48 protein-coding genes, 6 tRNA genes and 2 pseudogenes (1 of these 56 running past the window's edge) are annotated in these 57671 nt (G+C 70.7%); 25 read left to right on the top strand and 31 right to left on the bottom strand.

The features are described from left to right. The 9 genes from ACYVHU_RS24300 to ACYVHU_RS24260 form a co-directional block, all read right to left on the bottom strand. Window positions 1-98, bottom strand: partial view of a DUF5996 family protein gene (locus ACYVHU_RS24300; RefSeq protein ID WP_498949581.1) — the 5' end (the start) only. The gene continues 847 nt to the left of window position 1, outside the view; the window shows 98 of its 945 coding nt (coding positions 1-98); the start codon lies at window positions 96-98; its stop codon lies off the left edge, out of view. Window positions 99-249: 151 nt separating this feature from the next. Continuing rightward, complete coding sequence (locus tag ACYVHU_RS24295; protein WP_498949580.1) at window positions 250-711, bottom strand: MarR family winged helix-turn-helix transcriptional regulator; 462 nt, start codon at window positions 709-711, stop codon at window positions 250-252. A gap of 4 nt (window positions 712-715) precedes the next feature. After that, entirely contained in the window at window positions 716-2101 is a 1386-nt protein-coding gene (gene fes / locus ACYVHU_RS24290; RefSeq protein WP_078761767.1) for an enterochelin esterase, read from the bottom strand. 74 nt (window positions 2102-2175) lie between these two features. After that, window positions 2176-3333 (bottom strand): sensor histidine kinase, encoded by a 1158-nt coding sequence (locus ACYVHU_RS24285; RefSeq protein WP_327308406.1) that lies wholly within the window; start codon window positions 3331-3333, stop codon window positions 2176-2178. 659 nt (window positions 3334-3992) lie between these two features. Beyond that, entirely contained in the window at window positions 3993-4877 is an 885-nt protein-coding gene (locus ACYVHU_RS24280) for a penicillin-binding transpeptidase domain-containing protein (protein WP_235000948.1), read from the bottom strand. 140 nt (window positions 4878-5017) lie between these two features. Continuing rightward, window positions 5018-5743: an rRNA methyltransferase gene (locus tag ACYVHU_RS24275; protein WP_078761768.1), complete on the bottom strand. Its 726-nt coding sequence runs from the start codon at window positions 5741-5743 to the stop codon at window positions 5018-5020. A gap of 109 nt (window positions 5744-5852) precedes the next feature. Then, complete coding sequence (locus ACYVHU_RS24270) at window positions 5853-6257, bottom strand: DUF3224 domain-containing protein (protein WP_432937341.1); 405 nt, start codon at window positions 6255-6257, stop codon at window positions 5853-5855. A 372-nt stretch (window positions 6258-6629) separates the two neighbouring features. Further along, window positions 6630-8300 carry an ATP-binding cassette domain-containing protein gene (locus ACYVHU_RS24265; RefSeq protein WP_078761770.1) on the bottom strand — a complete coding sequence of 557 codons (1671 nt, stop codon included), beginning with the start codon at window positions 8298-8300 and terminating at the stop codon, window positions 6630-6632. Window positions 8301-8405: 105 nt separating this feature from the next. Continuing rightward, window positions 8406-8480 (bottom strand) — tRNA-Asp (locus ACYVHU_RS24260). A gap of 346 nt (window positions 8481-8826) precedes the next feature. On the opposite strand from ACYVHU_RS24260, the gene ACYVHU_RS24255 reads away from it, so the two are divergent. From ACYVHU_RS24255 to ACYVHU_RS24240, 4 genes and pseudogenes are all read left to right on the top strand, one after another. After that, entirely contained in the window at window positions 8827-9447 is a 621-nt protein-coding gene (locus tag ACYVHU_RS24255; RefSeq protein ID WP_078761771.1) for a hypothetical protein, read from the top strand. A gap of 87 nt (window positions 9448-9534) precedes the next feature. Continuing rightward, window positions 9535-9699: a glycine zipper domain-containing protein gene (locus ACYVHU_RS24250; RefSeq protein WP_200813623.1), complete on the top strand. Its 165-nt coding sequence runs from the start codon at window positions 9535-9537 to the stop codon at window positions 9697-9699. A 189-nt stretch (window positions 9700-9888) separates the two neighbouring features. Next, window positions 9889-10266, top strand: a complete 378-nt coding sequence (locus ACYVHU_RS24245) for an RNA-binding S4 domain-containing protein (protein WP_235000974.1) — start codon at window positions 9889-9891, stop codon at window positions 10264-10266. Next, a pseudogene (locus ACYVHU_RS24240) lies at window positions 10199-11177 on the top strand (site-specific integrase). The gene ACYVHU_RS24245 and the pseudogene ACYVHU_RS24240 overlap by 68 nt, the downstream one beginning before the upstream one ends. A 74-nt stretch (window positions 11178-11251) precedes the next feature. Here the strand turns inward: ACYVHU_RS24240 and ACYVHU_RS24235 are convergent. From ACYVHU_RS24235 to ACYVHU_RS24220, 4 genes are all read right to left on the bottom strand, one after another. Continuing rightward, a tRNA-Phe gene (locus ACYVHU_RS24235) sits at window positions 11252-11325 on the bottom strand. A 26-nt stretch (window positions 11326-11351) separates the two neighbouring features. Then, window positions 11352-11426: transfer RNA gene (locus ACYVHU_RS24230), tRNA-Asp, on the bottom strand. Window positions 11427-11527: 101 nt separating this feature from the next. Beyond that, a tRNA-Glu gene (locus ACYVHU_RS24225) sits at window positions 11528-11600 on the bottom strand. Window positions 11601-11702: 102 nt separating this feature from the next. Continuing rightward, entirely contained in the window at window positions 11703-13313 is a 1611-nt protein-coding gene (locus ACYVHU_RS24220) for a metallophosphoesterase family protein (protein ID WP_078761772.1), read from the bottom strand. A 91-nt stretch (window positions 13314-13404) separates the two neighbouring features. Here ACYVHU_RS24220 and ACYVHU_RS24215 point away from each other — a divergent pair, with 91 nt between their 5' ends. Next, complete coding sequence (locus tag ACYVHU_RS24215; protein ID WP_078761773.1) at window positions 13405-13749, top strand: metallopeptidase family protein; 345 nt, start codon at window positions 13405-13407, stop codon at window positions 13747-13749. Window positions 13750-13932: 183 nt separating this feature from the next. Then, entirely contained in the window at window positions 13933-15249 is a 1317-nt protein-coding gene (locus ACYVHU_RS24210) for an MFS transporter (protein ID WP_078761774.1), read from the top strand. A 350-nt stretch (window positions 15250-15599) separates the two neighbouring features. Here ACYVHU_RS24210 and ACYVHU_RS24205 read toward each other — a convergent pair whose 3' ends face one another. Continuing rightward, window positions 15600-15863, bottom strand: coding sequence for a PspC domain-containing protein (locus tag ACYVHU_RS24205; protein ID WP_432937413.1), 264 nt, complete (start codon window positions 15861-15863; stop codon window positions 15600-15602). A gap of 213 nt (window positions 15864-16076) precedes the next feature. On the opposite strand from ACYVHU_RS24205, the gene ACYVHU_RS24200 reads away from it, so the two are divergent. Beyond that, window positions 16077-16149 (top strand) — tRNA-Lys (locus tag ACYVHU_RS24200). 203 nt (window positions 16150-16352) lie between these two features. On the opposite strand, the gene ACYVHU_RS24195 is transcribed toward ACYVHU_RS24200, so the two are convergent. From ACYVHU_RS24195 to ACYVHU_RS24185, 3 genes are all read right to left on the bottom strand, one after another. Then, window positions 16353-16604, bottom strand: a complete 252-nt coding sequence (locus tag ACYVHU_RS24195) for a hypothetical protein (protein ID WP_432937416.1) — start codon at window positions 16602-16604, stop codon at window positions 16353-16355. 2 nt (window positions 16605-16606) lie between these two features. Further along, entirely contained in the window at window positions 16607-17953 is a 1347-nt protein-coding gene (locus ACYVHU_RS24190; protein WP_498949577.1) for a TRAP transporter large permease, read from the bottom strand. 100 nt (window positions 17954-18053) lie between these two features. Next, the gene (locus ACYVHU_RS24185) at window positions 18054-19406 is read right to left on the bottom strand and encodes an RraA family protein (protein WP_498949576.1); all 1353 of its coding nucleotides are present in this window, start codon (window positions 19404-19406) and stop codon (window positions 18054-18056) included. 209 nt (window positions 19407-19615) lie between these two features. Between ACYVHU_RS24185 and ACYVHU_RS24180 the strand changes: the two genes are divergently transcribed. Next, entirely contained in the window at window positions 19616-20374 is a 759-nt protein-coding gene (locus tag ACYVHU_RS24180) for an IclR family transcriptional regulator (protein WP_078761778.1), read from the top strand. Window positions 20375-21012: 638 nt separating this feature from the next. Here the strand turns inward: ACYVHU_RS24180 and ACYVHU_RS24175 are convergent. The 4 genes from ACYVHU_RS24175 to ACYVHU_RS24160 form a co-directional block, all read right to left on the bottom strand. Next, complete coding sequence (locus ACYVHU_RS24175; protein ID WP_078761779.1) at window positions 21013-22449, bottom strand: NAD(P)/FAD-dependent oxidoreductase; 1437 nt, start codon at window positions 22447-22449, stop codon at window positions 21013-21015. Window positions 22450-22572: 123 nt separating this feature from the next. Beyond that, the gene (locus ACYVHU_RS24170) at window positions 22573-23487 is read right to left on the bottom strand and encodes an SDR family oxidoreductase (protein WP_078761780.1); all 915 of its coding nucleotides are present in this window, start codon (window positions 23485-23487) and stop codon (window positions 22573-22575) included. Between the two features lie 4 nt (window positions 23488-23491). Further along, window positions 23492-24691 (bottom strand): FAD-dependent oxidoreductase, encoded by a 1200-nt coding sequence (locus ACYVHU_RS24165; protein ID WP_078761781.1) that lies wholly within the window; start codon window positions 24689-24691, stop codon window positions 23492-23494. Between the two features lies 1 nt (window position 24692). Then, window positions 24693-31973, bottom strand: coding sequence for an amino acid adenylation domain-containing protein (locus ACYVHU_RS24160; protein WP_498949575.1), 7281 nt, complete (start codon window positions 31971-31973; stop codon window positions 24693-24695). Window positions 31974-32478: 505 nt separating this feature from the next. Between ACYVHU_RS24160 and ACYVHU_RS24155 the strand changes: the two genes are divergently transcribed. Together ACYVHU_RS24155 and ACYVHU_RS24150 are read left to right on the top strand one after the other, a co-directional pair. Then, window positions 32479-33048: a TetR/AcrR family transcriptional regulator gene (locus ACYVHU_RS24155; RefSeq protein WP_159457257.1), complete on the top strand. Its 570-nt coding sequence runs from the start codon at window positions 32479-32481 to the stop codon at window positions 33046-33048. Between the two features lie 180 nt (window positions 33049-33228). Continuing rightward, entirely contained in the window at window positions 33229-34413 is a 1185-nt protein-coding gene (locus tag ACYVHU_RS24150) for a helix-turn-helix domain-containing protein (protein WP_235000950.1), read from the top strand. Between the two features lie 72 nt (window positions 34414-34485). On the opposite strand, the gene paaN is transcribed toward ACYVHU_RS24150, so the two are convergent. Then, window positions 34486-36216, bottom strand: a complete 1731-nt coding sequence (paaN, locus tag ACYVHU_RS24145; RefSeq protein WP_078761783.1) for a phenylacetic acid degradation protein PaaN — start codon at window positions 36214-36216, stop codon at window positions 34486-34488. A 141-nt stretch (window positions 36217-36357) separates the two neighbouring features. Next, the gene (locus tag ACYVHU_RS24140; RefSeq protein WP_498949574.1) at window positions 36358-37560 is read right to left on the bottom strand and encodes an MFS transporter; all 1203 of its coding nucleotides are present in this window, start codon (window positions 37558-37560) and stop codon (window positions 36358-36360) included. 117 nt (window positions 37561-37677) lie between these two features. Between ACYVHU_RS24140 and ACYVHU_RS24135 the strand changes: the two genes are divergently transcribed. The 12 genes from ACYVHU_RS24135 to ACYVHU_RS24080 all read left to right on the top strand — a co-directional run bounded on the left by ACYVHU_RS24135 (window position 37678) and on the right by ACYVHU_RS24080 (window position 48474). Next, window positions 37678-38568 carry a LysR family transcriptional regulator gene (locus ACYVHU_RS24135; protein WP_235000951.1) on the top strand — a complete coding sequence of 297 codons (891 nt, stop codon included), beginning with the start codon at window positions 37678-37680 and terminating at the stop codon, window positions 38566-38568. A 133-nt stretch (window positions 38569-38701) separates the two neighbouring features. Further along, window positions 38702-39496: an alpha/beta fold hydrolase gene (locus ACYVHU_RS24130; protein WP_200813625.1), complete on the top strand. Its 795-nt coding sequence runs from the start codon at window positions 38702-38704 to the stop codon at window positions 39494-39496. A 677-nt stretch (window positions 39497-40173) separates the two neighbouring features. Continuing rightward, entirely contained in the window at window positions 40174-41301 is a 1128-nt protein-coding gene (locus ACYVHU_RS24125) for a hypothetical protein (RefSeq protein WP_498949573.1), read from the top strand. A 73-nt stretch (window positions 41302-41374) separates the two neighbouring features. Further along, the gene (locus tag ACYVHU_RS24120) at window positions 41375-41545 is read left to right on the top strand and encodes a hypothetical protein (protein WP_498949572.1); all 171 of its coding nucleotides are present in this window, start codon (window positions 41375-41377) and stop codon (window positions 41543-41545) included. 254 nt (window positions 41546-41799) lie between these two features. Next, on the top strand, window positions 41800-42369 hold the full coding sequence (locus ACYVHU_RS24115) for a hypothetical protein (protein ID WP_498949571.1): 570 nt from the start codon (window positions 41800-41802) through the stop codon (window positions 42367-42369). Between the two features lie 487 nt (window positions 42370-42856). After that, on the top strand, window positions 42857-43117 hold the full coding sequence (locus ACYVHU_RS24110; RefSeq protein ID WP_432937442.1) for a hypothetical protein: 261 nt from the start codon (window positions 42857-42859) through the stop codon (window positions 43115-43117). 63 nt (window positions 43118-43180) lie between these two features. Continuing rightward, window positions 43181-43312 carry a hypothetical protein gene (locus tag ACYVHU_RS24105; protein WP_432937445.1) on the top strand — a complete coding sequence of 44 codons (132 nt, stop codon included), beginning with the start codon at window positions 43181-43183 and terminating at the stop codon, window positions 43310-43312. Between the two features lie 441 nt (window positions 43313-43753). Next, window positions 43754-44341, top strand: coding sequence for a hypothetical protein (locus ACYVHU_RS24100; protein WP_432937448.1), 588 nt, complete (start codon window positions 43754-43756; stop codon window positions 44339-44341). 164 nt (window positions 44342-44505) lie between these two features. After that, window positions 44506-44781 carry a hypothetical protein gene (locus tag ACYVHU_RS24095; RefSeq protein WP_432937451.1) on the top strand — a complete coding sequence of 92 codons (276 nt, stop codon included), beginning with the start codon at window positions 44506-44508 and terminating at the stop codon, window positions 44779-44781. Continuing rightward, window positions 44766-45788: a hypothetical protein gene (locus ACYVHU_RS24090; protein WP_432937454.1), complete on the top strand. Its 1023-nt coding sequence runs from the start codon at window positions 44766-44768 to the stop codon at window positions 45786-45788. Before ACYVHU_RS24095 ends, ACYVHU_RS24090 begins: the two co-directional genes overlap by 16 nt. A gap of 272 nt (window positions 45789-46060) precedes the next feature. Next, complete coding sequence (locus tag ACYVHU_RS24085) at window positions 46061-46630, top strand: hypothetical protein (protein WP_432937457.1); 570 nt, start codon at window positions 46061-46063, stop codon at window positions 46628-46630. Between the two features lie 1319 nt (window positions 46631-47949). After that, on the top strand, window positions 47950-48474 hold the full coding sequence (locus ACYVHU_RS24080) for a hypothetical protein (RefSeq protein ID WP_144390097.1): 525 nt from the start codon (window positions 47950-47952) through the stop codon (window positions 48472-48474). Window positions 48475-48511: 37 nt separating this feature from the next. Here ACYVHU_RS24080 and ACYVHU_RS24075 read toward each other — a convergent pair whose 3' ends face one another. Then, window positions 48512-49405, bottom strand: a complete 894-nt coding sequence (locus tag ACYVHU_RS24075; protein ID WP_498949570.1) for an aminoglycoside phosphotransferase family protein — start codon at window positions 49403-49405, stop codon at window positions 48512-48514. Window positions 49406-49666: 261 nt separating this feature from the next. Between ACYVHU_RS24075 and ACYVHU_RS24070 the strand changes: the two genes are divergently transcribed. Next, entirely contained in the window at window positions 49667-50158 is a 492-nt protein-coding gene (locus ACYVHU_RS24070; RefSeq protein WP_078761802.1) for a hypothetical protein, read from the top strand. Between the two features lie 60 nt (window positions 50159-50218). On the opposite strand, the gene ACYVHU_RS24065 is transcribed toward ACYVHU_RS24070, so the two are convergent. From ACYVHU_RS24065 to ACYVHU_RS24055, 3 genes are read right to left on the bottom strand one after another with little or no spacing between them, the layout of a single operon-like run. Then, window positions 50219-51160 carry a glycine betaine ABC transporter substrate-binding protein gene (locus ACYVHU_RS24065; protein ID WP_078761803.1) on the bottom strand — a complete coding sequence of 314 codons (942 nt, stop codon included), beginning with the start codon at window positions 51158-51160 and terminating at the stop codon, window positions 50219-50221. Window positions 51161-51199: 39 nt separating this feature from the next. Continuing rightward, a complete protein-coding gene (locus ACYVHU_RS24060) occupies window positions 51200-52456 on the bottom strand; it encodes an ABC transporter permease (RefSeq protein WP_498949569.1) in 1257 nt (418 codons plus the stop codon). A gap of 2 nt (window positions 52457-52458) precedes the next feature. Then, window positions 52459-53700, bottom strand: a complete 1242-nt coding sequence (locus ACYVHU_RS24055) for a quaternary amine ABC transporter ATP-binding protein (RefSeq protein ID WP_235000952.1) — start codon at window positions 53698-53700, stop codon at window positions 52459-52461. A gap of 472 nt (window positions 53701-54172) precedes the next feature. Between ACYVHU_RS24055 and ACYVHU_RS24050 the strand changes: the two genes are divergently transcribed. Next, window positions 54173-54790 (top strand): rhomboid family intramembrane serine protease, encoded by a 618-nt coding sequence (locus tag ACYVHU_RS24050; RefSeq protein ID WP_078761805.1) that lies wholly within the window; start codon window positions 54173-54175, stop codon window positions 54788-54790. A 15-nt stretch (window positions 54791-54805) separates the two neighbouring features. Here ACYVHU_RS24050 and dcd read toward each other — a convergent pair whose 3' ends face one another. Next, window positions 54806-55381 carry a dCTP deaminase gene (gene dcd, locus ACYVHU_RS24045; protein WP_078761806.1) on the bottom strand — a complete coding sequence of 192 codons (576 nt, stop codon included), beginning with the start codon at window positions 55379-55381 and terminating at the stop codon, window positions 54806-54808. Window positions 55382-55502: 121 nt separating this feature from the next. Between dcd and ACYVHU_RS24040 the strand changes: the two genes are divergently transcribed. Next, window positions 55503-55576: transfer RNA gene (locus ACYVHU_RS24040), tRNA-Gly, on the top strand. A 113-nt stretch (window positions 55577-55689) separates the two neighbouring features. Here ACYVHU_RS24040 and ACYVHU_RS24035 read toward each other — a convergent pair. From ACYVHU_RS24035 to ACYVHU_RS24025, 3 genes and pseudogenes are all read right to left on the bottom strand, one after another. After that, entirely contained in the window at window positions 55690-56841 is a 1152-nt protein-coding gene (locus tag ACYVHU_RS24035) for a tyrosine-type recombinase/integrase (RefSeq protein ID WP_498949568.1), read from the bottom strand. Between the two features lie 2 nt (window positions 56842-56843). After that, window positions 56844-57065: a MerR family transcriptional regulator gene (locus ACYVHU_RS24030; protein ID WP_498949566.1), complete on the bottom strand. Its 222-nt coding sequence runs from the start codon at window positions 57063-57065 to the stop codon at window positions 56844-56846. Continuing rightward, window positions 57065-57544: pseudogene (locus tag ACYVHU_RS24025) on the bottom strand (replication initiator); the annotation flags it as partial. The gene ACYVHU_RS24030 and the pseudogene ACYVHU_RS24025, both read right to left, overlap by 1 nt. Window positions 57545-57671: the final 127 nt, after the last annotated feature.

The following is a 57671-nucleotide window of genomic DNA, read 5'->3' as shown; positions in this document are numbered from 1 at the left end:
GAGGACAGCCGGATCTTGCCGACGATCTGGAGGAACCGGTGCACCGTCTGCTTGGTGTCCTCCCAGTCCTGCAACGGGAGCGGGGGAAACGGTTCCATGGCATCCTCCTCGGCGGCTGTGGCGCGTCGGTGACGCTCCGTGGTCACCTTAGGCACGTGGAACGGCGCGGCACAGCAACCGGTGCGGGGTGTCGACGGCGGGAGGCGACCGGCCGTCCACAGGCTGTGGACGGCCGGAGGCGGGGACACCTCAGGGGTGCGCCGGATCGTCGGCGTCGTCGAGCCGGTTCAGCAACGCGATCAGCAGTCGAAGCTCCTCGTGTCCCAGGGCGTGGGTGAGCGGTGACTCGCGGGCCAGGCGCGCGCCGATCGCCTCGACCACCTGTTCCCCCTCGGGGGTGAGGCGGGCGACGCGCACCCTCCGGTCGCTGCGGGAGGGCACCCGGGTGGCCAGTCCGCGCTCCTCCAGTTCCCCCGTGATCAGGGAGACCCGCGACGGGGTGCAGCGCAAGGCCCGCGCGAGCCGTCCCTGGGAGGGGCGGTCCCGCAACGCGCGCAGGGCCCGCGCCTGGAGCGGGGTCAGCCCGTGCTCGGCGGCCAGCTCCGCGAGCACGTCGGTCAGCCGTTGGGCGACGCGCAGGATGGCCTCACCCGCGGTGCGGCCGAGCGGGGAGGGCTCGGACCGCTCCGCGGACCCGGGTGTGGTGTCCATGGGCTCAAGCATGGCGGGTCCGCGCTGCTCCGTCCCCGGCCGGGACCGTCCTGGAGCGCGCGCCGCCCCCGGTGAGCGCGACGATGCCGTCGGGCAGCCCGGCCCGCCAGCAGGCGCGGTCGTGTCCCCCGTTGTACTCGACGTAGTCGAAAGCCGCCCCCCGCTGCGCCAGCGTGTCACGCAGCCGCCGGGTCGGCTCCAGGAGCCGCCACTCGTGGACGCCGACGCTGAGGTGGACGCGCCCGGGGAGACGGTCGGCCTGTGCGAGCAGGCGGGTGAGCCGCTCGGTCTCACCGTCGGCACCCACGGGGGCGGGCCACCAGAACGAGCCCGACTGCGAGATGGCCCGGCCGAAGCGGTGCGCAGCGGTGTGCGCGGCGTAGAGGGCGGTGAGGCCGCCCAGGCTCTGACCCGCGATGATCGTGTGCTCGGGGTCGCTGGTGAGCCTCCTGCCTTCCGACGCCCACGGCAGCAGCTCCTCGTCGAGGAAGGCGACGAACGGGTCGTGGCAGGCGAGCTCCCGCGTCCTGGTCGGGAAGTCCACCGCCGAGACCAGGATGGACACCATCGGCGGGATGTCCCCGCGTTCGATGAGCGCGTCGAGCAGGGGGAACACCGGGATCCCGGCCCACTGTTCGCCGTCGAGCAGGACCAGCACCGGCCAGGGGCCGCCGTCCGCGGGGCGCCGCGCGGGTTCGTGGATCCACACGGTGCGCGTGTTGCCCAGGATCGCGCTGGTGAAGGAGTGCTCCTCGACCGTTCCCGGCGCGCCGGCGCCGGCGTCGCGCCACAGTTCGGGCGGGGCGTCGGGCAGTGACACCACCGACCAGGAGGCGTCGAGCCGTTCGCGCGCGCGAGGGTCGGGGACGGCGTGGGCCATGGCGTCGAACCAGCGGGCGATGGCGGGCCGGTCGGCGGGCTCGGCGCGGGCCAGTGACCGCCTCCGGCGGATCGCCGCCATCTCCTCCAACGGCCCGGGCGACGCCGCCGAGGGGTCGGCGGGAACCGGGGCGATCGCGTAGGAGGAGCGCCAGTCCGCGCGCATCCGGTAGGTGAGGTGCCAGACGTCGGTTCCCGGGATCCGCTCCATGCGGTTGCACTCGTAGGAGTCGGCGTCGGCGGCCTTGTCGGCGAAGAGGATGACGTCGGCCAGTTCGTTCCCCCCGCGCCACAGGAAGGTGACCGCGCACTGGTCGGTGGCGTCGATCCGTTCCACGAGGGGGGTGCCCCGTTCCTCGACGGTCCGCCAGAAGCCCGGCAGGTCGGCGCGGCCCTCGGCGACCGCGGCGATGAGGGCTTCGACGGCGGGACCGGTGGTCCGGTCGGGGCGGAGCGCGCGGCCTTTCCCAGGCGGCACGGTCGTGAGGAAGGTGTCCACTTCTCGCGGCATTCAAATGAGGATAGGCACACCTAACTAAATTTTCAATATGTGAACCATGTCGACCACCGAGGACGGCGGGGTGATCACCCCTGTCCACTCTCCCCGTCCCCGCTCGGGACCCGGCCCCGCGGCAGGCGGAGGGTGAACACCGCCCCCCTCCCCGGTTCGGCGGCGACCTCGGCGGTCCCGCCATGGAGCTCCGCGAGGTTGCGGACGATCGCCAGCCCCAGGCCGCTCCCACCGGTACGGCGGTTGCGTGACTTCTCCGCCCGCCAGAAACGGTCGAAGACGTGCGGCAGGTGCTCCGGCGCGATCCCCTCCCCGGTGTCCGCCACCTCGATGACGACCGCCTCCCCCGCGCCGCGCGCCGTCACCGTGACACGTCCACCCGCGGGCGTGTGCCGCAGCGCGTTGCCCACCAGGTTGCCGACCGCCTGGAGCAGGCGCCCCCGGTCGGCCACCAGGGTGAGGTCCCCCGAGAGCCGCGCGGACAGCTCCACCCCCGCTGTCTCGGCGTGCAACCGGTGACTGGCGACGCTCTGTTCGACGAGCTCTCCCGCGTCCACCAGCCCCAGGGACAGCCGCAGCCGGCCGGCGTCGGCCAGGGCCAGCTCCTGGAGGTCGTCGATGATCCGCTGGAGCAGCAGCGTCTCCTCCACCAGCATCGCCATCCGCTCGGGTTCGGGGTCGGCGACCCCGTCCTGGACGGCCTCCAGCCAGCCGCGGAGATTGCTCAACGGGGTGCGCAGCTCATGGGAGACATCGCTGACCATCGCCTTGCGCTGCTCCTCCAGCCGCTGTAGGTGCTCCGACATCTCGTTGAAGGCGACCGCGAGCCGGCCGATCTCACCGGAGTCGGCGACCTCGACCCGGGCCGAGCCGTCCCCCGCCCGCATGCGCTGCACGGCGTCGGTGAGCGCGCGGACCGGGCGGACCAGCCGCGCCGAAAGGGTGACGCTCACCGCGACGGTCAGCACGAGGACGAGCAGGACCACCCATGAGATCCGCGCGATCCCCTCCCGCGAGATCATCAGGCCGGCGGTCGTCTCCTGCTCCGGATCGTCGATGAAGAGCAGTGCCGCCGGGGCGACGTAGGGGTCGAGTTGTTCCCGCCGGGCGGAGTCGACGCAGGCCGCCGCCCTCGGGTCGAGCTGGAACGGCGCCGGCGCCGCCTCCTCCGCGGGGGCGGGGGCGGCGCTGGATGGGGGACGCGGTTGGGCGAGGCCGGCCGTCGGGGACACCCGCGGCTCCTCCTGCGCGGGGACCGCCCCCGGCGCCTCCGCCCCCGGGGCGGGCGAGGAGGGTGTACCCCCCTCCTCCGCCGGCGCGTCGTTGCCCGCTCCGGGCGGCGACGGCTCGGGCCGCCCCGGCGCCGTGGACGGGACCGGCTCCGGCGCTCCCGGCAGGTCCATCGGTTGCCAGGGGGCACGGGCGTCATCGGGTTGGGCGTCGGGCAGCACGCTTCCGCGCCCGGTGGCGCCGTCGATCCGGTATCGGACGTCCAGGTCGAGCGGTCGCGTGCACGCGGCGATGAGGCGGTTGAGCTCGTCCAGGGCCGCGCGCTCGCCCGCCGTGGGCTCCTCCAGCGCGTCGAGACCTCCACGACCAGACCCTGCTGGTCGCGCAGGCAGTCCGCTCCGGCGTCCGCGACCGCGCGCAACCGTTCCCGGTCCCGTTGGTCCAGCGCGTAGGCACCGTCCGGCAGGTCATGCCCCGCATGGCTCCACCACCGGTTCGGCACCCTCCAGGTCGACGCGCTCCACCGGTCCGTCCCCGGACCGACGGCGAGGTGCCCGCGACGATCGGCGCCGCCGTCCGGACCTTCCGCCACGTCGGCGGACGGGCCTGCCCGGACCGTTCGGGCGGCGCGGATCCCCGGACGGCCCGCCCGGGTCCCGGCTCAGGGAACGGGCACCACGTTGAGGCGTTCGAGGAACTCCCGCCCCAGCGGAACCCGCTGTTCGACGTGCTTGTCGGTGACGACGTCCATGGCGAGGGCGAAGGAGAACACCCCGTCCTCCCGGCGGACCCAGCCCACCCACCATCCGGCGCCCGGGTTGAACCGTCCGGCCAACCCCGACTTGCCGTACAGCACGTAGCCGGGACCGTGCTCCAGGAACAACAGCTCGCGCACGTCCCGTTGGTGGGCCTCGGAGGTCGGCAGCCTTCCCCGCGCGAGGTCGGCGAGGAAGTCGGCCTGCTCGCGCGGGGAGATCTCCAACGTCCCGTCCAACCAGAACGGCCTGCCGGACTCCCCGGTCTCGCGGTTCCCGTACCCCAGGCGGTCCACCCAGGTCCGCATCCGGTCCGGCCCCACCCTGCGGGCCACCTCGCGGTGGACCCCGGCGTCGGAGGATACGACGGCCTCGCGCAGGCTCGCGTCACGTTCCCAGTCGGCGTTGCCGTCGTGCCGGACGGTCTCGTCCACGCTGGGGACGGTGTCGGTCTCCAACGCGATCAAGGTGGCCGCGATCTCGAAGGTCTCCGCCGGGGGATGGCGGTGCGCGGCGCGTTCCCGTCCCACGACGGTGGTGAGGTTGCGCTCGACGTCGTAGAGCACGAACGCGCCGTCCGTGTCCGCCTCCTCGAAGACCTTCTCCAGGTCGTCGCGGACCACGGTCCGCGGCGAGGGCGCGGTCTCGGGCATCATCCCCGGCCACACCCGCGCGGCCGAGTCGCCACCGGCCTCTCCAGGGGGAGCGCATCCGCCCGTCACGGTGAGCGTGGCTCCCGCCAGGAGCGCGACGACACGGACTCCGACGACGGTGCTCGACGTGCGCGACACGGATGCCCTCCCCATGAGCGATGTCGCTGCCAGTATCGAGGATGTCACCATATGCTTTCGCGTAGTACGCGCGGATCCGGCAATCTTTCCCGTGCCGTGACCGTGGATCCGGCCCCGGCGCCGGCCTCGCCCCCCCTCCCTCAGCGCAGCCGCGCGGCCCGCACGACCACGGCGGCGCGGTTGCCGACGCGCACCCGCTCCAGCGGGCGCACCCCCTCGGGCAGGGCGATCTTGCGGGTACGCGCCGTCACCACGAGGACCGCGTGATCCTCCAGGACACCCGCCAGCGTTCGCAGCAGCCCGGTGACGGGCTCCCCCGCGGGGCGGTCACCCGCCCAGTGCGTGAGGTCGCCGTAGGGGACGTCGGTCACCACGACGTCCACCGCCGGCCGTGGCCGGCGCGGCGCGAAGACGTCGGCGACCTCCACCGCGTGCGGCAGGTCCCCGCCGAGCGCGACGAGCCCATCGGCGAGCCGAGCCGCCGCGCGGGCCCGCTCCAGGAAGGAGGGGCGACCGTACTCCTCGGCGTGCGCGCGCAGCTCGCGTTCGCGGGCGGCCAGGCCCTCGACGGTCAACAGCTCCAGGTTGCGCGCCGCGAGCGCCACCGCGTCGGAATCGACGTCGCCGACCCGGACGTGGGAGAGCCGGTCTCGATGCGACAGGCCCAGGACCGTGGCGAGGTAGCCGCTGCCGCAGCAGGGGTCCCACAGCGACACGGGCCGCTGCGGCAGATGGGCGAGCGCGCGTTGCAGGAGCTCGGATGCCAGCCGCACCGGAAAACCGGGGAACCCCGGCGCCGAACGCAGCACCTGTCCACTCGCCAGATCGGTGAAGTCGGCGCGTTCGGTCACGTGTCGATAAGCCATCCCGTCCCCCGTCGTCCGTCGCGGCCGGGCGCGCCGTCCCGGCTCCTCGACGGGAGGCCGCGTCCCCTATGACCCTAGGAGACGAACCGCCCGAGGCCGTCCCGCCCGCTCAGTCGAGCTCGTAGTCGAGGACGAACGTCAGCTCCCCGCCGGTGTCGTCCCCGTTGATGAAGGCGCTGCCGCGGATCCCGACCAGCTCCCCCGTCCCCGTGTCGGGGACGATCCTCAGCTCGGTCCTGGGCTGCTCCCCGAACGGGCCGATCATCGCGTGCTGGAGGACGAAGGTCCCCGTCCGCCCGTTCACCGCCCCCTGGAACCGTTCCAGGCCGCTGTGCGCGGGGGCCTCCAACCGGCCCGCGGACGTCATGATCAGGTTCGCCTCGCTGGTGCCCACGATCTCACCGTGAAACGTCCGGACCAGGCGGGTGCGGGAGAGGCGCGCGCCCCGACCGCCGTAGAACGGTTGTTCCTCCAGGCCGTCGGTGCGGAACGTCCCCGTAGCCGTGGTTCCCATGCCCGTCTCCTTTCACCGCGGTCGGCCGCCGCGGTGCGGCGGCCACTTCCCACGCGCGCCCGCCCTGAAACCGGTTCGCACACGGAACGGCGTCCTGGATCGCCTGGTGGCGCCGGCCCGGCTCCCCTCCGGACCCGCGCGGCACGGGCTCCGGCGCGGCGGGCACGGCGCGCGGAGTCCTCCCTCACATGCCCTTAGGGTGCTGTCTCCGGGCGTTCCGTGCTAACCCTCGCGCATAATCGCGTGTTCGGGCCGAGCCCTCCGAAACCGGGCGGACCCTCCCCTCCCCGGTGAAGCCGCTCCCGGGGCGCTCATCGGATGTTCGCCCCCGCGCGCCTTCCCGTGGCCGGCGGGCGCGGCCCCTCGGCCACCTCAGGGCCTGGCCCGGCGGACCCGCGCCTCGTCCCACACCGGCTCGGGCGCCTCGTAGACCGTTCCGTCCGCGCCGAACACCAGGAACCGGTCGAAGGAGCGCGCGAACCACCGGTCGTGCGTCACCGCGAGCACGGTGCCCTCGTACTCCTCCAGCGCGGCCTCCAGCGCTTCGGCGGACTCGACGTCGAGGTTGTCGGTGGGCTCGTCCAGCAGCAGCATCGTCGCCCCCGACACCTCCAGCAACAAGATCTGGAACCGGGCCTGCTGGCCCCCCGACAGGGTCTCGAAGCGCTGGTCGCGCTGGTGGACCAGCTCGTAGCGCTGCAACAGCGGCGCCGCCTCCTCCAGGGGCAGCGCGTGGTCCGCCGCGAGAATGGCGGCCGGGGTCCGCCCCACCCACTCGGGGTGGTGGTGGGTCTGGGCGAAGTGGCCGGGGTTCACCCGCGCCCCCAGGCGCGCCTCACCGGTGTGCGCGACCCGGCCGTCCCCGGCGAGCAGGCGCAGGAAGTGGGACTTGCCCGAGCCGTTGGAGCCCAGGACCGCCACGCGCTCCCCGTAGAACACCTCCGTCGAGAACGGCCGCATCAGTCCGGTGAGTTCCAGGTCGACGCAGGTGAGCGCGCGGACCCCGGTGCGTCCACCGCGCAGCCGCATCCGGATCGAACGCTCGCGCGGCGGTTCCGGGGGCGGCCCGGCCTCCTCGAACCGGCGCAGCCGGGTCATCGCGGCCTGGTAGCGGCTGGCCATGCCGTCGTTGACGGCGGCCTTCTGCCAGAGCTCGCGGACGAGCTCCTTCAACCGCGCGTGCCGCTCGTCCCAGCGGCGGCGCTGCTCGGCGAAGCGGGCGTGGCGGTCGGCGCGCGCCTGGTGGTATCCCTCGTAGCCGCCGCCGTGCACCCAGGTGGAGTTGCCCACGCCCATCCCGCCCTCCAGGGTGATGATGTGCGTCGCGGTGCGGGCGAGCAGTTCCCGGTCGTGGCTGACGAACAGCACGGTCTTCGGCGTCGTGCGCAGCCGCTCCTCCAGCCAGCGTTTCCCCGGCACGTCCAGGTAGTTGTCCGGCTCGTCCAGCAGCAGAACCTCGTCGGGGCCGCGGAGCAGCGCCTCGAGCACCAGCCGTTTCTGCTCGCCTCCGGACAGGGTGGCCAGCTCCCTGTGCCCGGCCCGGTCGAACGGGACGCCCAGCGCGGCGACCGTGCACACGTCCCACAGCACCTCGGCGTCGTAGCCGCCGACGTCGGCCCAGTCGGCGAGCGCCTGGGCGTAGCGCATCTGGACGTCCTCGTCGGCGCGGGCGGCCACCTCGGCCTCGGCCTCGCGCAACTCGCGGGCCACCCGGCGCAGCGTCGGCGGGGACACCGACACCAGCAGGTCGCGGACCGTCGCGGTGGATCCCAAGGGGGCCGAGACACCGTCGGCGTCACCGTCGGCCCCCGCCTGCGAGCCGATGAACTGGCGCATGACGCCCAGGCCGCCGCTGCGCGACAGGCTGCCCGCGGACGGCTGGAGGTCACCGGCGACGATCCGCAGCAGGGTGGTCTTGCCACTGCCGTTCGCCCCGACCAGGACGGCCTTCATCCCCTCCCCCACCCGAAACGACACCTCGTCCAGCAGGACCCGTCCATCGGGAAGGTGAAAGCCCACTCCGGCCACGTCGATGTGCCCCATGGGGACGACCCTTTCACCGAGCCCCTCGGCCCGGCAATCGGTTTTCGTCGGCGGGAAAACGGACGGAGCCCGAGGTCAGACGACCTCGGGCTCCGATGTTCGATGCGGTCCTGACGGGATTTGAACCCGCGGCCTCCACCTTGACAGGGTGGCGAGCACTCCAAACTGCTCCACAGGACCTCGTTCCGCCTCAGCGGTACAGCAGAATCCTACCCGCTCCGGAGAGGCGCTTGGACCACTCCGGCGGGACAGGCCGGGCGGATACCCCGGGCCGGCGTCCCGCTCCGCGCGCCCCACGCTTCCTGGCCGGTTCCGGCTCCCGCCGAAGCGGCGGCCGAGACCACGCCGGACAACGCCCTGACCTGCGACGACTTCGCCGAGGTGAGACGGGGGAGCCCGCGCGGCCCGGCCCGTGTCACCCCCGGGCCGATTGTCACCGCGACCGCCGCGACGCACTGTCGTGCCTATGGCGCAGTTGTGCGGCGGGCAGACCCGCAAGGGACACCCGTGCCGGAACAGGGTCGCCGTGGCCCCGTGCAGGCACCACACCGAGGAGAAGATGCGCGCCCGCGCCGAACGCGCGGCCCGCGCGATCTGGGGTCGGTCCCGGCACCGCGGTCCGCGCCCGCCCGCCCTGCTCCCGGCCGGTCACCCCGGCCACGGCCTCGTCGCCGAGATCACCGTGCTGTGGGAGGGGTGGTTGCGCGGGCTCGCCCCCGGCCACTGCGTGGAGTGGGAGTCGTTCTCCCTCTTCTGGCCCGACGCCGGTTGCGCCACCCTCGCCTCCGCCGCCCACGGCTGCCTGCGGATGGCGTCGGGCGGCCAGCGGCCCCCGGCGGATCCCGTCGCCTTCACCCTCCAGGCGGCCGACGGTTCGGGGACCCGCCGGCTGACCCCGCGCGGCAGGCGCGTCGTCACCACGTTGGCGCGGCGCGAGTTCGGCACCGCGCGGCGGCTTTCCCGGCAGGCCACCGACGCGGGGCTGCGCGGTGTCGCGCGCTCGCTGCTGGTCCTCGGCCTGTGCACGTGCGCGGCGCGCGGCGCCCTGGAGGGGTGTGCCTGTCTCGCACTGCTGCGCTCCACCCACGAGGATCCCGTCGTCCTGCTGCGCGAGGAGTTCCACGACCGCCCGCCCATGGCGTCTTAACCCCGCCTCCGCGTGAGAGGCGTCACGGATCGGGACGGCCGTGGCGGACGTCCCAGGGGTGATGAACCACGCGACGGAGGGACGCTGATGGAGAAGCGCAACGGGATCGCCTTGGGGTTGTGCATCGGCGTGGCCTTCGGTGTCTCCATCGGCAGTCTCATGGACAACCTCGCCCTGGGCATCGCGATCGGCATGTCCCTGGGCGTCGCGTTCGGCGCGTTCACCGACTCCAAGAAGGAGGAGCGGGACTGATCCAAGGCCCCTCCCGCGGTGACGGGCCCGGACGACATCCGGCGCGGCGGCCACTACAGTGCGGAACGAGGGCTCGCGCCCACCGCGAACCGCCAGGCCACACCGTCGAAGAGGAACAGCGCCGTGAACGCTCCGGAAGAGGTCCCCTCGCCGCCGGCCGCGCCCGCCGCATCCACGCCGGCCCCGCCCCTGCCCCCGGGACCGCCCGCGGGCCGGCTCGACCGCTGGCTGTGGGCCGTACGCCTCACCAAGACCCGCGCGGACGCGGCCCAGGCCTGTCGGGGCGGCCACGTCCGCGTCAACGATCGGCCCGCCAAGCCCGCCACCCCGGTGCGCGCCGGTGACGTGGTCCGCGCCCACCTGCACGGCACGACCCGGATCGTCGAGGTCACCCACGTCATCGAGAAGCGCGTCGGCGCGCCCGTCGCCGTGCGCTGTTACGTCGACAACACCCCCGCGCGGCCGCCCGAGGCCATGATCCCGGTGGCCCGTCGCGACCGTGGGGCCGGGCGTCCCACCAAGCGGGATCGCCGCCAACTCGACCGGCTCCGCTCCGAGGGGTTCTGAAACCGGCGGTGCCACACCGGCCCGCTCGCCACGAGGTCTGCCACGGGGCCGTCCTTCGCGACGCGGGCCACGGCGGGAAGGGCGCCCGATCCGTTCCCGCCCCCTGGACGGGTGGAGGAGGGGCGATCCCACGGGCGTCCGGAAGGCGGGGCGAACCCGGGCCTGTCACCGGACACCGGCGTTGTCCCCCCGGCCGGCGGGACGGGCTCACCCGTCCCTTCGGGAGCCGGCGCGCCGACGGGTCGGGCGGCGACGACCGACCGGCGCGGTGAGACCGGGAGACCGCGCCTTTCCCCGGGCGGATCACCGCGTCGTGGGGCCGGAGCCGTCGGCGGCCTCCTGCGACGCGGGCGATCGCTTTCACGCGCTGTACGTCCTCGCGCTCTGCCTCGGCCTGCGGCGCGGGGAACTGCTGGGGCTGCGCTGGCAGGACGTCGACCTCGACGCCGGGCGCCTGGAGGCCGCCCACACGCTTCAGCTCGCCGGCGGGGCGTTGCGCCCGGTGCCGCCGAAGACCGGCGACTCCTCCCACACCGTCCCGCTGCCCGACCTCTGCGTGAAGGCACTTCGGGAGCACCGCAAGCGCCAGTCCGCCGAGCGGTCCGACGCCGCGCCGGGCTGGGATGAGAACGGGCTCGTCTTCCCCTCTCGGCGGAGGACGCCGCTGGAGCCGGACAACCTGCGCCGGAGCTGGGAGCCGCTGCACCACAAGGCCTGCCTCGACGGAGCCCGCCCGCCACAACCTCCGGCACACCTGCGTGACGCTGCTATTGAACCTCGAAGTACCGCCCCAGGTGGTCCGGGAGACCGCCGGACACAACGGCACCGGCGTAACGATGACGATCTACGCGCACACGTCCCTGGACGACAGACGGAGAACGCCGGGAAAGCCCAGGGAAGCAGCCGGCTGACACCGCTACCGTCAACCGCCATCAAAAAAGCCCGGACCGTCATGGCTCCGGGCTTCTTCACTGATCGTGCTGGGTGGCCAGGGGCGGGGTCGAACCGCCGACCTTCCGCTTTTCAGGCGGACGCTCGTACCAACTGAGCTACCTGGCCCCGATCACACCTTGCGGCGTGCTGGGCGGTCCTGACGGGATTTGAACCCGCGGCCTCCACCTTGACAGGGTGGCGAGCACTCCAAACTGCTCCACAGGACCTTGCTTGCCTCCCACCTGTCCCGATCGTTCCGGGATCCGGTGTTCCGCTTGCTCCGTTCTCCATTCTGCCAGACCTTCGGCAGTACTTCGGCCGGAGCCAGTACCCCCAACGGGATTCGAACCCGCGTTACCGCCTTGAAAGGGCGGCGTCCTAGGCCACTAGACGATGGGGGCCTCGACGACGAACGAGTCGCCATACCCTCTTCGCTGCCGTCGGGGATGGCACAAGCATAGGGGAGATCAGAGGAGAGTGCCAAAGTGATTCCCGCCGTGCCCCTAGACGGGTGAGGGGGACGGTGTTCGCGGCCGGGCCGGTTCGTCCGGCGAGGAGGTCGCCGGGGAGCCGCCGAGCGAGGGGGAGGGCGAGGGTGAGGGCGTGACCGGCGGGGTCGCCGGCGGTTCCAGCGGACGGTCCGGGTCGGCTTCGAGGTGCCGCTCGATCTGGGCGGACGTCAACCCCAGCCCGCCCAAGGTGACGTCGTCCCACGCCTGTAGGCGTCTGGTCTCGGCGTCGAAGTACAGGACCGACGCCTGGTAGGGGGTCGGCTCCCCGTTCCCGCGGTCCAGGCTGCGCAGCCCGGCCCCGCCAGTCGACCCCTGCACGAAGTAACGGGTGCCGGTCGCCTCCAGCTCCGTCCAGCGCCGATGTCCGTGCCCGGACAGGACGAGCGGCACCTGCCCGGTGAAGGCGCGCGCCTGGGCCGGGTCGTGGATGACCGCGACGTCCACGGGCGGGTCGGCGCCGGCGACCGTCGCCTCCATCTGTTCCAGGCCGAGGGCGGCGATCTCCCCCTCGTCGGGGTTGTCGCGGGTCTTGTCGGGGGTGAACCTGGGATCCCCCACGCCGTAGAGACGCAGCCCCGCCACCTCGCGCACCTCGTCGTCGAGCACGATCGCGTTCTCCTGGCTCTCCACGGCACGCTGGGTGCCCATGGAGTCGTGGTTGCCGCGGATCCACACGTAGGGGACCTCCAGTCCGGCGATCTCGTCGGCGAACACGTCCTCGGCGGCGCTCCCCCGGTCGGTGAGGTCTCCCGAGTCGATGATGAGGTCGACCTGGAACTGCTCCTTCAACGACCGGATGACGTCCCAGGCCGCCGGGTTGAGGTGGATGTCGGAGACGTGCAGGACCCGGATGGTCGACCCGTCGTCCTCGTTCTCGTAGACCGGCAGGGCCGCCGTCACCTCGTACAGCCGTGAGACGTTGCCGACGAGACCCGCCAGCTGCTCGCTGTACTCGGAGAAGTGGTTGATGACGTCCTCGGCGCTGCCGACCACCTGCGGCGCGCCGGCGAGCAGGCCGGTGTAGCGCGGCTCCGAGATGGCGCCGGGGTTGAAGGTGGCGTAGGTGGCGCCGCCCGTCGCGGCTAGGGTCAGCAGGGCGGTCAGCGCGCTCCAGCCGGCCCTGCGCAGGTCGCGGAAGAGCACGAGCGCGGCCAGCGTCGCGCCGATGAGCGCCGCCAGCCCGGCACGCACGAACAACCGGATCACGCCCTGCTCGAGGTCGGCGCCGATGCTCGCCGCGACCTGGGGAATGGCCTCGGGGTTCTCGAAGAGCTCCTGCGCCGCCGCGAGCCGGATCTCGGAGATGGCGGCCTCGAAGCGCAGGGGGGCGGCGTGCGTGTCGAATTCGAGCCTGCCCAGCGGCGCGACGTCGACGACGGTCTCGCCGTGCCAGGACGGGCTCACGCTCAGCCGCACGTCGGCGGGGCCCACCGGCGTGGTGACGTGGCCGCCCAGCGCGAGCCCCAGCCAGCCGCCGAGCAACGCGGCGGCGAGCACCACCGCCACCCGCCAGCCCCGCCACCTGCGCACCCGTCCGGCCAGCTCCGTCCTGCGGGGGACGACCGAGAGGAGACCCGACCACGACGACACCCTGCCGATCATCCCTCGGGCTCCTCCCGCATCCGGTCGAGACGCGGCCCCGCGGCCGCTTCCGTTGTGGCCGTTCCCCGCGGGGCCGCGCACAATACGAGACGTGGTCGAACTTTCCCTTACCCGCTTCGAGGAACTCGTGGCCGACGCCCTCGACACCATCCCCCCGGAACTGACGCGTCTCATGGACAACGTCGTCATCACCATCGAGGAGGATCCGCCGGAACCCGGCCTGCTGGGGTTGTACGAGGGGATCCCCCTGACCGAACGAGGGGAGGGCTACGCGGGGGTCCTGCCCGACCGGATCCTCATCTACTGGCGGGAGATCTGCGCGATATGCGAGACGCCGGAGGAGGTGGTGGAGGAGGTGAGGATCACCGTCGTCCACGAGATCGCGCACCACTTCGGGATCGACGACGCGCGCCTGCACGAGCTGGGCTGGGGCTGAGGAAGCCCAGGGACGGATCACTCGAAAAGGGGCACGACACGCCGCCCCGGCAACGAATCAAGCACGAATTACGCCGAACGGGTTGCGCAACATACCCATCATCCTGGACCGTATGTTACCAAGCAACAACCGAGAGTGACGCCAGTGCGAACGATCGAGGAGTCGCCGGTGGGCAATCCGCGAATGCGAAACCGCAGCTCCGACACCCTTCGCTCCGGCAACGGCGCTGCGGCTTCCCCGCCCTCCACCGCCGGCGGCGATACCGACTGGCGTACCAGTTACCGCCAGGTGATGCGCACCCGGGAATTCCAGGCGCTCTGGCTGGGGCATGCGCTGTCCATGGTCGGCAACTTCCTGCTCACCTCGCTGGTGACGGTGCTGGTCTACCAGCAGACATCGTCGGCGATCGCGGCCGGCTTCACGATGTCGCTGACCTTCCTGCCCCAGTTCATCGGCGGCCCCCTGCTCTCGGGTCTGGCCGACCTGTTCCCGCGTCGCCGGGTCATGATCGTCAGCGACATCGCGCGCGGGCTCTTCGCCGCCTCCGTCGGCATCCCGGGCCTGCCCCTGTGGTGCCTGTGGATCCTCATGTTCTGTTCGGTGCTGCCCCTGGTCACCTTCGGTGCCGCGCGCGCCGCGCTGATGACGGAGATCGTTCCCGGGGAGCGTTACGTCGCCGGATCCGCCATCATCAACATCACCGCGCAGGTCGGGACGCTGACCGGTCTGGTCGCCGGCGGTGCCATCGCGGCCGTCGTCGACCCCCATCTGGCGATCATGGCCAACGGGCTCACGTTCCTGCTCTCCGCCGTGATCATCCGGCTGGGGGTCCGGGCACGCCCCGCGCCGGCCGGGACGGACAGCACCCGGCCGGGCCTGTGGGAGCTCACCCGCGACGGCGGCAGGCTCGTCTTCAGCGATCCGCGGCTGCGCACCCTGGCCCTGTTCGGCTGGCTGGCCGGCTTCTACATGGTCCCCTACGGGCTGGCCAACCCGCTGGCCGCCGAGGCCGGAGGTGGTTCCAGCGCCGCCGGGCTGCTCATGGCGGGCCCCTCCATCGGCGCCGTGGTCGGTGGTTTCGTGCTGACCCGGCTGGTCAGCCCGGACCGGCGGATGTGGCTGCTCGGTCCCATGGCCGTGGCGACCTCGCTCCCGCTCCTGGCCTGGCTGCTGTCCCCGCCGTTGTGGGTGATGGTGTTGCTCCTGATCCTCTCCGGCAGCATGGGGTCCTACCAGTTCGTGGCCAACGCGGCCTTCGTGCTGTGCGTGCCCTCCGGCGGCCGGGGTCTGGCGTTCGGCCTGGTCGCGGCGGGACTTCAGGTCGCCCAGGGGGTGGGGATCATCGTGGCCGGGTTCGCCGTGGAGTTCGTCGGGACCCACGTCACCGTCGCGCTCGCCGGCCTCTCAGGAGTGGTGGGAGCGTTCCTCCTGTCCGCGCAGTGGACGCCCCTGGCCCGCGAGACCATCACCTTGATGAACCGGACCGAGACGGCGGGCTGAGCCCGGTCCAGGCGCGGGAGAAGCCTGGGAGCGCCGCGGACGGCGCGTGGAACCGGCGCGGGAACCGTCCGGGCCGTCGTCTCCCGAGACGCGCGTGGCCCGGCGTGGGAAACGCGGTGAGAACCTTCTCCGGAGCCGAGAAGGACGTGCCGCCCCTCAGGGACCGTGGCACGGCCGGTCGCACGGTCCGGACACCATCGGCGCGGCGGCGCATTCCGCCCGGTCAAGGAACCGCACCCGGGCGACGGACACGGCCCCGCGCGGGTCCGGGCCACCTCCCGGCCCCCTCCACGCCGGGGGCGGGAAGGGGGCCGTCCCCACCGTGTCGTCCGGAACCCCGCCGGCCACGGTCAGAAGTCGGACTTCTTGCCCTGGAAGTTGCGGATGACATGTTCAAGGACCGACGTCCCCTCGTCCCCCTCCGGCATCACCAGCCAGGCGATGATGTAGAGAAGGATGCCGCTGCCGCCGAGCAGGGTGAACACCGCGAACGCCAGGCGAACCAGGTTGGCGTCGATGCCGACGAACTCGCCGATACCGCCGCAGACGCCGGCGATCATCCGCCTGTCCCTGCTGCGCCGGAACCTCTTCTTGCCACCGAAGTTTTCGCTCATGACCTCACCCTGCCCTACCTGGCCCCGCTCTCCCATAGGGATCGCCCCTGGCGCTCCCCTGAAACGTCCCTGACCGGACCCGTCCCCGAGGGCGGGGCAACCCCGCCCGGCGTATGCCGCGGCCTTCTCGACGCGCGACGGGGTGCCGCGTCAGGGGCGAAAACCCGTTACTCTTGTCAGCAGGCGGTGTGGCACGATGTGTGGTACACGCGAGGGCCCTTAGCTCAACTGGCAGAGCAGCGGACTTTTAATCCGCGGGTTCAGGGTTCGATCCCCTGGGGGCCCACAGCACAGCCCCGGGTGGGCGCTCCGGTCCAGGAGCGTCCACCCGGGGTTTCATCGTGCGCGGATCCACCGCCCGCTCCTTGGTGACCCATCCTCGGCCCGCCCCGCGCGGGAGGCACGGCAGCGGTCACCGGGTGAGCGGCGGTCCGTGGGGCCGCACCCGAAGGGGCGCGGTTCGGCGTTTCGGGCCTTCGCCCACCGTCCTCAGGAGTCGTCTTCGGCCGTGCCGGGCGCGAGGTAGCCCCCGACGAAGCCCAGGACCCCGAAGGCCGCGGCGGCCGTCACGGTGGGCACGAAGAACAGGTCCGACGCGCCGGTGACCCAGCCGGGCCGTTGGACGACCACCCCGGCCACCTGCCCGAGGACGAGCAGGGTCCCCAGGGCGAAACAGGTGATCAGGGCGATCTTGAACAGGGTCCTGACCAGGGCGTAGGCCCGTACTCTCACATCGGTCACGGTCAGCTCCCCAGGATCGGTAGGGCGCCCCATCCGATGAGGCAGCCGATGAGGAAGATCGGGATCATGTAGTAGGCGATCAACGGGACGAAGGTGCTCTCAGGGCGCGCTCCCGTCAGTCCCGCCGCGACGAAAATCGACCCCGACGCGGGCGGGGAGGCGCCCTCGGTGGAGGCGAACACCAGGATCGCGATGATCGCGAGCAGGGGATCGACCCCCACCCCGACCAGCGCCAGGAAGGAGATCTGGCCCACCGCCGTGAGCGTCGCGGTGGAGGAGAGCGGACCGGCGACCAGGGTGATCACCAGGCCGACGACCACCACCATCAGCACCCGGTTGACCGGCAGGGTCTGGAGAAGGGCGTTGACGTCCTCGGCCAGGCCCAGGCGCCCGAGCACCTCGCTGGCCGCGATCGCGAAGAACAGCAGCGCGCCGACCGTGGCGAACTTGGGCAGCGCGCCGTCCAGCAGGGTCGACCAGCCGCGCGCGTTCCTGGGCAGCCGGTCGCGCCCGGCGACGAGCGCGAAACCGATGATCAGGATCGGGATCCAGGTCAGCAGCGAGATGTCGTCCATGGCGTCGCCCAGGGCCGTGGACTCGGCGAGGTAGGTGCCCAGCGGGCCCACGGTGACGACGATGGGGATGAGCGCGCCCAGGAAGATCGACAGCGCGCCCGCTCCCTGGCGCAACGCCGTGCCCAGCGGCGTCAGCTCCTCCTCGGCGACCTTGGCGATGCCGTCCCTGCGCACGAAGTACATGACCAGTCCCATGCGCAGCAGGACCTGGTAGGCGCCGGCCACGAGCAGCCCGAGGTAGACCTGCCCCGTGGTGACCATGCCACCGGCGAAGCCGACCATGATGACCATGGAGGCGCTGGGCGGCAGCGCGGCCCCCATGCCCCCGTTGCCCGCCAGCACCGTGGCGGCCCGTGTGGGGGACCAGCCGGTGCGCACCATCCACGGGCCGGTGAAGGAGCCGGTGGAGGCGGTGTTGGCGGAGTTCGACCCGGACAGGGTGCCGAAGACCAGCGAACCAGCCGTGTCGATGTAGGCGGGGCCGCCCCGGATCCGCCCGAAGACGGAGTTCAGGATGGCCAGGATCTTCTGGATCAGCCCGGTGATGTCGATCAGGTAGGCCATGAACACGAAGGCCAGGGCCGCGTAAAGCACGTCGTGGGTGAGCGCGTCGGCCAGTCCGCCCAGGAGGTAGGCGGGGGCCTGCGTTCCGGCGAAGAGGGAGGTGACGACCAGCCCGAGCAACATGGCCTCGCCCATGTTGCGCTTGAACACGACGTTCCAGCCGATGATCACGGCGATGAAGGCGGCGAGGGCTAGGAGTGCGATGGGCATGGGCCGACCTTCGGTGAACGGGGACGGGGGTGGCGACGCCCGGTGGCGGGGTGGGCGTCGGGGCGGGGCCGCGGGGACGGTCCGCGCGCGCCGGGGGACCTCATCCGCGCTCCCCCCTGATGGCGGCGCGGCGGCGCTCCTCCTCGGCGACGACCTCCGTGGCCGCTCTCAGGGTCTGCTCGGCCTCCGTCCGGGGGACGATGAAGACCCCGTCGTCGTCGGCGACGACGATGTCGCCGTTCTGGCAGACCACGCCACCGATGGAGATGGCGCGGCCGACGTGCCCGGGGCCGTCCTTGTAGGGACCGGCCGGGGAGACGCCCGCCGCCCAGACGGGAAAGCCGAGTTCGCGGATCTCCTTGGTGTCGCGCACCGCTCCGTCGACGACCATGCCGCGGACGCCCTTGTTGATGGCGCGTTCGACGATGAGCTCGCCCAGCAGCGCGCGGGAGGTGTCGCCGCCGCCGTCCACGACCAGGACGTCGCCGGGGCGGGCGAGGGCCAGCGCCTGGTGCAGGGCGCGGTTGTCGCCCGGTCGGGTCGTGACCGTGAGCGCGCGCCCCGTCAGGTGGGCCCCCGGCCAGACGGGGCGGATCCGCGGGGAGACGAAGCCGAGGCGGTCGCGTCCGTCACCGATGGCCGCGGTGGGCACCTCCGCGAAGGCGTCGGCGATCCGGTCGGCGTCCTCGTCGCCGCCACGGGCCAGGCCCAGGTGGCGGTCGGCCGCTCCCCGGCTCACCGGTGCGGCGACTCCGAGGGCGTCGAGGAGCTCGATGCTGGCCCGGAGTTCGTCGGCCCGCCGCAGGGCGTGGACGCGCGTGCCGTTGTCGAGGCGTTCCAGTGCCCGGGAGCCGTCGGTGAGGGCGTCGGAGATCTGGGCGCGCATCCAGGTCTCCTCCCCCGCCGCCCTGCCGGCGTCCACCGCCTCGGTGATCAGGGCGCCCAGTCCCTTCATGAAGACGCTGCGCAGCAGTTTGCGCCGTGAGGCCTCGCCCACCTGACCGCCGATCGCCTCGGCCTGGGAATCGACGGCGCTCAGCAGCCGGGCGGCCTCCTCGGAGTGGGGGCCCGACAGCAGCACGGTGGCCCTGGCCCCGAACTTCATCACCGACCCGATGATCGCACCGTCCACGACCTGCGCCGATGCGCCGATGACGCGGGCCACCTCGGCTTTGGTCTCGGGGGCGGCGGCGTTCATGTCCACATAGACCGTCTGTGCCCGCAGTCCCGGCAGCGCGGCCTCAGCGGCGGTGACGGCGTGCGCTCCCGTGACGAGGCTCAGCACGAGGTCGGCGCCGAGGACGGCCTCCCGCGCGGAGGTCGCGCGGGTGACGCCTTCGGGGGTGGGCGTCGCGGTCGCGGGGTCGAAGCCCACCGTGGTCCAGCCCGCCTCGGCGAACGCGCCGGCGTAGACGGCACCGGCCTCCCCGAGTCCGAGCACCCCTACCTGCATCTCACACCTACTATCACTGGATGATAAGTTTTATTGCGGAATGCAAAGCAGTGTGACCTGCGCCGCTTCGAACTGTCAACCTCCCGGAAACCCGTCCGATACGTTGGGAGGGCCGAGGGAGGGCCGAAGCGCCGTGGCGACAGGGCCTGACGCCCCCGGACAGCGAGGAAGAGACACGGACCATCGCGGACGGCGGACAAGGGCGGAAAGTGGGAAGCACGGCGACGAGCGGAAACCAGGGGCGCACACTCGACCGGGCCCTGGACGTCCTGGAGTGCCTAGAGCGTTCTCGCGGCCCCATGCGGCTCAGCGATATCGCCCGCGAGAGCGGCCTGCACGTGGCCACGACCCAGCGCACCGTCAACCAGCTGATGCGGCGCGGCTACATCCAACAGGACCGACTGGGGTACTCCCTGGGACCGGTGATCCTGTCCCTGGCGCACGCGTTCGTGGTCAACGACCGTCTCAGCACCGTGGCGACGCCGATCCTGACCGAACTGTCGGCGACCACGGGTCTGACCTCCTCGCTCTTCGTCCAGTCGGGTGAGGAACGCATCCTCGTCGCCCGCGTGGACGGCGCCGAGCCCATGCGCTACCAGTTCCCCATCGGACGCCGCGTCCCACTCGACGTCGGCGGCGGCAAGGTGCTCCTCAGCGCGTGGGACGAGGAGGAGCTCGACCGCTACCTCTCCCGATACGACCAGATCCGACTGGCCTCGGGACGTGTCCAAAACGCCGATGACCTGAGGGAGCAGATCGTCCGGGTCCGAGAACTCGGCTACTACCTGGCCGACTCCGAGCGTGAACTCGGCGCGCTCAGCCTGACCCACCGGGTCCAGGACGCAGAAGGCGTCCTCGTGGCCGCCATCAACCTCGTCACCACCGCCGAGAAGACCAGCGTCGACCAGCTCCTGTCGTTCCTTCCGGAGCTGTCCCGGGGGGCCGGCGCGATCGGCGTCAGGATCTGAGCCGACCCGGTCGCCGGCTCCACGGCGCCGGCCCCCGCCCGAGCCGCCCCGTCCCAGACAGTGGGTGACGCCGACGAGCCGTATACCGACCGGGACGCCGTTCGCGTCGACACCGCGGGGATGCTCGTCACCGGCCGGCCGGCCATGTCGGAGGGGTGGCCGAACGCCGGCATGTCGGCGTAGGCGCGCCAGCGGTCAAGGACCCCCGGTCCGTCTCCTGTCGACGGCCCGGAGGGGAGTTCCCGTCGGCGACCCGGCGGCGCCGGCCTTCCAAAGGACCGGGCAGGCGGCGGCGCTCCTTCCCGGACGGGAGCCGCGCACAGTGGGACGGCCCTCGGCAGGCCCGGCCCCGTGACAACGGGCGGCCTTGGAACGGGTGCCGGCGGCGTCGCCGTCCGGCGCGTCGCGGGACAGGGCCGCGGGGAGAGCGCCGGGCTCCCTCAGAGGCGCCGCAGCACCGGGCGAGGAGAGCCCCCCGCGACCGCGAACGCCCCTTCCGGAAGGCCCCACCCCTGACGCGCTCCCCCGGAACGGGCCGTTCGGTTCCGGACCGATGTCCGGGAGCAGCCCCGCGGCGTCCACCGAAGGCCCTGCTCCCGATGCCGTCCCTCTACGGCAGGCCCACCGGCCGGCCCTGTTCAGTGCCCGAAGGCGGAGGGGTCGATCGAGGCGAGCAGCCGCACCGGGACCGGCACCCGTCTGCCGCGGTCCTCGTAGGCCTCCCTCGCGCGCAGGGCGGACAGGACGACGTTCGCGCCGAGGTAGCGGAACGGGTCCGGGGGGATCCACCCGCTCGGCGGACGGGTGAACGCGGAATCCGACCACTCGTCCCTGTCCCCCAGCGCCAGGGCCGCGAGGACCTTGCCCATCAGGCGGGACGCCGCGATCCCGTCCCCCGAGTAGCCGGCCCCGTAGTAGACGCCCGGGACCGAGCGCAGGCGCCCGGCGAACGGCAGCGAGGTGACCGAGTACTCCACGGGCGCGGTCCAGGCGTGCTCCACGGGAAGCCCCGCCAGGGACGGGAAGAGCCGCGCCATCTGCCTCTTCACCTCGCCCAGGCGCAACGGTGCCCCCCACATGCCGCTGGCGTTCCTCCCGTACGCCGCGGCGATCCCTCCCTTGCCGAAGAGGAGCCGGCCGTCGGGCGTCGTCCGGTAGAAGTTCAGGCGGCGCCGGGAGTCGGTCACCGCGATGTCGCCGTCCCAGCCGATCGCCTCCAGCGCGTCGGGGGCGGGCCGGGTGACCAGGGTGTCGGTGGCGACGGTGACCATGCGGCGGCCGATGTCCTCCACCTGTCCCGCCCAGGCGTTGACGGCCAGGACGACCCGGTCGGCGGAGATCAGGCCGCGCGGCGTACGCACCTGGGTGCGCCGGCCCGCGCGCAGGGCGGTGAGGGGGGTCCGCTCGTGGACACGCACCCCCAGGTCCAGCGCCACCCGGCGCATGCCGCGCACCAGTTTGGCGGGGTTCAGCGTCGCGCAGCCGGGATCCAGGACCCCGCCGAAGTGGTGGCGGGTGCCGGTGAGCCGGCGGGTCTCCTCGGCGGAGAGCGGGCGCATCGGCGCGACCTCGGCGCGGTCCAGGTCCCTCATGGTCTGGTGCCAGGCCCCGTCCTGGGCTCGCGAGGACGCCGCCCACAGCCAGGAGGCGGGCCGGTAGTCCGCGTCGATGCCGTTGTCGTGGAGGAAGGAGCCGATCTCCTGGACCGCCAGCGCCGACTCCTCTCCGATCCGGCGCGCCTCGGCGTGGTCGCTGATGGCCACCAGGGCGGCGAAGCGGCCCCACAGCGGCATGAGGTAGCCGGCGTTGGCCCCGCTCGCGCCGCCGCCGCACACGTCCGCGTCGATGAGCATGACGTCGGTTCCCGGAGCCCGGCGCAGGATCTCCAACGCCGTCCACAGCCCGGTGTAGCCACCGCCGACGACGCAGACGTCGCAGCTCGCCGCCCCCTCCAGCCGCGGCGCGCGGCCGTCCTCCGGCTCGTCGGCGAACGCCTGTCGCATCCAGAAGGTGCGCTGTTGCGGTGCGGGCACCCCCGGACGGGGCCAGCCGGGGCGCAGGACGAGATCGGTCATCGTTCCACCTTCGTCGGGTCGGGCGGCCGGGCCGGCCTCCGCGCAGGCCGGCCCGGGGATTTGAGGGTTCCCGTTGTGGAGCGGGCGCCGCCCGCCCGGTGTCACACCGGGGCGGGCGGCGCCTCACCCCGCCGCGGCGGGGTGCGCCACGGACTCCGCGGGCGCGGGGGTCATGCCCCGGAAGCGCCGGTCCAGCAGCGCGTCGGGCAGGACGCGGGAGAGCAGTTCGAACCTGCGGACGTCGGCCCCCACCGGGTAGCGGGTGCGGGGAGCGGCGTCGGTCAGCGCGCGGGCCACCGCCTGGGCGAACTGCTCGGGTGTCGTGCCGCTCTCCACCGCCTGTTGGGCGTTGGCCTCCAGGAACGCTTCGAAGGAGGCCCGGTAGATCTCAGCGACCCCGGGCGGCGCGCCGCGCAGGACCTCGCCGCCCACCTGCGCCACCTTCCCCCAGATGGGGGTCAAGATGGCGCCCGGCCGGACGACCGAGACCCGCACCCCGGAGGAGGCCACCTCGCGCCGCAGGGCGTCGCTCATGGCCTCCTTGGCGAACTGGGCCATGGCGTAGGCGCCGAGGTAGGGGACGGCGATCCTGCCCAGTCCCGAGGTGACGTTGACGATCCGCCCCCGGCTGCGCCGGAGCAGTGGGAGGTGGGCGCGGATCATGGAGAGCTGGCCGACGACGTTGGTGTCGAACTGGCGCCGCAGCTGCTCGGTGCTGACGCACTCCAGTGGGGCGGAGACGCAGATGCCCGCGTTGTTGACGAGCCCCCACAGACCTCCGTACTCGCGTTCGCACCGCTCGGCGCAGGCCGTCACCGAGGCGTCGTCGGTGACGTCGACGAGCGCGTAGCGCAGCCTCCCGTGCAGCGACTCGGCGACGAGCTTCTCCCCGTCCTCCTCGCGTCGCACGCCGGCGAGGACGTGGAAGCCCCGGTCCTCCAGGTCGAGCGCGCACTCGCGGCCCAGGCCGGAGGAGGCCCCGGTGACGACCACCGCGCGGCCGGGGGGCGGTGTCGCGATCGTGCGTGTACCCCGCATCGGATCAGCCCTCCCCTCGGACCGTGGCGACCGTCCCGTACGGGTCCGGTCCCGGGAACGTCAACGCCGGTTCGAGCTTGCCGACGAGCGCCGCGTGCGACATCAGGCGGAAGTAGCCGTCGCGTATCCGGCGCCGGAGGGGTCCCTCGGACTGTTCGAAGTCGCTGATCGACCGGGTCGCCTCCACGATGGAGCGGGTCCGCTCGGCGCGCGCCTTCTCATAAGAGCGCAGGGCCCGCGCGACGTCGGGCTGGCGCTCCAGGTGCCAGGCCAGCACAACGGCGTCCTCGATGGCCATCGCCGATCCCTGCCCGAGACTGGTGAGCATCGGGTGGGCGGCGTCGCCCAGCAGGGTGACGGGGCCTTGCCCCCACCCTTCGAGGAAGGGCCGATCCCGCGAGGTCACCGACAGGATGTCGGAGGGCGGGGTCACCCGGATCGCCTCGCGGACCTCGTCGGGCCAGCCGGAGTAGGCGCGCAGGATGTCGGCCTTGCTGCCGTCCCAGGTCGTCGAACGCTCCTCGGGCATGTTCTTGGTGCCCCACCAGTACAGCCGGCCGTGGCCGATGTCGACCAGCCCGAACCGCATCCCGTCGCCCCAGAAGTGCACGACCGACCCCGGGGGGAACCGGGGGTGCTCGTAGTCGGTGATGCCCAGCCACACGATGTAGCCGCTGTCGTGGGCGGGTTCGCCGGGGCCGACGATCTGGCGCCGGACCGCGGAGTTGAACCCGTCGGCGCCGACCAGCAGGTCCGCCTCGGCCTCGCCCCCGCCGCGGAAGTGGGCGCGCACCCGGCCGCCCTCGACCTCGAACCGCTCCAGGGGGGAGTCCACGACGATGGGGATGCCCTCGGCCTCCTCCTGGAGCGCGGCGAGGAGGTCGGCGCGGCTGATGCAGACGCAGGGCACGCCGAGCCGTTCGACGATCTCGGGGAAGGGGAACTCCCTGATGAGCCTGCCCTTCCTGTCCTTCACCAGGTACTTCTCCATCGCCCGGCCGCGCTTTTCCAGGCCGAGGTCGATGCCGAGGGAGTCGAGCGCGGCGATCGCGTTGCTCATGACCGACAGTCCCGACCCCGCCGCCCTGATCTCGGGCGCCCGCTCATAGACCCGAACGTCGACGCCGACGCGGCGTAGCGCGATCGCGGTGCTCAGTCCGCCGATTCCGGCGCCGGCCACGATGGCCGTCCTGGTCGTGTTCATCTCAGTTCTCCTCGTCACCCTTGGTACGGAGGCCCGAGGCGTCCAGGACCGCGCCGACGACGTCGGACACGTACGGCTCCTCCATGATCGTCAGATGGTCACCCTCGACGTCGACGACGCGAAGCCGTCCCGAGGTGTAGTCCCGCCACCCGTTGGCGGGGTCAGCGTGCATGCTGCCGATGGCGCTGTGCATGGACATCAGCACGTCGGGCAGCGGTTCCTTCGCGTGGATGAGCACCATGTCCTGGTCGACCAGGTCGGGCCGGTAGTCGAAGGCCGCGCGCCAGTTCGTCCGGTACAGGTGGAACAGGCGGCGCACGATCGCGTCGGTGCTGCCCTGGGGCAGGACCCCTTCGTCGATCGCCAGCCGGGTGATGAACTCGAACTTCTCGTCCAGCGTGGTGAGCTCCGCGGGCAGGACGGCCTCGGGCGACTCGCCCCCGCGTTCCAGCCAGAGCAGTTCCCAGAAGAACCAGCCGATCAGCGCCTCGTCGTCGGTCCAGGGGACCCGGTCGGGGTTGAGCGCGGTGGTGTCCAGCAGGATCAGCGAGCCGACCTGCTGGCCGGCGGCCCGCAGTTGGCGCGCCATCTCGAAGGCGACGAACCCTCCGAAGGACCATCCCCCGATGTGGTAGGGGCCTTCGGGTTGGACGCGGCGCATGGCCTCGACGTAGCCGGCCGCGATCTCCTCGACCCCGCTCACCGGTTCGGTCCCCGCGTCGGTCCCGGCCGCCTGGAAGGCGTAGAACGGCTGTCCCTCCGGCAGGTGCTTGGCGAAGGGGACGTAGCACAAGACGTTGCCGCCCATGGGGTGGACGTAGAACATCGGGGGCCGGTCGCCGTCGGTGCGGATGGGGACGAGCGGGTTGAACTCCGTCGCCGCGGCCTGCCCGGCCGGCCCGGACGCCGCCTCGACGCGCTGCGCCAGCTCGGCCACCGTCGGCGCGGCGATGAAGTCCGACAGCGGCAGCGCCACGCCGAACCGCTGCTCGATGAGCACGACCAGCCGCATCGCCGTGATGGAACTGGCCCCGAGCTCGAACAGGTTGTCGTGCACCCCCACCTCGCCGACCTCCAGGAGGTCGGCGAGCATCTCCACCAGGGTCCGTTCCCGCGCGTCGCGGGGGGCGACCCGTTCGGCGCCGCCGGTCCGGGTGAGACGCCTTTGGATCAGCTCGGCGTCGTCGCGCTTGCCGCTGGGCGTGAGCGGCATGGCCGCCAGCCACTCGTAGTGCGCGGGCACCATGTACTCGGGCAGGGAGGCGCGCAGGCGCCGGCGGATCCCGTCGAGGTTGGCGTGCTCGTCGTCGCCGACGAGGAAGGCGGCGAGGAAGGTGTCCCCGCCCTCACGGCGCCGCGCCACGACGGCGACCTCGGAGAGGTCGGCCAGCCCGGCGGCCGCGGCCTCGGCGATCGCGAGTTCGACCTCGGCCGGTTCGACGCGGTATCCGCGCACCTTCACCTGCCGGTCGGCGCGGCCGAGGCAGACGACCTCCCCGCCGGGCAGCACCATGCCGACGTCGCCGGTCCGGTAGAGACGCTCCCCGGGCCGCGCGGGATCGTCCAGGAAACGTTCCCCGGTGAGGTCGGGCCGGCCGGCGTAGCCGTCGGCCAGGCAGACGCCGCCCAGGTAGATCTCGCCCTTGCCACCGACCGGGACCGGGCGCATCCCAGAGTCGAGGACGAGCACGCGGGCGCCGTCGATGGGGCGGCCGATCGGCGGCAGCGCCGGGAAGCCCGCCGGATCCCCGCTCATGGTGAACGCGGTCACCACGTGGCTCTCGGTGGGCCCGTACTGGTTCTCCAGGAGGGCGCCGTCCAGGGAGGAGCAGAACCTGCGGATCTCGTCGGTCACCCGCAGCTGCTCGCCGGAGGAGATGACGGCCCGCAGCGCCGAGGGGACGATGCCGAGGGTGTCGGAGGCCTCCGCCAACCGCTGGAGGGCCACGTAGGGCAGGAAGATCCGCTCCACGCCCGCGCGGTCGACCAGGCGCAGCAGCGCGGGCATGTCGCGCCGCAGTTCCTCGTCGATCACCACGAGCGCGCCCCCGCCGCACAGCGTCGAGTACAGCTCCTGGAAGGAGACGTCGAAGCTGAGCGGGGCGTACTGCAAGGTGCGCCCCCCGACCGCGCCGCTGGGGATGCCGTTCTGCCAGGCCACGAGGTTGGCCAGGGCACGGTGGGGCATCGAGACCCCCTTGGGCCTGCCCGTGGACCCGGAGGTGAACAGCAGGTAGGCCTCGCCTCCTGGGTCGATCCCGGGCAGGTGCGGCTGCCGTCGGCCGGGGCCGGCGGGGTCAAGGGTGCCGTCGAACAACGACTCGGCGGGCAGCAGCACGGCCCCGTCCTCGACCAGGTGCTCGTGGGCCTCGTCGGCGACGACGCGCACGGGGTCGCCCTGCTCGACCATCGCGCGCAGGCGTTCCAGCGGATAGGAGGTGTCCAACGGCACCACCGAGCAGCCGGCCCGGGCGGCGCCGACGAGGACCGCGACGGTCCGCGGCGACCGCTCCATCAGGATGCCGATCCGGTCGCCGGGCCGGGCCCCCAGGCGCAGCAGGATCCGGGCGATCCGTTCGGTGATGCGGCCCAGTTCCGCGTAGGACCAGGTCAGTTCCTCGGCCACCACCGCGGGCGCGTCCGGCACCCGGCGCACCTGCTCCTCGAACGCCGTCACCACGTCGGGGTGCTGACGGGCCGGCTCCGACGTCTCGGTCGCGGGGGCGAGGCCGGAGAAGTCCACCGGCTCGTCCGGGCGCTCGGCGATACGGCGCAGAAGGCGCACGAAGGTGTCCGCGTACAGCTCGCTTTGGGCCTGGGTGAACTGCCGGCCGGAGAAGTCCATCCGCAGCTGGATGCCGCCGTCCACCGGATCGGCCATGGCGTTGACCAGCAGCGCGAAGTTGGTCTCCTCCCAGGCGGTGAAGCCGAGACTGCGCGTCCCGGGGACCTGGAAGACCTCGCCGAGCTGGCGGAAGTGGATGAAGTTGAAGGCGGTGTCGACCAGGGCGGTGCCGCCCAGGTCCTCCTGGATGACGGCGAGGGGGACCCGCCGGTGCGGGTGGCTCTCCCGCTCCTGGGCGACCACGTCGCGCACCGCGTCGAACCAGGTGGCGGCCTGCGCCGTCACCCGCACCGGCATCGAGTTGAGGAAGATGCCGCACATGCGCTCGGCCCCCTCGACGTCGGGACGACCGTGGGTGACCAGCCCCGTGGTGATGTCGGTCTGGCCCGAGAACACCCGGAGAAGGAGGGTGTGCGCGGCGAACAGCACGGACTTCACGGGAACCTCGCGTTCCCGGGCGACGCCGCGGACGGCCTCGGTGAGCCCGTCGGGCAACGGCACCTGGCGGACGATCAGGCCGTCGTCCCCGCCCGCGGGCGCGTAGGGACGGAACCCCTCCAGGAGCGGCGGCACCGCGCCGGCGAGCTTGTCCCGCCAGTAGCGCCGGCTCTCCTGCGCCGCGATGGCCTCGCGCTCGGCCGCGACGTGCAGCCCCGGTGAGGGGATCTCCTCCTGTGGCACCGGCGCGATGTCGCCGCCCCGGTCGTGGAGGTAGTCACGCAGCAGCTCGGAGACGAGGTTGGCCACGCTGCCACCGTCGAGAAGGGCGTGGTGGAAGCTGAGGACGAACTCGACGCTGTCCGCGAGCAGGAACACCCGCAGGTGGTAGAGCGGGGCCTGGTCGAACCGGTAGTCGTAGAGGCGTCGCTCCTGCATGTGCCCGTGGATGCGCGCCTCGGCCCGCTCGCGCGGCTCGGCGCGTAGGTCGACCACGTCCAGCCCGCCCGCCACGGTGGGGTGGACGATCTGCAACGGCTCGGAGTGGCCGGCCAGGGAGAAGGAGGATCGCAGGGCGGGATGCCGGGCGACGAGCCGGCCGTGCGCCGCGCGGAAGGCGTCCTCGTCCCAGGGCAGGACGAGGCTGTAGCGGAACACGTCCTTGTAGACCGCGGAGTCCTGCTGCTCCCTGCTGTGGAAGAGCAGGCCGAGCTGGAGGCGGGTGAGCGGGTAGGCGTCCTCCGCCCCCTCCAGGCGGGCCCGGTCCACGCGGGAGACCAGCGCGAAGGGCTCCAGTTCGCCGTCACCGCCCGGGCGCGCGTCCCGGTGGTCCACGGCGGAGGCCAACCCGGCCAGCGCCGCGACCGTCGGGTTGCGCACGAGATCGGTCAGCGTGAAGTGGATGCCCTGCTTCTCCGCGAGCGCGCGGACGCGCAGCATCATGATGGAGTCGCCGCCCAGCGCGAAGTAGTCGTCGTGCACGCCGACCCGCTCGACGCCGATCACCCGCGCCCAGATGTCGGCCAGCGCGGCCTCGGTGGCGGTGCGCGGCGCGCCCCCACGGGTGTCGGACGCCGCGGTGGTGGGGGCGGGCAGCGCCCTGCGGTCGGCCTTGCCGTTGGGGGTGAGCGGGATGCGGTCGATCCGGACGAAGTGCGAGGGGACCATGTACTCGGGGAGGGACTCCCCCAGGCGGGCGCGGAGTTCGGCCGGGTCGATCTCGGCGCCCGCCGTGTAGTAGCCGACGAGGACCGGGCCGCGCCCCTCGGGCCGGTGGTCCACCACGACCGCGTCGTCGACCCCGTCGAGCGAGACCAGGGCGTTGTGCACCTCGCCGAGCTCGACCCGGTTGCCGCGGATCTTGACCTGGCCGTCGATACGGCCGAGGTACTCGATGGTGCCGTCGGCGAGCAGGCGGGCGAGGTCGCCCGTGCGGTACAGCCGTCCCCCGGGGTTGAACGGGTCCTTGACGAACCGTTCGGCGGTCAGCTCGGGACGGTCGAGGTAGCCGCGGGCGACCTGGACGCCGCCGATGCACAGCTCTCCGGGGACGCCCACCGGCTGGGGGCCGCCGTGCTCGCCGAGCACGTAGATCGTGGTGTTCTCGACGGGACGGCCGATCGGGACGCGGGTGACTGGGCCCTGCGCGGCCGGCGGGCAGTCGTGGTAGGTGACGTCCACGGCCGCCTCGGTGGGGCCGTACAGGTTGACCAGCAGGGGCGCCCGCTCCGCGGCGGCGGCGAAGACGCGGTTGAACTGGTTGACCCGCTCCGCCGGCAGCGCCTCGCCGCTGCAGAAGACGTGGCGCAACGAGGGGGTCTGCTCGTGGGGACGCGGCGCGTCCTCCAGCAGGTCGAGGAAGGGGCCCAGCATCGACGGCACGAAGTGGACCGCGGTCACGCCGTGGTCGCGGATCGCCCGGACGATCTCCCGGGGATCCTTTTCACCGCCGGGGGGCAGCAGGGCCACCCGGGCGCCCTCGCAGGCCCACCAGAACAGTTCCCACACCGACACGTCGAAGGAGATCGGCGTCTTCTGCAGGAGGGTGTCCCCCGGCCCGATCGGGTAGCGCCGCTGCATCCAGGTGAGGCGGTTGACCACGGAGTGGTGCTCCACCATGACCCCCTTGGGGCGCCCGGTGGACCCCGAGGTGTAGATGACGTAGGCGACGTCCTCGGAGGTGGCGAGCGGGGCCAGCGGGGCGTCGGAGCCCCGGTACAGCCCGGAGATCTCGTGGACCGGCGCCGTCGTCGCGACCGTCCCGGCCTCGACGCCGCCCCCGACGAGGACCGCCCTGGCCCGGCTGTCCTCCAGCAGCATCTGGATCCGCGCGGCCGGGTAGCCGGGGTCGACGGGGACGTAGGCGCCGCCCGCCTTCAGCACCCCCAACAGGCCGGGGAGCAGTTCCGGGCCGCGCCGGGCCATGACCGCGACGCGCTCGCCGGGGCCGACCCCGTCCGCGCGTAGCGCGCGGGCCACCTGGTTGGACCGCCGGTCGAGCTCGGCGTAGGAGAGGACCTCGCCGGAGGCGTCGTCGACCACGGCCGGCAGGTCGGGGTGGCGGGCGGCCTGTTCGGCGAAGAGCTCGTGCAGCGTCTTCTCCGCCGGGTAGGGCGCGGTCTCCCCCTGCCGGAGGCGGACGACCTCCTCGTACTCCTCGGCCGTCAGCATGGACAGCGCCGACAGCGGGAGCTCCCGAAGGTCCAGGCCCTTGCGGATGAGCTCTTGGACGTGTCCGGCCAGCGCCTCGGCGGTGAAGTCGCCGTCGAAGACGTCACGCGCGTAGTCCAGGTCCACGCGCAGGCCTTCCTCGTCCTCGAAGGCGTGCACCATGACCGACAGGACGTTGGCGTCGTGCACCGGGGCCATGATGGTGGTCGTGCGGGTGACCCCGGGGATCTCGGAGGGGCGCGGGTAGCGCATGTAGGACAGGGTGACGTCGAAGAGCCGGCGCGCGTCGGCCCCCTGCGCGGGCAGTTCGCGCAGGATCTCGCCGAACGGCAGGCGCTCGTACTCCCGCAGTTCGCGCAGCCGGCCGCGGACCTGCTCGGCCAGGTCGAGCAGCGGGGTCGCCTCGTCGACCGTCACCCGCAGGGGAAGGTTGTTGGCGAACTGGCCGACCACGGCGCGCTCGCCCTCCGTGTGCCGGTTCAGGAACGGAACGCCCAGCACCGTCTCGGTGCAGCGGTGGATCCGGGCGAGGCAGGCGCCGAAGGCCGTGGCCAGGTAGGCGAACGGTGAGGCGCCCGCTTCCAGGATCCGCCCGACCGTCTTGCCGTCGATGACGAAGGAGTGGCGTCCGCGCCGCGGCCGGCCGGCGCCGCCGCGCGCGAACAGGGCGGGGGCGACGTCCCGCAGGTTCTCGCGGTGGAAGGCGCGGTCCCGTTCGTACTGCTCGGATCCGTGGTAGGCGCGCTGTTGCGCGATCGCCTCGACGAAGGAGGGCGACGGCCCGATCTCGGAGGCGCCTTCGCCACCGTGGGCCCGGTAGGCGGAGAGGATCTCCAGGGTCAACCGGTTCAGCGCCCAGGCGTCGACGATGATGTGGTGGGCCTTCAGGAAGAGGTGGAGCGCCTCGGGGCCTTCACGGACGAGCGCGGCGTAGAAGGGGCGGCCGTCCACGATGTCGAGAGGCCGGCCGAGCTCCCGTTCCCGCCAGGCCCGCACCGCCTGCCGGGGGTCCTCCTCGCCGGACAGGTCGACGGTCTCCACCTCGGGTGTCCAGGCGTCCGGGTCGGCGGGGTCGAGCCGCGCCACGGGGTCGCCCTCGCCGTCCTCGCCGAAACGGAACCGGAAGGCGTCGTGGCCGCGCAGGGCCCGCACGACGTGTTCGAGCAACAGGCCCGCGTCCACGTCGCCTTCGAGGCGCTCGTCGACGACGACGTTGAACTGGGGGCCACCCGGAGTACGCGACTCGGCCGTCCAGACATCCCGCTGATACGCATTCAGCGAGAATTCCCCTGACGCTTCCCCTTGATTTACCGTTCGATTCTGGAACATTGAGTTTCCATTTCTCCGCGAGGGGAGGAAAAAAATACTTTCGGCGCACGGACGCCGAGTCACCAAGGACACGCTGGAGAGTAACCAGGTGGCGCGACCATCGACCACTACACGATCAAGTAGGGGAAGTCGCCGGTCGGGTAGTCGAATTAGTTCAGTTATCAACCAACGAGAGGGTCACACCCTCGCCATGTGCGCTCATTTGTCGAAGATAGGAAAACGGTCACACTCCGCACCGGACGTTCACCGGCCACTTCCGGCAGCATGGGAATAAGCGGCCACTTCTTCGCTTTTTCCAAGGTCACGACCCCCTTCCGACTCTTCACCCCGTCCAGTGATCCACATCACATAACCTTCTGTTGTCAGCCGTGCGCGGTGGGGCTAAAAATCGAGACGGTCATCCCACTTTCTGTCCGTATCGATCACGGGGTCCCCGGTTTCCTCACCACTGGACTCTCCGGATCGGCGGGACGGCCCGTTCCGCCAGGAGACGAAGGAAAGAACATTGGAACAGCCCACCATCGTCACGGACGGTCGACGCATCAAGGGCAACCGGCGACGCCGCGCGTTGATCGAGGCCACCTTGCGCGTCATCGAAAGGGACGGTGTCAGCGGCGTGAGCCACCGGACCGTCTCCCAGGAGGCCCGGCTGCCGACCTCCGCCTCCACCTACTACTTCACGGGGCTGGAGGACCTGCTGACCGCGGCCCTGAGCAGCGTGATGACGGAGGACGCCGAACGGGTCCGCCGGCTCACCGCGCCGGGGGACAACCGACACGAACTCGCCCTCCTGTTCGCGGGGGTCGTCGCCCTGCCCGGCCATCTGCTCGCCGAGTACGAGCTGTTCCTCCTCGCCGCCCGCCGTCCCGCCCTCCGTAAGGCGACGGACGAATGGTTGGACGCCCTCAGGGACTTCGCGTACTGCTACACCGACGACCCGGTACGCGCCTGGTACGCGGCGGGAATGATCGACGGAATACTCCTGCATTCCCTCCTCCGGGACGAGAAACCGACCGCGGCCGAGATCGAGACGGCAATTCGCGCCCTGCTTCCCGGACCACCGAGGAATCCGTAGCAGGAAGAAGAATTCAACATCCGCGCGATCCGGATGCCGTTGTTCCTGCCTGCGCAGAAATACGCTCACCAGCCCGGGAAACGGCCGCGCCACCCGACCTCGACGACTCCGCCCCAGGCGAGCCCGCGGAGCTTTGACGACAGACGACGGATACGAACGAGCTCACAGGAGAGAACGACGGTGAACAGCGCTCTGATGGGCAGACCTCACATCCCCACGGCGAGAACACCCCCGCTGCGCGGACGGCAGCGCGAAATGGCCATGGTCGTCGACGCGCTGGAGAACTCGTGGGCCCGTGAGAGTACTTTCATATTCGTCGAGGGGACCATCGGTTCGGGAAAGACCCGGTTCCTGCGCGAGTGCATCGAGACCGCCCGTGACATGGGGCTCGGCGTCAGCAGGAGGAATCTCCTCCACGGTCCGGCGTCGCGGTTACCCGAGGAGGGCGAAGGGGACGGACGCGGCCTCGTCGTCATCGACGACGCCGACCTCCTCAGCGTGCTGGAGATCGACGGTCTGGTCTCCTCCGAGAAGGGAAGGGGCCGGCAGGGCGTCGTCTGGCTGGTCGCCCGCAGGGTGGGGAACTGCTCCCGCCACCTGCACTCGCGCCTGTCGCTGCCGGGGGACGAGATCCTGCACATCCCCCTCGGGAGCATCCCGCCGGCCGAGGCCGCCGTCTTGGCCGCCGACCTCCTCGGAGCGCCCCTCTCGTTACCCGTGGCCGAACTGGTGAGACGGACCGGTGGACACCCCAAGCTCCTGGTGGAGCTGTTGAACGGCATGCTGGAGGAGCAGACCCTCCTCGTCACCTCCGCGGAGGTGCGGCTCCTGGAGGATCGTCTCCCCGAACGGCTGTACCGCTGGGTCAAGGCGGTACTGGACGAGAGCTCTCCCCAATGCCGTCAGTTCCTGCGCGTCGCGGCGGCGCTCGGGGACCGGATGAGCCTCGACCGGGTCCGGGCGATGCTGGGGCTGCGGCTGGTCGAACTGCTTCCCCTGATCGACGAGGCCCGCGCGCTCGGCCTCATGACGACCTCCCCCGACCTCACCTTCCACAGCCCGCTCGTCCACCAGGTGCTCTCCGCCATGGTCCCCTCCGAGCTGCGGCGCATCCTGCGCCGCGAGGTGGGCGGCCCCCAGCAGCACGAGGGCGGAGGGGTGCTCCTCTCGGAGGCGAAGACGCGCCGCCTCACCGACAAGGAACGCGCGATCGTGCGCCTCCTCGCCCAGGGGATGACCAACGGCCAGGTGGCGCGGCGGCTGACGATCTCTCCCAACACCGTCAACTACCACCTCAAGAAACTGTTCCGGCACTACGGGGTGAACTCCCGGGTCGAGCTGCTCAACGCCGTGGGCGAGGACTGAGGACCGGCCCGACGGCTCCGGAGCCCGGGGGATCGGCTCCGGAGGCCGGGGACGGAGGTCGTCTCCCCGTCCTCACGGACGGTCCCGCTCGTCGACGCGGCGCCGTACCCCGACCACCGAGAAGCGGGACGTGACAAAGGAACCGTGGAAGACCGCGGCGTTGCCCGAGGCGTTGGCCCCGGTCCCGTGGACGTCGGAGAAGATCGACGCCTGCGTCATCAGCCACGGGCCCGTCAGGTCGAGTGAGAGGTTCACCCCGCTCTCCCTCGCGAACTCCTCGGCCTGTTCGCGCACGTCGGGCCGGACCGTGTGCACCCCGGCCACCAGCGATCCGCTGCGCCGCGCCGTCTCCGCCATCGTCTCGAAGGCCTGTTCGGCCGACGGCACCGGGACGGCGAAGTAGACCGGTCCCGGGTGCTCGGTGAAGAGGGCGTCCGCACCCGCCTCTCCCCGGACGATGACCGGCGTGCACAGCTCGGCCGCGGGATGGGCCGGGTGGGACACCCCGGGCGCCGCGTGCAGGACCTCCCCGAACTCGCCCGCGGCGGCGCGGCGGTGGCACTCCAGCGTCTCCGAGTCGCCGATCGCCCCGAGGAGCTCCGCCGACTCGCTCCCCTGGGACAGCAGTCCGTCCAGCGCGGCACCGATGTCGGCGATGACCCGGTCGAAGTCCTTGTGGCCCTCGTCCGTCGCGATCCCCGCCTCGGGAAGGAACAGGTTCTGCGGCCCCGTGCAGAGCCGGCCGCTGTACAGGGCGAGGGTGAAGGCGACGTTGCCCACCAGGCCCCGGTAGTCGCGGGTGGACTCCACGAACAGCGAGTTGACCGCGGAGGTGTGGGTGAAGACCGTCGCCTGGCGGCAGTTCTCCCGCAGCCACGCGCCGAAGTCCGGCTTACCCGTGTAGTCGATGATCCGCACCTCGGGCCGGGTGGCCAGGTCGCGCGCCACCCCCTCGCCGGGGTATTCGGCGGCGAGGCAGACGAGGTCGGGGGCGAACCCCGCCTCGCGCAGCACCTCCCGCGCCACCTCGACGGTCATGGCGAGCGGGAGCACCGCCTCGGGGTGCGGTTTGACCAGGACCGCGTTCCCGGCCGTCAGGGAGGCGAAGAGTCCGGGGTAGGCGCTCCACGTCGGCACCGTCCTACCGCCGATGACCAGTCCGATTCCCCGGGGGACCGGGGAGAAGGTCTTGGCCAGCACCTCCGCGCCGTCGGCGGTCGGCTTACGCCACTCGACCCTCGCGGGGAGACGGGTCTGCTCCGCGAGGACGTGGGCCACCGCCTCCAGGCCCCGGTCCTGGGCGTGCGCCGCCCCGGCGTGGAAGGCCATCAGGCTTCCCTGGCCGCTCGTGTGCGTGGCCGCGTGGGCGAACTCGTGGGAGCGCCGGTTGATGCGGGCGAGGATCTCCGCGCACACCGCCGCCCGCTCCTCGGGGGTGGTCCGCGCCCACCCGCGCATGGCCGCGCGCATGGCCGGGAACAACCGGTCGGGGTCCACGTGCGGATAGGAGATCCGCAGGAGGGAGCCGAAGGGGGACCGTTCCCCGCCCTGTTCCGGCTCGGGCCCCACGAGCCCGTCAACGGCGGGCTGGCCCAACGCGAACGGCTTTCCCAGGCGGGCCTGGAACGCCGCCTCGCCCTCCTTCTCCGCGTCCGGGCCGTAGGCGTCCCGGTCCTCCTCGTAGGCCGCCCAGTACTCCCTCGTCGACACCGCCTCAAGGGCGCGGTCCAGCAGGGGACGGTGCCGTTCGACGAGTTCTCCCACGACGTCGTCGCGGACCGGGGTCTGCGGCAAGCCGGACATGTTCTCCACCTCGTTTCACCAGAACCGCGTCCGTCCACGGACGCGAGCGGGGATGCGCTGCGTCCAGGGCCGCGCGCCCCGCCTCCGCGGGCCCGACCCCTCCCGTCGGGACCGCGGAGGCGGGGCGCGCGTTCCCCGGTCTCAGCGCGTGGTCGCGGGAGCCCGGCCCGCCAGTGCCACGAGCAGCGCCCCGACCGCGAGCGCGCCCGCCACCCACATGACCGAGACGATGCCGGTGGCGTCCAGCACCATTCCGCCGACGAACGCGCCCAGCGCGATGCTTCCGTTGAAGACACCGACGAAGAGGGAGGAGACGCCCTCTTCCTCGCCGGGAGCGGACTTCATCATCCAGGTCTGCGCGCTGACCGAAACACCGCCGTAGGACAGGCCCCACAGGATCAGCAGCGCGCCCGCTCCGAGAACACCGACGCCCAGCCACGGCGTGAACAGCACCGACAGCGCCAGGCCCGTGCTGAGCACCACGAGCATGGTGCGCGGCGCGTGGGCCGCCCGCGGACCCGACACGAAGTTGCCGATGATGCCGGCGATGCCGTAGACGAGCAGCATCACGCTGATCAGCGCCGCGCCGATACCGGTGACCTCCTCCAGGACCGGCCGGATATAGGTGTAGGCGGCGAAGTGTCCGGTCACGAGCAGTACGGCGATGACCAGGCCGGTGACCACCCGCGAATTGCGCAGCAGCCCCGCCACCCCGCTGAGCCGGGCGGCCTGGGCGACGGTGAGCTTGGGCAGCAGCACGGCCATCGCGACCGCCACGGCCAGCGCCAGCCCCGCGATCACGACGAACGCCGCGCGCCAGCCGACGAGGGCCCCGATGTAGGTGCCGGTGGGGACGCCGAGGACGGACGCCACCGCGATACCGCTGAAGATCATGGAGGTCGCCGAGCCGATCGACCTCTCGGGGACGAGACGCGGCGCGAGTCCGGCGGCGAGCGCCCAGACACCCCCCATGCCCACTCCGACGAGGACGCGGGCCACGACCATGATGGTGAAGTTGGGCGCCCAGGCCGAGAGGAGGTTGGCGCCGGCGAGCAGCACCATCAGCGCGATCAGCACGATTCGGCGGTCCGAACGGCCGATGAGGGTCGGGACGAACGGCGCGGAGACCGCGGCGACCAGACCCGTGATCGTCAGCGTCAGCCCGGCCGTCCCCTCGGAGACGTTCAGGGAGTCACCGATCGGCGTCAACAGGCCGACCGGCATCATCTCGGAGGTGACGACCGTGAAGGTACCGATCGCCACCGCGATGACGGCGAGCCACCCTCTGGTCGGGTTGCGCGTTCCCACACCTGTGGGAGTGGCGACTTCGGAATGGTTGGACATGCGGCCATCAAAACGGTGTGGACCGGGCGGAACAATATCGAATTCCTCATGCTTCAATTAGCTGGGTTCATCGATGCAGTCCCCGGCCCTGAAAGCCGGTCGAGACGGGAGGCGTCCGTGCGAGGTCTGGAGATCAGGGAACTGGAATGCTTCCTGGTCCTTTCCGAGGAACTGCACTTCGGCCGCACGGGGGAACGCCTCTACATTTCGCAGAGCCGGGTCAGCCAGCTCCTGCGCGCGCTCGAACGCCGTGTCGGCACCCGCCTCGTCGCCCGTACCAGCCGCCACGTGCGCCTCACCGCGGCCGGCGAGGAGTTCCTCGCCTCGCTGCGTCCCGCCTACGACGCCCTCGTCTCGGCCGTCGAACAGGCCCGCGCCGCCGCCCACGGCACCGCGCGCCGCATCCGCATCGGCTTCCAGGGGGCCATCTACGAGGAGATCACGCGGGCCATCACCGCTTTCCAGGCCCGCCACCCCGAATGCCGCGTCGACATCGCCGAGATCCCCCTGTCGGACCCGTTCGGCGCGCTGCGACGGGAGACCGTGGACGCCGCGGTGGTCCTGCTCCCGGTGGAGGAACCGGACCTGCACCTGGGGCCGGTGTTCTCCGAGCAGCAGCAGAGGCTCGCCGTCTCGGTGCGCCACCCCTTCGCGCAGCGCGCCCGGCTGGACGCGGAGGATCTGGCCCGCGTCTGCCTCATCCCCCTCACCGGTCCCGCGCCAGAGTACTGGAAGAGGGTCCATTCCCCACAGGTCACCCCGAAGGGCCGCCCCATCCCCCAAGAAGGCGGGGTGCAGACCCTTCAGGAGGGGTTGACGCTGATCGCCGCGGGGCGAGGCGCGATGCTGCTGTGCGGTTCCACCGCCGAGTACAACCGGCGCCGGGACATCGCCTTCGTTCCCGTCGGCGGACTGCCGATGTCCGCGCTCGGCCTGATATGGCCGCGCAGTGGCGAGAGCGCTCATCTGAAGGCGTTCGCCGCCGAGATATCCGATTCCATTTCCTGAGGTCGAAGGAGCGCGGTCATAGGGCCGTCCTTACGGAGGGGAATGGTTGCCCGCCTCCTACCTTCCCCGTTGCCGCGGGGCTACCCATTCGCGTAGTGGCCCCTCACCTTCTCCAGCGGGAGAATCGGTTGTCATGATTCCGACTGCCGACGCTCTCGTATGCGGCTTTGGACCGGGACTGCTGCTCGCCCACGGAGCGGGCAGCGACATCCAGGACAGCTACGGCCCGTTGATCGCGCCCCTCGCCCTCGGCAACACGGTCGTCGGCCCCGACTACCCGGGCTCGGGGGGAACGCCGGCGCCGTCCGGCCCGCCGACCCTCGACGCCCTGGCCGACCACATCGTCGAGAGCGCCCTGCGCGCCGGCGTCGAGACGTTCGCCGTCTCGGGCTTCTCCATGGGGACGGCGGTCGCGGTCCGCACCGCGACCCGTCACCCGGCCCGCGTGACCGCGCTCGTCCTCTCCGCCGGCCTGGCCCGCCCCGACATCCGCCTGCGCCTGGCCGTGGGCACCTGGCGCGCGCTGCTCGGGTCGGGTGACGCGAGGGGGCTGGCCTCCTACCTGACCCTGCTCGTCAACAGCCCGGCGTGGCTGCGGGGCCGCTCCGAGGCGGAGGTGGAGGAGCAGCTCGCCCTGTTCGCCGAGGGGATGCCCCCCGGTACGGACGGGCAGCTCGACCTGTTGAGCCGCCTGGACGTACGCGGGGATCTGGGGCGGGTCGGGGTGCCCACCCTCGTCGTCTCCCCCGTGGACGACCTGCTGGTGCCCCCGGAGCATTCGCGGGAACTGGCCGAGGGCATCCCGGGGGCCGAGCTGGTGGAGCTCGACTGCGGCCACGCGATCGCCGCCGAACGCCCCGCCGAGTGGGCCGCCCTGATCGGCGACTTCCTCACCGCCACCGGCCATCGGACCCCCCACCCGGAGTAGACCGCGCGCCCGCGGCGCCGCGCCTAACCGACCGCCCCGGCCCTCCGCCGAACAGAATTCCGGGGGAGTCGTACAGGAGACATCGCATCCCGCCGCCACCAGGCTCGCCTTCGAATGCGCATCGAACGGGAAAGAGTTCGCCTACCGGTACGAACATTACCGCGAAATCCACGAGGTCGAATTTGGAAATGCGAAGGCAAACGAATTCGCCGGAAGGAATATTTCGCACAACGACATGAAGCGGATATTCGCCGAGAATTCGCAGATAACGGAAGGAAGTCGTACAGAGAACCCTGAACGCCGATCATCAGGTGATCAGCAAGACATTCAACCATCCACCAGCACAAGTCGGTTCCGGCCCGGGCATGGAATCCTTGGACCAAGAGCTGCGGGCTCAAGCCAACAGGATCGACATGGGCCATGAGGCCTCTGCCGCTTACCACGCCCGAAAGCACTTCAGAGAGCTACACCAAAGCGAGCAGACCGGGCCGCTCCTGCACGACAGTATATAGAGAAGGATAACGGCGATCGAAACCACGTACACGAGAGACGAATATACGAGAACAACGAGGAGGTGAAGACCCGAAAAGGCGAAAAATTGATAATGCGAGTAAGGTTGACAGTAAAGGCTGACGGGACCGTTACCATGCCCACTTATTCAAGGGCGTACTGAGAACATGTTCGATAAGGAGGAAGCTCTCAGTGAACTTGCACGGGAGCGGAGAAGGCGAGTAATCCTCCTCCTGCAGAATAGCGCCAATGGCCTCCCGAAGCAGGGCATCGAGGACGCCCTGGAGGCCCTGTCCTGGCTCTACCGACTCTCAAAGATGTCCTCCGGTCACAGAAAGGAACCAGAGGATTTCAAAAAGGCCGTCAATGAATTGGCCAGAAAGGAGGCGAACATGTCTCTCCTTTCCTCTTATTCGCAAGACTGCCTAGGGTATGCCGAGCAATGGGACCCGGGAAGTTTCTCCGAAGCCTGTTGGCAACGCTCCATGCTCCAGATACTCCTGGATGAATACTTAATCTATTCCTCGGAGGACGAGCTTCCCCTGTTCCTGAGAACATACGACCTCGGGTTCACCGACGACGCCTTGCAGGAAGCCGCGCTCCATGTACCTCCGCTTCCACCGAAGAAAATCCCTTCTTGGGTGCCCTCGTCACACTGGTGGTGGAATGCTCCACAGGGGGACCCTTATCACGAGCTGGATTACGCGGATTTTGATACAGACCACTCGGATTCCTATTCCCCTAGCACCCCCTTGAGGATATATCAGCGAGCAAGCGCCCCCCGACCACCCCTATCCGGCCGCAAAGGTTCTCTACTCATCGAGCAGATGGGTATAGTGCTAGCAAAACTACACGGCTTCTCCAGCAAGAAAGGGGAGATCAGGAGAGGATTCATCGACATCCTTGAGGAAATATACATCCTCCACCTTCTGGAAATCGCCGAAACACCCACGAAAGAGGAGAGGCGCTATTTCGAAAGAGAAGTCACCCGCCTTGCAAGTAAAGGAAAAACCCCCGGCCGGCTAAAGCAGACCGTCAACGAGAACACCGCCCGGGTTCGCCAACGCGATCGCGAAAACCTGCTTCATGTGCGAAAGATACGTTCCCACCTTGAGTTCTTCATGGACTATCTCGCAGACCAAGAAACACTCGACATGACGGTTCTTCCCGGTCTTTCCTCTGATATCAACGAGCTGGATGATGCTCTAAGAGAGGAAACGCCCGCACTTCCCTTGCCAAGGGATGCCATCCCTCGCTGGATTCCCTCTTCACACTGGTGGTGGCACACTCCCTGACCGAACAAGGCGTGGGTAAATTAGGAGAGCAGATTTCCATAAGGTATGGAGCGATACACCGGACTGGAGAACCATGACCGACCGACGCACCTCCGAGGAGATCGCCGCCGAGCAGATGTACGCCGGCCCCGACGCGATCCGCCGGCGCCTGGACGCCGACATCGCGGAGGTGGCCCGCCTCGGTCAAGGGGAGGTGAGCATCTCCTCCTCCAGGAGCGACATCGGCATCCGCCACGCCACATGACCTCACCGTCTCCGCCGGGAAACATCCGTGAAACCAGCGAAGACGGCGGCATTCACGGCCCCCTGCATCGGGCGTGTGCGGACCGCCGTCAACCGCGCCGGACTCACCCGCCACCTCAGCGCCTGCCGACAGGACGCCGAACATGGCCGCCTGGACACGCATACCCCGACGCCCACCGGAGCCGCGGGTTTTCAGAAATTCTCAGCACCGGCCACTCGCCCTCTCGGAACATCCGGCAGCGCGCAGGAGAACAGATGACCGAATTCCAGGAGCGCCGCGCACACAACTCCCGGAAAATGGAAAAGTTACTCGACTACCTGGTAGGCCCTGAGCCAGGGGACAAGGACCGTACCCCGGCCACGGGAATGGCGATGGAGGGGGCGGTAGAGCTCTACCGCCTCAGCCTGGAGACACCCATCGACCCGGCGGAGATGGCCGCCTTCAAGGCCCGCTTCAGCGAGCTCATGCAGACCGAGGAGAACCGCATCGGACTCGCCCTCTTCCTCTCCTCCTGCGAGCAGGAGGCCGATCGCGGCCGCCTCGACGGATACGCCGACGCCTGCTGGAGCCGATCAGTCCTCCAGATCATCAACGACGAGTTCACCCCCCTGGAGCCCCTCCTCTACGAACCCGACCGGGAGGCCATCCAGGACATCGACGAAACCCTCCACGATGTCGCCGACGACGCCCCTCCCGTACGCGAACATGAAATCCCCTCCTGGATCCCCGCATCACACTGGTGGTGGCGTGCCCCCAGACAACAGGACATGAGCGAAGAAGAACGACGACAACGCCTCGAATACGACTGGTACGACTGGCATTGACTGAAGAACCATGACCGACCGACACACCCCCGAGGAGATCACCACCGAGCGGATGCACGCCGGCCCCGACGCGATCCGCCGGCCGACATCGCGGAGGTGGCCCGCCTCGGTCAAGGGGAGGTGAGCATCGATCCCGCGGCTCCGCGCGACGTGCTGATAGCGGAGATCCGCTCCCAGGCCCGGCGCGTCGGGTTCGACTCCCCTATCGCGGCGTCCACCGCCGCCATGCGCCACATCCGGGAACTGCCCGTGGCCGAACGTGGTTCCGGCTCGCCGATCACGCCCTACCACGAGGCGGCCCACCGCACCCTGGCCGAAGGGGAACTCGTCGCCGACACCACCTCGCCCACCGGGGAACGGCTGCTCGTCCTCCAGCGCGTGGCGGAGGAGGCCGCCGGCGTCACCGTCACCCTGAGCGCCCGGGTACGCATCGACCCCGACCACGGAACGTGGCTGGACTCCTTCGGGTGGCCCGTCGAGGCCCCGGATGTCCCGGTCCGTCGGCCCCGCCGCCTGCCTCTCCCAGGCCCTCGCCGATCTGCGCGACGACACGGTCCCCTTCGACCGGGCCATGCTCATGGTGCTCGGCACGGCCATCGGGACCCCCGAGGTCACCGATGAGCGGCAGCGCCGCGACCTCGCCCTCCGGTTCGCCGGCCGCCCTGACGTCCTGGACGCCTACATCGCCCGGCTGCGCTCCTACGCCGACGACGCCTCCGGCGATGGGTGGTTCGGTGCCTGCCTGTAGTGCTCCGCGCTGGAGACCCTGTTCGAGGGGTTCCTCGGCAGCGCCGCCTTCGCCCTGGTCGGCATGTCCGTCATCGACGACATCGACGAGGACCTCCGCGAGGAACTGCCCCTGGCCACCGGCGCCGCTCCGGATGCCGCGCCTGCGGGCATACCCGCCCACCACTGGTGGTGGGCACTTCCGGGAGAGCACTGAGCCCACCGGCCGGATCCCGTCACCGGACAAGGCCCACGAGCTCACCGTCGAGCGGTTCCGCAACGACATCGAGGCCGCTGACAGGGCCGAGGGCGGAATCCCCGGAACCGTCGGCGACCGCCGGCCCGCCATGGCCCACGCCCAGGCTGACGGCTCCCCCATCGAGGCCTCGGCCGACCGGGGACCCGGCAACACGCCCTCCGACCCGTCTCCTTCCAACGGCACCTCTTCCAACGGTGCCGGCGGCGGACAAGGCAGGAAGGCGAAGAACCCACTCCTGGAGACAGGGGAGCGCGAAGAGGAGATCAATAGAGCACCCGGGCAGGAGCCATTCAGCAGAGGAGGACGACAGCGCGCCCATTCCGTGGCAAGTGGCCGATACAGCGAAAGCACCAAGGACGGGATGGCGCACGGACCTCCCTACAGAACGACAGGGAAACGATGAGTTCCACAGGAGACGAGACGATCCCTTCCTCGCAGTTCCACATGAGCAGCGTTCTAGCATTCCTGGAGGAATCGAGCAGAAGAAAGGAGATCGGAAACACCACGATAGAACGCGCCGTCTCCGAGACGATGACACTTTATCGAGCCCTGAAAGAAGAGGGGAATAAAGCCCCCGGGTCCTTCAGGGCCGATTTCACTCGGCTTCTCAACTCGGGCAGGAACCCCGTCGGGATTTCGCTGTACGGACTCAACTGCCTGATACATGCCCAACGGGGGAGAACGGACGGCTTCCCTTCGGCCTGCGTGGAAAGGTCGGCACTCCAGATAATCGCCGATGAGTTCATGGACTGGGAACAGGAACTCGACGAACGGATCCGGGAAGAGCTGGAGGACTTCGAAGAGATCGATGAGACCATTCGAGAGGTCTCCGACGAGGCTCCTCCTTTCCGCGAGAATGAGATCCCCGGCTGGATTCCCTCCTCACACTGGTGGTGGCGCGCTCCTCACCAGCAGGACATGAGTGAGACGGAGAGGGAGGACCGCCTCTACTACGATCAGTACGACGGCCTGGAGACCCCCGGCTGACAGGCACCCCCGGAGAACGTGCGCCGGACCCGGTGCGATCCGCCGACGTCCGGGCGCCGACATCGCCGACATCGCCGAAGTCGCCCTCCCGGCCCGGGAGGCGTGGACCTCGGCCCCACCCGTTCCACGGGATACGGCGGCGCTGGACTCCTACGGCCGGCCCGGTGTACGCGTTCACCACCGGATCCGGCGATCACCTCCCCCAGGCCCTCGACGGCCTGCGCGACACCGTCGCCCTCTTCGACCGCGCCATGCTCATGCTCCTCGGCACGGCCACCGGATCCCCCGAGGCCACCGACGAGCGGCGGCGCCGCGGCATCGCGCTCCAGGCCGCCGCGCGCCGAGGTGGGCTGGAGACCTACATCGACCGGCTGCGCTCCTGTCTCTGGAACCGGAGGCGACGGCAGTGGATCAGAGAAGGAACATGGGGAATTCCGTAGACATCTACACGAGAACCGGTTCGGGCATAGGAAGGCTGACCGCCGAACTCGCAAGAGCATCGAAAGCAAGCACCTACCGGGTCGGAGCGGACACTTCTTTCTTCAGAGCCGGCCTGCAGAGCACACTCGGCCTCCCAGGGTTCATGGAGATCATAATCGGGTTCACCGACCTGAAAGAGATCGGAGAAGCCGGCACGTTCGAAGGAACAGCGCTCGCGCACCACGAGTACGAGATATCCATAGAGTTCATGGCCGTCCAGGGGATGGCGTCCCTCGAAGGGAAGAACGAACTAGGGCTCAGGATATTCGAGATGTTCTCAGAGCTCGGATATCCGATGACCTACGTCGACCTGAGCGAGAGGGTGTCCGCGGACTTCGCCCCTCGAAAAGGGCTCAGGCGCTTCTCCCCGCCCGTGGAGCTCGACGACGCATGTCCGGCGGCTCTACCGGAGGGACCAGGAGGAACCGGCCTCGTTCCCTCCAGAACAGGACCTACCGCCGGCACGGGATCCTGCTCCGTGTTCCTCACCGAAGGACTCATGGCCGCATGCGCAGCCCCTGACGGGATACCGACGGCCCCTTTGGGCGTTCTCGACGACAGGCTCTCCGACGCCGAGACCATAGGCGAGGTCGTCTCATCCTCGTTCTCCTCTCTCTTCACCGGAACACAGACCCCCCTATCGGCCGAGGACATCGCCGACACGCTTCGCGTTTTCACCGGATCACCTGGAAGCGATCGCGCCGCACCGGTGAAGCGGTTCCGGCTCATCACCTCCGGCCGGGAGATGACGGTATGTGCGGAACCGGGCATCCCCCATCGGGGAGAGCAGGCCGGGCGCGCGGACGCCCCCGCCCTCGAAGGGGACATCGTTCACCGGGGGCCGCTCCCCGGATCGGACACGGAACTCGGACGGCTGATGAAATCGCTCCGGGAGATCCGGACGTCTGGAACGACCGCCCGCCACGAACGTCGAAAGCGGAGCCGGCGTACGGAGTCTTCATGCTGAGCTGCCGCCGGAAGGGGACCTCTGAAACGGATCCGGGGTTCTGCGCAGCAGCGCAGAAAGAACCATACGCGGAGGCGGCCCCGTCGGCGGAACCGTCACCTCGGACGCAGGCGAAAAGCCCGCCTCCCGGTGCGGGATGCTTGAGGGCAACGGCGCTCCGCGCCGCAAGGGATCGAGGAAGCCGGACACGAGAAGCGCGCCGCGGGTTTTCAGAAATTCTCAGCACCGGCCGCCCACCCTCTCGGAATAGCCGGCAGAGCGGAGGAGAACAGATGACCGGATTTCAGGAGCGCCGATCACACATCTCCCGGGAAATGGAACGGGTGATCGACTACCTGGTGGACCGTAAACGAGGGGACAAGAAACGCCCCCCGGCCACAGGAGCCGCGTTGGAGGGCGCGGTGGAGATCCACCGTCTCAGCCTGGAAACGCCCATCGACCCGGCCGAGATGGCGGCCTTCAAAGCCCGCTTCACCGAGCTCATGCGGACCGACGGCAATCGCGCCGGCCTTGGGCGCTATCTCGGCACCTGCGAACGAGACGCTCTGTGCGGCGCGGTGGACGGATACCCCAGCGCCTGCTGGAGCCGTTCCGTCGCGCAGATCGTCAACGACGAGTTCACCCCCCTGGAACTCCTCCTCTTCGAACCCGACAAAGACTTGATCCAGGACATCGACGACGCCCTCAAAGACGTCTACAAAGACGCGCCCCCCATGCCCAAAAATGCCATCCCCGACTGGGTCCCCACCACACACTGGTGGTGGTACGCCCCCGAACAACGGGAGATGACCGATTGGGAACGCCGCATGCACTTCGAATACGACTGGGACGACTGGCGATGAGAGAATCCCGGCTGACGGGCACAGCCCCGTGGAATGCGCCGCCGCACGGATGACGGCTGTCCTCACCACATCCCGTCTCCGTCCCCCACCGGCTCGCGTTCCACATCCCGCCTCCCGCCCGCCGCCCGGTCCGTTCTCGTCACTCGTCGAGGAGAAGCGGTCGGCGTCCACAGCCGCCCGCACGCTCGGAAAGGGCGTGAGGAGGCGGAGCGGTCCACGCGGAACGGGACTGGCGGCGAACCCATCTCATCGGTGAGAGGCCTCCGGGCTCAGGGCCTCTCCTCCGGGGAAGCCGGTGAAGCTTCTCAACGGAACCACCGGCCGCCTTCCCCGCCTTCTCGTGAAGGTTCGTTCCGGACCCTCCGCCGAGCGGCCGGGGTCCTCGCGAGCAACCGGCGCCAACGCGGGAGCGGCACGGCGTGCAGCTCCCGCAACGTCCGTTCGTACCCGGCCCGTCCCCGTGCCGGCGTGCCTTCTGTGCCCCTCCCCTGCTCCGTCTTTCCTCTCCTTCTCCCCCGGCGTACCGCCCCCGCCTCACCGGAACACGGACTGCTCTTGGGCACGCCGTGTTCCGTTGACGAGCCGCCTGGGGGTGCACACGGCACCCGCTGGGAGGAGCCGGTCGAGCCGGTGCGCCCGGACGAGGCCGTGGGACCGCCAGCCTAGGGGACGGTCCCGCCTCCGGTGACCGACCGGGTTCCAGGAGCCGGGGAAGGTGTCACCGCGGCGGGTTCCCCCTGGGGAACGGAGACGATTCCGGCGCCTGGACGGAGTTCGAGGCGTTGATGCGGCACCTGCGTCCGGAGGGTGCGGCGGCGGTCTGACCGCCGCCGTTCCGGCCGGGACCGTATCGTCGCGGGGGTCGCCTCGCGGTTTCGGAATCGACGGGGAACACCCCATCGTCGTCACGGATTGCAATCGAGCTCACACTATCGGTAATGTTCTGTCTCGACGGGAACGCCACCACCCAACACGGTGGATCCCCGTCTGTTGAGCGACGAGGGGGCCCTCAGCACAGCGCGGTGCGTTTGAGGGGGAGCCGCGCGGCGGACGACGGGGCCCCGCTCCTCCCAGAGTGGCGCGGTCTCGGGGTACGGGGGGACTCCGGGGCCGCGTCACTCATCTTGTCGTCCGCCCCTTCTCGGCCGTCGGGGCCGACCGTCCGTCCGGTGTCCCGTCCCGCCCGCCCGACGGCGGGGCCGCGCGACCAGATGCCCTACTTCGTGTGCGGCGCGCCGGAATCGGTCCAGGTCACGGCCCGCGTGCGCTCCCCCGTGGTTTCCTCTTCAACCATGACACGGACGGGTTACGGTGCCGCCATGAGCGATCACGAGGAGAACGCGCAGGCGGGTGAGCTGCTGGACGAACGCGCCAGGAGCCGGCCGGGCGACCGGCGTCCCGCCCTCCGGACGTGCGCTTGGTGCGGCAAGGAGCTGTCCCCCTCACGCGCGGGCCAGCAGCGCTTCTGCGGCGAGGTCTGCCTCAGGCGCGATCACGAACGGCGGTTGGTGGTGGAGCAGCGTCGGGAACGCGGCGGCCCCGAGCGGGGCGAACGCGAGATCGTCACCGAGATCATCACCGAGACCCGCACCCGCATCATCCAGGTCCCCCCGTCGCCGCCTCCGGCCCCTCCCCCGCCCCGGATCGTCGAGGTGCCGGTCATGGCCACCCCCACGCGCGCCGAGGAGATCACCGACTTCATCGAGGCCGCAGCGGAGAGCGTGCGCAACGGCACGATCCGTCCCGGTGACCATCGTCGGATCCTCACCTCGATCACCCGCCTGCTGGCCGCCCTGGAGGACGCCCATCCGGGGGGCCGTGACGCGCTGTGGGGACGGCGTTGACCCTCCCAGGTCCCACCGTCCTCTCGGGTTCACGGGGTCAAAACGCCCGCCAGCGCACCGTCGGATCCTCGTCGCGCAGGGAGCGGACCCTACGGCGGAACTCGGCCAGTGCCCGCGGGTTCCCGGGGACGTGCTGGGCGACCCAGGCGGCGCTGGCCGTCTCCCGGGCGCCGCGCAGCGCCGCACCCCCCTCCCATTCCATGACGTCCCAGCCGTAGGTCCGGGTGAAGTCCGCGTACTCCCTCCCGGGCAGGCCGTAGCGGTCGCGCGACAGCGCCATCACCACCAGGTCGTGTTCGCGCAGGTCGGTGGAGAAGGTCTCCAGGTCGACCAGGATCGGTCCGGCGGGACCGACGTGCACGTTACGGGGGAGCGCGTCGCCGTGGATGGGGCCGGGGGCGAGGCGCGGGGTGAGGGCGGCGGTCAGGGCGGCGAACCTGGACCGGCGCCGCAGCAGGAAGTCGGCGTCGGCGGGGTCGATGTGCCCCTCGGCCGCGCGCAGCCAGCGTTCGACGCCGGCAAGCAGGTCGCGTGGCGGAAGCCCGAAGGGGGGCTCGGGAAGGGCGTGGACCCTGCGCAGCAGGAGGGCGAGGTCGGTGGCGCCGGCCGGGCGCACCGGAGCGGGCAGCCGCTCCCAGAAGGTGACCGGATGGCCGGACACGTCCAGTGCTTCGGGGGCGTCGGCCGCGGTGCGCACGGCGGGGACCCCCTGTCCGGCCAGCCAGTGGGCGACCGCGATCTCGCGCCGGGCGCGGTCCAGCAGGGACGGGTCACGGCCGATCCGCACCACGACGGGGGCCCGTTCCAACGCGAACACCGCGTTCTCACCGAAGGCGAGTTCTGTGGCCCCCACGGGGCTGATCCCGGTCCGCGCGCACGCCTCGTGGAGGACCTGGAGCACCCGTTCCCGGCCGAATCCCTGCGCGGTCATCGTTCTCTCCCTCTCTGGGTCGACCCCCAGCACGCTATCGCTGGATTCGGGGCCCGAGGTGGTGCGGGCGGCCGTTCGGGCGCGGGACCGGGCCGTCCGGTCCGGGTGGGTCCCACCGGGGTTCCGCAAAGGACAAAACACACAAAGAAGTAGTTCCGGATTTGTGTCGTTGTCGATTCGCCCCTCCCGCCCAGTCCGAAACCGGTAGGGTTCGACCGTCGACTTCTCCCCCTTTTCGAACACCGCGAAAGAGGCGTGTCTGTGGCCGAGACGGTTCGCCTGGTCTGTCCGTCGGGACGCAAGCATGCCGAGCTGTGGGGCGGCGCCGCCGTCGTCCTGCTCGGGATCGCCGTCATCGTGTTCGGCGGCTCCCACTGGGCGGGCATCGTGCTCGGCGTCCTCCTGCTGGCCGCGGGTGCCGTGTCGGCCTGGCACGGTTCCCGGCTGCGGGTGCCGGTGCTCGAAGTCGACGCCGAGGAGTTCCGCTACACGCGGGGCCGCTACATCGTGCGGCTCCCCTTCGACGAGATCGGCTCCTACCAGCTGCTCCCCGGACGCACCCGGTCGCTGGGGCTGTACGACGTCACCGGCCGCCCCCAGGTGTTCCCGTCCGTCGAGGGACGCCGGACGACCCGTCCCTACCTGCCCCTCACCGGCCTGACCTCGCCCGCCCGGGTCGAGGCGTTCATGCGCGCCGCGGGCATCCCGACCCGCGACCGCTCGCTGACCAGCGGAGACGGCGACAACGCCTGAACACGCCGCCGGCGGGCCCTCCCCGTGGAAGGGCCCGCCGGCGCGGTTCGTTCAGACCGGTCAGAACTCCAGTCCCTCGGCGTCCTCACCCAGGACCTCGGGCAGGAAGTCGGGGTTGTCGGCGAGCCAGGCGCGGGCCCCCGCCTCCTCGTCCCCCTTGTGGTCCTCCAGCACCACCTGCTCCAGGTCGGCCAGCTGCTCGTCGCTGAGCGTGAAGTTCTGCAGCCAGCCGTTGAGCTCGGGGAAGTCCTCGGCGAAGCCGGAGCGGCCGACCATGTGGATCTCCTCGCGTTCGCCCATGGCGCCCGCGGGGTCCTCCAGGTCCTTCAGGTCGTACTTGGCGTAGGCGATGTGGGGCCGCCACAGCGTCACGACGATCGGCCGTTCCTCCTGGATCGCGGCGTCGAGCTCGGCCAGCATCGCCGAGGTGGACGACTCGACGAGGTTGTACTCCTCGTCCAGGCCGTACTCGGGCATCGCGCTCTCCTTGGTGGTGCGCACCAGGCCGGAGCCCGATTCGATGCCGATGATCTCGCCGCCGAACTCGTCGGCGCGGCCCTTGAGGTCCTCGATGGAGTCGACGTCCTCGACGTAGGAGGGGACGGTCAGCTTGAGGCTGGCGTTGTCGTACCAGACGCCCAGGTCCTCCATGTCATCGCCGTACTGCTCCCAGTAGTCGGCGTGCGTGGTGGGCAGCCAGGTGTCGAGGTACAGGTCGATGTCGCCCTGCGCGACCCCCTGGTAGACGGGAGCGACGTCGACGCTTTGGACCTCGACCTCGTAGCCCTTCTCCTCCAGGATCACCTTCCACAGGTTGGTGACCGCGATGTCCTCCTCCCACGGGATGAGGCCGATGCTGATCTGCTTCGCGGTGTCGCCGCCCTCGTCCTGGGGGCCGGTGGCGACGCCTTCGCCGGAGCCGCAGGCGCCGGCCAGGAGCACCAGGGAGGCCGCCGCCGCGCCGATCCCGAGACTCCGGCCGCCGCGCGAGGTGGTACGCATCTGGATTCCCTTCTGCTGTTGTGCGGGGATGGATGGGGGTCAGCGGGATGCGCGCTGGGCGCGGGCCGCCGGGGAGAAGCGGGTGACCGCGCCGGTCAGGCGATCCAGGAAGATCGCGAGGACCACGACGGCGATGCCGCCCTCGAACCCGAGAGCCACGTCGCTGCGCGCGATACCGCTGTAGACGTCGTTGCCGAGACCGCCCGCGCCGACCATGCCGGCGATGACGACCATCGACAGGCTGAGCATGATGACCTGGTTGACGCCGGCCATGATCGTGGCCAGGGCCAGCGGGAGCTGGACACGGCGCAGGATCTGGAGCGGGGGCGCGCCGAACGCCTCACCCGCCTCGACGAGTTCCCGATCGACCTGGCGGATGCCAAGCTCGGTCAGGCGCACGCCCGGCGGCATCGCGAAGATGACCGTGGCGATCACGCCGGGGACCTGTCCGATGCTGAAGAACGAGATCGCCGGAATCAGGTAGACGAACGCCGGCAGCGTCTGCATGAAGTCGAGGATCGGCTTGATGAGACGGCTGACCCTGTCGTTGTAGGCGGCCAGGACGCCGATCGGGACGGAGATGGCGACGGCCACGGCGGTCGCCACCAGGATCAGCGCGAGGCTGCTCATCGCCGCCTCCCACTTGTCCATGCTCACGATGAGCAGGAAACCGAGGAAGGCGAACAGCGCCAGCCGCCACCCCGAGACCACCTGGGCCAGCGCCACGAACAGCAGCAGCACCAGCAGGTCCAGCGGGACGCCGACGATGTGGTGGAGGACGAACAGCGCCACCGTCGCCACGGCCGCCCCCACGGCGAGCAGCCACTGCCGGCGGTCGCGGGTCGCGGTGAGGCTCACCACGACCAACGCGGCGAGCAGGAGCAGCGCGAGGACCAACGGCGGGTGCACGTAGGACGCGCCGAACAGGTTCATCGCCCACAGGAACAACGGCGCCGGCAGCGACCCGATGGCCAGCGCGACCCCTCCGGCGAGGGCCTCCACCAGGGAGAGCACCGCCCAGGCGGCGAGCGCGGCCAGGGTCGGGATCGCGCCGCCCCGGATGTTCCCCCGGCGGGCGAGCAGGCCCGCGGCGACGACCAGCGCGGCGATCAGGGTGAGCTGCGCCGCGGTCGGGACGGTGAGCAGGGCCGCCAGCCAGTCGACGCAGGCGCCGATGACCGCGCCGATCACGTCGAACAGCGGGCCGAGGTTGTCGCGCAGCCAGTCGATGGCCGAGTCGAACCAGGGGCCGACCGGGACACGCGGGACCTCGATGGTCAGAGGTGTCGAGGACACGTTCACCTCGCCTCACCCCCATCGACGGCGACGCCGGCGGCCACCGCGGTGGCGGTGTCCTTCTCCCCGGCGTCGTGGCCGGGCGGGGCGAGCGCGGCGAGGAGGGTGTCCCGCGCGACCGCGCCGAGCAGCCGGTCGGAACCGTCGACGACGGCGATCGGGTGGGGGGTGCCGGCGGCGCGGTGGAACAGGTCGGCGACCGCGGTGGCGGGGCCGACACGGTGGACGCCGGTGTCCAGGACCGAACCCAGCCCTTCCGCGTCGTCCGCCCGGTCCAGGGCGTCGGCGTTCACCACGCCGAGCAGGCGCCGCTGCGGGTCGAGGACGAAGGCGCGGTCGGTCCCGGCCTCGCGCATGGCGCGCAGGGCCTCCCGTGGGTCCTGGCCGGAGTCGACGGCCGTCGGCGGCGCCATGACGGAGCCGGCGGTGAGCACGCGGGTGCGGTCGACGTCCTCCACGAAACGGGCCACGTAGTCGCTGTTCGGGCTGTCCAGGATCTCCTGGGCCGTGCCGATCTGGGCCACCCGGCCGTCGCGCAGCACGCAGATGCGGTCGCCCAGGCGCATCGCCTCGTTGAGGTCGTGGGTGATGAAGATGATGGTCTTCCCCAGCGACGCCTGGAGTTCCAGCAGCTGGGTCTGCATGTCGCGGCGGATGAGCGGGTCCAGCGCGCTGAACGCCTCGTCCATGAGGATGATGTCGGTGTCGGCGGCGAGGGCCCGGGCCAGGCCGACCCGCTGCTGCATGCCGCCGGAGAGCTGGGTGGGAAGCCGCTCCTCCCATCCGGCGAGGCCGACGAGTTCCAGGGATTCGCGGGCCTTGCGCACACGCTCCTCGCGCGCGATCCCTCGGACCTCCAGGCCGTAGGCGGCGTTGTCGAGGACCGTGCGGTGCGGGAAGAGCGCGAAGTGCTGGAAGACCATGCTGATCTTCTCGCTGCGCACCCGCCGCAGTTCGGCCGCCGAGAGTCGGGTGATGTCGGTGCCGGCGACCTCGACGGTGCCGGAGGTCGGTTCGAGCAGGCCGTTGAGCATCCGGATCAGCGTGGACTTGCCGGAGCCGGACAGGCCCATCACGACGAAGATCTCGCCGGGGCTGACCTCGAAGGAGACGTCGATGACGGCCGCTGTGACGTTCAGGTCGGCGATCTCGTCACGGTGCCGACCGTCGGCGAGGAGCTCGACCGCCCGGTCCGCGCGTCTGCCGAACACCTTGTAGAGCTTTTCTGCGCGTACTGCTGGCACGGTCCCCTCTCTGGTCTTCCGGTCGCCGGGTGCGGCGGTCCCGGCAGCCCGGACCACGCGGGTCCGTATTCGCGCGGGACGTCCGCGCGCGGGCCGGGGAACGCGCCCCGCATACTCAGGGCGTGACGACGGCGTCGGCCGCCTCACTGCTTCACGCCCGTTTTGAGTAGGTAGGTCACGTTACAGACGGCGACCTGGGGATTCCCTGAGGGGGATCACGACGAAATAACACGTTTAAAGCGCGAAAAAATGGAATGCGGACCTGTCCAGGTGACCTCGCCGGCCACGCGGCAAGGGATTGTGATATGGGTCACTGCCTTCTAGAGAGTGACCTTCGTCACTGGATTCGGCGAAGGTCCAGCTCTCCGCGGACACGCACCGATGGGGCTCGCTTCCATAGAGTGAACGAGGATGATAGGACCCCGAACGGGTTCCCGGACGCCTCCGGCCGCGTTCGCATAAAGTCGATAACGTGACGCAGTCCCGGATACGCGCCATCCTGACCGTTGTGGCCCTCACCGCCGTGATGTGGGTCCTGGAGATCATCGACCTCCTGACGAACAACGCGCTGGACGCCTACGGCATCCAGCCCCGCGTGATCGACGGCCTCGGCCACGTCCTCACCGCGCCGTTCCTGCACTTCGGATTCGACCACCTGATCGCCAACACCGTGCCGTTGCTGGTGCTCGGCTCCCTCACCGCCTTCAGCGGCCTGGGACGCTTCGCCGCGACCTCGGTGATCGTCATCCTCGTCAGCGGGGTCGGCGTGTGGCTGACCTCCACGCCCGGCAGTCTCACGCTCGGAGCCAGCGGGCTGATCTTCGGCTACTTCGGCTTCCTCGTACTGCGCGGCATCATCGAACGCAAGACGATCGACATCGTCATCATGATCTGTGTCGTCATCTTCTACGGGACGATGATCTTCGGCGTGCTGCCCACCCAGACCGGGGTCTCCTGGCAGGCCCACCTGTTCGGCTTCCTCGGCGGACTGCTCGCGGCCTACGTGCTGCCCAGGCGCGAACGTCCACAGCGGCTCACCCCCGGATACGGCCCCCAGGGGTATGGCCCCGCGGGCTACCCGAGGTACTGATCCGGACCGGCCGGGTCAGACCTGGGCGCGCGTGAAGTTGAGGTGCGAGCGCGACGGCGTGGGGCCGCGCTGGTTCTGGTAGCGCGAGCCGTACTGGGCCGAACCGTAGGGGTGTTCGGCCGGCGAGGTCAGCCGGAACATGCACAGCTGGCCGATCTTCATGCCCGGGTAGAGCTTGATGGGCAGCGTCGCCACGTTGGACAGCTCCAGCGTCACGTGGCCCGAGAAGCCCGGGTCGATGAAACCGGCGGTGGAGTGGGTGAGCAGGCCGAGACGGCCCAGGGAGCTCTTGCCCTCCAGCCGGCTGGCGATGTCGTCGGGGAGGGTGACGACCTCGTAGGTGGAGGCGAGCACGAACTCGCCCGGGTGCAGGATGAAGGGCTCCTCCCCCTCGGGTTCGACGAGGCGGGTGAGGTCCGGCTGCTCCACCGACGGGTCGATGTGCGGGTACTTGTGGTTCTCGAACACGCGGAAGTAGCGGTCGAGGCGGACGTCGATGCTCGACGGCTGGATGAGCTTCGGGTCGTAGGGGTCGATCCTGACCCGCCCGGACTCGATTTCAGACCTGATGTCACGATCGGAGAGCAGCACGCTCCAGAACTTACCTGCTCACACCCACCGACCCGGATACCCGTGGAAAACCTCGATTTCCGGCTGCGCCAACGGTTCGGGTACGATAACCTCGTTGCGAACCGGGAGACCGGTCCACATCGCGGGTGTAGTTCAATGGTAGAACTTCAGCTTCCCAAGCTGACAGCGCGGGTTCGATTCCCGTCACCCGCTCCAGACACACAGACGGCCAGGTCGTTCGGGGTTTTCCGAACACCTGGCCGAACTGCTTTCCGGGGTTCCGTCGCGATCGCCGTGCCACACACGTGCCACACGCGCGGACGCCGACCTCAGCGACGGGCACGTGCGGAGGGCGGTTCCTCGTCGTCGTCCTCGGCCCGGTTCGCCCTCAGTTCCTCGGCCACCCTCTCCCCCAGCCGGTCCGCGATCTCGCGTTCGCGTTCGTCGCGCGCGTGGAGGTAGATCATCGCGGCGCGGGAACTGGAGTGCCCCATACGCTTCATCAGCTCCCGCACGGAGGCACCGGCCTCGGCCGCGTAGGTGTTGCCGGTGTGCCGAAGGTCATGGAAGCGCACCCCTTCCAGCCCCGCCGCCTTGCACGCCTTGGCCCAGTAGGCCGAGAAGTTCGCCCGCCGCAGCGGCTTGCCCTTGACCCCGACGAAGACGTAGGAGTCCGGATCACCTGAGCCGTAGATCAGCAGGTGCCGCCGCAGGTCGTCGATGATCAGCGAGGGCAGCGCCACCGTCCGGTAGCCCGCCTTGGACTTCGGTGTCCCCGGAACCAGCGTGTTCAGTTCGGAGAACGTCTCCCGCACGGTCACGGTGCGCGCCTCCAGGTCGAGCCAGCGCCGCCGCAGCCCCGCCAGCTCGCCCCACCTGAGACTGCCGAACGCCGCCAGCAGCACCAGCGCCCGATAGCGCGGGTTGATGGCATCGGCAAGCTTGAACACCTCGGCCACCGACAGCGCGGGGCGTTCCTCGGCGTGCTCCTGGCCCGCGCCTTCGATCTGGCAGGGGTTCTCCCGGATGAGCTTGTCGCGGACGGCGGTGTTCAGGACCGCCCGCATGAGCCGGTACGCCTTGGCCACCGTCGTCTTGCCCACCTTGGCCCGGTGCCGAGCCGTCCGCCACCGCCGGATGTCCGCCTCGGTGATGTCCTTGAGCGCCAGGTTGCCGAACGTGGGGTTGAGGTGCAGCCGCAGCAGGATCTCGTAGAGCTGGACCGTCTTGGGGCTCAGGTCCCGGTGCTCCACCCACTCGGCCGCGTACTCACCGAACGGCACCGCCCCGGCGTCCGGGTCCCACCAGCCATCCCGAACCATCTCGGCCTCTTTGAGCGCGAGCCAGCGGTCCGCCTCCTTCTTCGTGGCGAAGGTGTGCGGAGCAGGCCGGTCCACCCCGTCCGGTCCGGGATAGCGCGCCTGCCACCGCTTGGAGGGCAGTTGCCGGATGCGCCCGAAGCGACGCTTGCGTGATGCCACGGTCAGCCCGCCTTCCGTCCGAGCCGGAGGGGTTCGACCGTCCCCGAGACGATCAGGTCCTCAACCGCGGATTCGGGGATGCGCACGTGACGGCCGATCTTGACGAAGGTGATGCGCCGCTCCTCGATGAGCCGACGCGGGTAGCGCTGGGAGGTGTTGAGCAGTTCGGCCACCTCGGCCACGGTCAGCAGACGCCCCGCAGGCCGCTTGCTTCTGGTCGCCATCACGCCGCCTTTCCAGTCGTTGCCGAAAGAGTGGTCTGCTGTGCCGCCTGGAGTGCCGCGCGGCGTTTCAGCGTCTCGCCGACGGCCCGTAACAGGCGGTGCTCACGGGGTGGCACGTCCGGGTCGGTGGGGCGGGCCAGTTCCCAGGCGATACGGTCACCGCCGCCGAGGAAGCGCAGAGGGAAGGCGGCGGGTTGCGCGTCCTCCTGGGCGTGGCCGGGGTTGTCCGGGTCGACGCCGAGCGTGCGCAGGACCCAGGTGAGGCGGTCGGCCTTGTGGTCAGCGAGGGTCTTGCCGGACCACTTGCGCGAGACCAGGACGCGCCGACCCGCATAGCCCAGGTGTTCACGGCGGTGGGCTTTGGAGGTGCAGAAGCCCGGCCTCAGCCCGGCTTTGGCGTTTTGGGGTTGGATGCCGTAGCGCAGCCAGTTCGCACACCTCGGCGAGCACGGCTCGAACCGCAGCGCGTCGAGCAGTCGTGTTTCGTGCCGGGTTCTTTAGAGGCTCGGAACCAACGCTTCGTCCTGCTCTGACACCGATACCTGCTGGTAGAAGTCGTCCTCGAACTCCGCTGGCGGGACCAGCCCGATCTCGCCGTGCAGGCGG

The sequence above is a fragment of the Marinactinospora endophytica genome (assembly GCF_054780875.1).
The sequence above is the reverse complement of the archived record's forward strand: the minus strand, read 5'-3'. Positions and strand labels throughout refer to the sequence as shown.

What these genes read in the sequence shown, in the direction of transcription:
- ACYVHU_RS24295 (WP_498949580.1), bottom strand. Translation starts at nt 711, where the DNA reads ATGGACACCACACCCGGGTCCGCGGAGCGGTCCGAGCCCTCCCCGCTC.
- fes (WP_078761767.1), bottom strand. Translation starts at nt 2,101, where the DNA reads ATGCCGCGAGAAGTGGACACCTTCCTCACGACCGTGCCGCCTGGGAAA.
- ACYVHU_RS24275 (WP_078761768.1), bottom strand. Translation starts at nt 5,743, where the DNA reads ATGGCTTATCGACACGTGACCGAACGCGCCGACTTCACCGATCTGGCG.
- ACYVHU_RS24270 (WP_432937341.1), bottom strand. Translation starts at nt 6,257, where the DNA reads ATGGGAACCACGGCTACGGGGACGTTCCGCACCGACGGCCTGGAGGAA.
- ACYVHU_RS24265 (WP_078761770.1), bottom strand. Translation starts at nt 8,300, where the DNA reads ATGGGGCACATCGACGTGGCCGGAGTGGGCTTTCACCTTCCCGATGGA.
- ACYVHU_RS24250 (WP_200813623.1), top strand. Translation starts at nt 9,535, where the DNA reads ATGGAGAAGCGCAACGGGATCGCCTTGGGGTTGTGCATCGGCGTGGCC.
- ACYVHU_RS24220 (WP_078761772.1), bottom strand. Translation starts at nt 13,313, where the DNA reads ATGATCGGCAGGGTGTCGTCGTGGTCGGGTCTCCTCTCGGTCGTCCCC.
- ACYVHU_RS24210 (WP_078761774.1), top strand. Translation starts at nt 13,933, where the DNA reads ATGCGAAACCGCAGCTCCGACACCCTTCGCTCCGGCAACGGCGCTGCG.
- ACYVHU_RS24205 (WP_432937413.1), bottom strand. Translation starts at nt 15,863, where the DNA reads ATGAGCGAAAACTTCGGTGGCAAGAAGAGGTTCCGGCGCAGCAGGGAC.
- ACYVHU_RS24190 (WP_498949577.1), bottom strand. Translation starts at nt 17,953, where the DNA reads ATGCCCATCGCACTCCTAGCCCTCGCCGCCTTCATCGCCGTGATCATC.
- ACYVHU_RS24185 (WP_498949576.1), bottom strand. Translation starts at nt 19,406, where the DNA reads ATGCAGGTAGGGGTGCTCGGACTCGGGGAGGCCGGTGCCGTCTACGCC.
- ACYVHU_RS24175 (WP_078761779.1), bottom strand. Translation starts at nt 22,449, where the DNA reads ATGACCGATCTCGTCCTGCGCCCCGGCTGGCCCCGTCCGGGGGTGCCC.
- ACYVHU_RS24170 (WP_078761780.1), bottom strand. Translation starts at nt 23,487, where the DNA reads ATGCGGGGTACACGCACGATCGCGACACCGCCCCCCGGCCGCGCGGTG.
- ACYVHU_RS24165 (WP_078761781.1), bottom strand. Translation starts at nt 24,691, where the DNA reads ATGAACACGACCAGGACGGCCATCGTGGCCGGCGCCGGAATCGGCGGA.
- ACYVHU_RS24160 (WP_498949575.1), bottom strand. Translation starts at nt 31,973, where the DNA reads ATGTTCCAGAATCGAACGGTAAATCAAGGGGAAGCGTCAGGGGAATTC.
- paaN (WP_078761783.1), bottom strand. Translation starts at nt 36,216, where the DNA reads ATGTCCGGCTTGCCGCAGACCCCGGTCCGCGACGACGTCGTGGGAGAA.
- ACYVHU_RS24140 (WP_498949574.1), bottom strand. Translation starts at nt 37,560, where the DNA reads ATGTCCAACCATTCCGAAGTCGCCACTCCCACAGGTGTGGGAACGCGC.
- ACYVHU_RS24130 (WP_200813625.1), top strand. Translation starts at nt 38,702, where the DNA reads ATGATTCCGACTGCCGACGCTCTCGTATGCGGCTTTGGACCGGGACTG.
- ACYVHU_RS24125 (WP_498949573.1), top strand. Translation starts at nt 40,174, where the DNA reads ATGTTCGATAAGGAGGAAGCTCTCAGTGAACTTGCACGGGAGCGGAGA.
- ACYVHU_RS24120 (WP_498949572.1), top strand. Translation starts at nt 41,375, where the DNA reads ATGACCGACCGACGCACCTCCGAGGAGATCGCCGCCGAGCAGATGTAC.
- ACYVHU_RS24115 (WP_498949571.1), top strand. Translation starts at nt 41,800, where the DNA reads ATGACCGAATTCCAGGAGCGCCGCGCACACAACTCCCGGAAAATGGAA.
- ACYVHU_RS24110 (WP_432937442.1), top strand. Translation starts at nt 42,857, where the DNA reads ATGTCCCGGTCCGTCGGCCCCGCCGCCTGCCTCTCCCAGGCCCTCGCC.
- ACYVHU_RS24105 (WP_432937445.1), top strand. Translation starts at nt 43,181, where the DNA reads ATGTCCGTCATCGACGACATCGACGAGGACCTCCGCGAGGAACTGCCC.
- ACYVHU_RS24100 (WP_432937448.1), top strand. Translation starts at nt 43,754, where the DNA reads ATGAGTTCCACAGGAGACGAGACGATCCCTTCCTCGCAGTTCCACATG.
- ACYVHU_RS24090 (WP_432937454.1), top strand. Translation starts at nt 44,766, where the DNA reads ATGGGGAATTCCGTAGACATCTACACGAGAACCGGTTCGGGCATAGGA.
- ACYVHU_RS24085 (WP_432937457.1), top strand. Translation starts at nt 46,061, where the DNA reads ATGACCGGATTTCAGGAGCGCCGATCACACATCTCCCGGGAAATGGAA.
- ACYVHU_RS24080 (WP_144390097.1), top strand. Translation starts at nt 47,950, where the DNA reads ATGAGCGATCACGAGGAGAACGCGCAGGCGGGTGAGCTGCTGGACGAA.
- ACYVHU_RS24075 (WP_498949570.1), bottom strand. Translation starts at nt 49,405, where the DNA reads ATGACCGCGCAGGGATTCGGCCGGGAACGGGTGCTCCAGGTCCTCCAC.
- ACYVHU_RS24065 (WP_078761803.1), bottom strand. Translation starts at nt 51,160, where the DNA reads ATGCGTACCACCTCGCGCGGCGGCCGGAGTCTCGGGATCGGCGCGGCG.
- ACYVHU_RS24030 (WP_498949566.1), bottom strand. Translation starts at nt 57,065, where the DNA reads ATGGCGACCAGAAGCAAGCGGCCTGCGGGGCGTCTGCTGACCGTGGCC.